We start from the raw sequence: 54,964 nt of genomic DNA, 5'->3' as shown, positions 1-54,964 counted from the left end.
CCCAGCGATGCCTTTGCCGATCGGATCGAGGGCGGCGGCTGGCCGATGTCGCCGGAGGCGAAAGTCCGCGTGCGCGATGTCGAGACCGGAGAACTTGCGGCCAGCGGCGTCTCCGGCGAGATCGAGATCAGCGCACCCTCGCGCTTCCTTGGCTATTTCAACAACCCGGAGGCAACGCGCGAGGCGATCACCGTCGACGGATTCTTCCGCACCGGCGACATCGGCCGGCTGCGCGGCGACGGGTCGTTCGTCTACGAGACTCGCGCCGGCGATGCGATGCGCCTCGGTGGCTTCCTGGTAGCGCCCGGGGAGATCGAGGACGAGCTCAAATCCTGCACCGGTGTCGCCGACGCCCAGGTCGTCGCCATCGATCTCAAGGGGCAGGCGCGCTGCGTCGCCTTCGTGATCCCGACAACGGAGCCGCCCATCCAGGAGACGCTGATCGCGCGTCTGCGCGAGCGGCTCGCCGGCTACAAGGTGCCGGCGCGGATCTATGTCGTGGACGCCTTCCCGGTGACCGACAGTGCCAATGGCGTGAAGATCCAGCGCGCCAGGCTTCGCGCCATGGCGATGGAGCGGATCGCCGCCGAATAGATTCGCTCAGTACGACTTGTTCAGTACGATTTGGCGAGCCCCAGCACCTTTTCCGCGATGAAGCTGAGGGCGAGCTGCGGGCTGACCGGCGCGATGCGCGGGATCAGCACCTCCCGCAAATAGCGCTCGACATGGAATTCCTTGGCGTAGCCGAAGCCGCCATGGGTCATCACCGCCTGCTCGCAGGCCGAGAAGCCCGCTTCGCCCGCCAGATATTTTGCGGCATTGGCCGCGGCGCCGCAGGGCATGCCCTTGTCGTATTGCCAGGCCGCCGACATCACCATCAGCCAGGCCGCTTCCAATTCGACCCAGTTCACCGCGAGCGGATGCTGGATGCCTTGATTCTTGCCGATCGGACGATTGAACACGATTCGCGTCTTGGCGTATTCGGTCGCGCGCGACAGCGCGAGCTTGCCGAGACCGACCGCCTCGGCCGCGATGAGAATGCGCTCCGGATTCATGCCTTCGAGGATGTACTCGAAGCCTTTGCCTTCCTCGCCGATGCGGTCCTCCATCGGAATCTCGAAATCCTCGAAGAACAGCTCGTTGGAATCGACGATCTTGCGGCCCATCTTCTCGATCTCGTGGACCTTGATCCTGTTGCGGTCGAAATCGGTGTAGAACAGGCTGAGGCCGTGGGTTGGCGAGCGCACCTCCTCCAGCGGCGTGGTGCGCGCCAGCAGCAAAATCTTGTGCGCGACCTGCGCCGTCGAGATCCACACCTTCTGGCCATTGACGATGTAGCGGTCGTTCTTGGCGACCGCACGGGTCTTGAGCTGGGTGGTGTTGAGGCCGGTGTTGGGCTCGGTGACGGCGAAGCACGCCTTCTCGCGGCCCTCGACCATCGGCGGCAGCATGCGCCTGCGCTGCTCCTCGGTGCCGAACACGACGACGGGGTTGAGCCCGAACACGTTGATGTGCACCGCCGAGGCACCGGACATGCCGGCGCCCGACTCGGCGATGGTGCGCATCATGATCGCGGCTTCCGTGATGCCGAGCCCGGAGCCGCCATACTCTTCCGGCACGCAAATGCCGAGCCAGCCGGCGTCCGCCAGCGCCTTGTGGAAATCGTGCGGGAAACCGCCGTCGTGGTCCTTCTTCAGCCAATAGGCGTCGGGAAAGCCTTCGCAGATCTTGGCGATGGCGTCGCGAATGGCTTCCTGCTGATCGGTGAGCGCGAAATCCATGGTCTTGATCTCCCTTCGCCAAGCGTTCTTTAGCTCGAAAAACTGCATGCAGATACGTGAATTTGCCCGCGAAGTGTGCCTACCATGCATGGGGTCATGCGGCGCGACGTGACGCGCGCGCCGTTATTTCGCAGGAAGGAAACCGCGATGGCCGGACTATATTTCGAGGACTTTTCCGTGGGCCAGGAGTTCAGGCATCCGCTGACCCGGACCGTCACGGAGATGGACAACACCATGTTCAGCCTGCTGACGCTGAACCCGCAGCCGCTGCACATCGACGCGCATTTCGCCGAGAAGACCGAGTTCGGCCAGCGCATTTTCAACAGTCTTTACACCCTCGGCATCATGATCGGCATGACGGTCTATGATACGACCTTAGGGACTACCGTCGCCAATCTCGGCATGACCGACGTCACCTTTCCGAAGCCGGTCTTCCATGGCGACACGTTGCGGGCCACGACAAAGGTGCTCTCGGTGCGGGAATCCAGATCGCGGCCCAAGGCCGGTATCGTCGAGTTCGAGCACCATGCCCTGAACCAGAACGACGAGATTGTCGGCAAATGCCGCCGCATGGCGATGATGCACAAGAGGCCGGTCTGATGCGTTCGATGCTGTTCGTGCCGGGCGATTCCCCGCGCAAATTCGAGAAGGCGAGCGAAGGCAAGGCCGACGCGCTGATCATCGATCTCGAGGATTCCGTCGTCACCGAGAAGAAGGCGGAAGCGCGTGAGCTGACGCTTTCGATGTTGAAGAGCCGCCCCGGCCCGCATCAGCTCTATGTCCGCGTCAACGCGCTCGACACCGGCATGACGCTGGCCGATCTCGCCGCGGTGATGCCGGGCAGGCCTGACGGCATCGTGCTGCCGAAATCGCAAGGCGGCGACGACGTGCGTCAGGTCGCGACCTGGCTCGAAGCTTTGGAAGCGGCGTCCGGCATCGCGATCGGCGCGACCCGCATCGTCTGCGTCGCGACGGAGACCGCCGGCTCGATCTTCGGCCTCGGCAGCTACAAGGGCTGCTCCCCTCGCCTCGCCGGGCTGATGTGGGGCGCGGAAGATCTCTCCGCCTCGCTCGGCGCTACCGAGAAGGCGAGCGGCGGCGTGTTCCACAGCCCCTATCGCCTGGCGCGGGATCTCTGCCTGATGGCGGCGGCCGCGGCCGAGGTCGCGCCGATCGACACTGTTTACACCGACATCGACAATCTTGCCGGCCTCGAAGCCGAAACCCGCGCCGCGCGGCGCGACGGTTTTTCGGCCAAGGCGCTGATCCACCCCAAGCATGTCGACATCGTCAACGCGGCCTTCGCGCCGACGGAGGCCGAGCGCGTCTGGGCGGAGAAGGTGATCGCCGCGTTCGCGAGCAATCCCAATTCCGGCACGCTGCGGCTCGACGGTCAGATGATCGACAAGCCGCACCTTCGCGCGGCGATGAAGATTCTCGGCCAGTCCTAGAGCGGGACGCAAGCCGGGCCGGCTGCCGGCCTCAGTCGAACCCCTGAACGGGCGGTGCCGAGGAATGCGCCGGCGCGGCAGGCGCGGCTTGAACCGGGGGAGCCTGGACCGGCGGCGGGGCCGGATTGCCGGCAGCTCTCATCTGGCCGTTGGCGGCCATCGCCTCGCGCGTGCGCGACGGGCTGCCGGTCGCGGCGGCGCGACGCGGCGGCGGCTGCCGGTGCCTGGCCGACTGCGAGCCTCTCAGGCCCCAGGACCGGGCGATCGAAGGTCCGGCCGTGTAGCCGATCAAGGCGCCGGCGACCGCACCCACCGGCCCAAGCACGACCGCACCCGAGACCGCGCCGAGCGCCGCATCGCCCGCGCGCTCCTGCGCGAGCGCGCCCGCGGGCACGCAGGCCAACATTGCGACAGCAGTGATCAGTGCCTTGTTCATCGGAGCGCCTCCCTCGCGACAGATCACTCCTGCTCAAATATGGCCACACGAGGTTCCCTTGCCGGCCAACAAAAGGCAATCGCGCCCGGAACCCGGGCGTCCGGACAGCTCGATCGGCCGACCATCGATCTCCAGGAGCCGGCAACGAGGACAGGCGCGCCAACATCTTGACACCGCTTAGCCGCTGAATATTTTTTCGCCGAGAAGAGATCTTCTCATCCTCGCAAAACCAAAGGATCTAACGCGACCGTCTGGAGAGACGACGATGCTCGATGAGAATTTGGCCCGCATTCGTGCGCACCGCAACAACATCCACCGCTACCGGCGCCTGCTGAAGACCAGGCTGTCGCAGCTCGAGCGCCAATTCATCGAGAGGCGACTTGCCGAAGAGCGATCGGCGCTCGATGGCCTGACCGCCAGCACCTTTCCCGTCGGCTTCCGCGCCGCCGAAGCGCCGGCGAACGCGTTGGGGATGGCCCAATGAACAGCCAACGCGACCTGCTCATCCGCGGCAGCGAGAAGGTCATCGGCCATTACGAGCTGCTTCTTGCCAGCGCCAAGAGCGAGCATGAGCGCGAGCTCTATCGCCAGCGCATCGAACGCGAGCGACGGCTGATCCGGGACCTGCAAGGCGAATGGGATCACCGCGCGGCCTGAGCTGGGAGATCACGCCTCCCCGGCACCGTCGCAGGGAGGGCTATCGCATTTGAGAGCTCTCCCCTGCGGCCATCCTTCGAGACGCCCGCTTGAGGCGGGCTCCTCAGGATGAGGACGGAGTGTGTGGCTGCAGTTTCAAGAGGCACTGACGCTGATGAGCCTCATCCTGAGGAGGCGCGTAAGCGCCGTCTCGAAGGACGAGGCGTGCGCAACGACCGCCATCACAAGTCATATGCCATAGCCCTGCCGTCGCAGGGACGAACCGCTTCCGCGGTTCGTCCCTGTGCATTCGTTTCAGCGGACGAGGCGATTGGGGCCCGCGAGCGCGCTGCTCGGCGCGGCTGCGGGCGCCACTCTCACCGTGGCGGTGAACGGCGCACCGTTGCGCAGCAGCGTGAGCTTCACGTCCTCGCCGATCCGCGCCAGGCCGATCGTGTTGCGGAGCTGGGCGGCCGTGCGGATCGGGCGGTCATCGGCGCTGGTCACGACATCGCCCTTGCGCAAGCCCGCCTTCTCTGCGGGCGAATCCGCCGCGATCTCGGCGATGACGGCGCCCTGATTCAATCCCTTGTTGACCGACGGATGCAGGTCCTTCAGCGAAATGCCGATGCGGCCGCGCTCGACGCGGCCGCTCACGATGATCTGCTCCATCACCTTGCGTGCCATGTTGACCGGAATGGCAAAGCCGATGCCGACATTGCCGCCGGCGGGCGAGATGATCGCCGAGTTGATGCCGACGAGCTCGCCGCGCAGGCTGACCAGCGCGCCGCCGGAATTGCCGGGATTGATCGCCGCGTCGGTCTGGATGAAATCCTCATAGCCCTGCTTGCCGAGGCCGGTGCGGCCCAGCGCGCTGACGAGCCCCGAGGTCACGGTCTGGCCGAGGCCGAAGGGATTGCCGATCGCGAGGACGAAATCGCCGACATCGAGCCCGTCGCTGTCGCCGAAGGCAAGCGCCTTGAGCCCGACCGGGTTCTGAACCTGGAGCACCGCGACATCCGTGGGCGGATCACGGCCGATCACCTTGGCGGAGAACTGCCGGCCGTCCTTGGTCGTGATCTGAACGGCGGATGTGCCCTCGACCACGTGATTGTTGGTCAGCACATAGCCGCGCTGGGCGTCGACGATGACCCCGGAGCCGGTCGCATTGACCTCCTTCTCGATCTGCCGGGGAACGTCGAAGAACTCGCGAAACAGCGGATCGCGATAGAGCGGATTGTCCTCGCGCACGCGGCCGTGCACGGAGATGTTGACCACGGCGGGCGTCACCTGGCGCACCAGCGGCGCCAGGGTCGGCACCGGGCCGCCGGTCTTCACATCCGGGATCTGGCCGGCGGCAGGCTGCGACGCCGTGAGCGTCAGCATCAGCAAGGCCAGGAACAGCAGACGCACAGCATTCATCATCGTCACCCTGCCGCTTGTGTTGTGGGGAGTTTCGAAACCTTCGTGGCTTCAGCCTTCGTCGCCTGACGCGACGATCCAGCCTTGCAGGGCCAGAAGCGGGACAGTCCAGGCTGCCGCGGCCTGACCGAGCAGCACGAGAGCGAGGACGGTGGGCGTGACTATCATGCCGCCTGCCCTTCTGCGGCGGCCCATGGCCGCCGCAGCCGCATCGGCACGCCGCCGCCCCGCGGCGGGTCGTCATTGTCATTGTCGCCGTCGAGCTTGCGCAAGGCGGCCAGAATGTCGGCGAGCCGGACCGTGTGGCTCATGCCGGGAATCTCGCGCAAGGCGGGACAGGATTCGACCGCATACATGTCCGATGCCCAGGACGACAGGATGACGCGCTTCTCGGGCGACGAGAGATCCTCGGCATTCAGGACGTCGGCAGGCGAGTCGTAGTGGGCGGCGGGATGAAACAGCGGATTGAGAGTGCCGGAACTGGTATTCACGTTGGTCATCGATGGGTCTCCCACATGCTCCTTTCCAGGGGGACGGCTTGTTGACGATGAGACGGCGGCGCCACATCGCCGCCGTCTCACCTGACGTTAGTGCGTATTGATCGCGATGCGCTTGACGCCTTCGCGTGCCTTCTCCGATTTCGGCAGCGACACGGTCAGGACGCCATTCCTAAACGACGCCTCTGCCTTGTCCTCCTCGACACCCTCCAGCGGAATCTGCCGTTCGAAGGCGCCGTAATAGCACTCGGTGAAGAACCTGCCTTCGCCGTTGCGCTCCGCCTTCTTCTCGCCGCGGACGGTCAGCACGCCATTGGCGATCTCGACCTGAACGTCCTTCTCCGTCAGGCCGGGAAGCTCGGCCGAGACGGTCAGCGTCTTGTCGGTCTCGCTGAGCTCGACCTTCGGCCAGCCGAAACGGCCCTCCATCAGCGGCGACAGGCTGGTCGCCCCGAAGCCGCGGAAGACATCGTCGAACAGACGGTTCATCTCGCGGTGAAGCGTCAGGAACGGATCGAAATTGTCGCGCGCCGGCGCAAGCTCCTGGTTCTTCGACCAGGGAATGAGATCACGAAAAGCCATGGTACCCTCCTTCATGCATCGGAAAGCGCGGCCCGCGCACGCGCGCGCCGCGTTCCGCTACCTGTTCGATCGAGCGCTCAGGCTGCTTTCTTCTGCTCGATCTGCGTTGCCGCAGGAGCGCCGCCCGCGATCGGAATGCGGCGCGGCTTCATGGCTTCCGGAACCTCGCGGACGAGGTCGATGATCAGGAGCCCGTCCTGGAACGAGGCCTGCTTCACCTGGACATAGTCGGCGAGGTTGAACACGCGCCGGAACGGACGCGCGGCGATGCCCTGGTAGAGGTATTCGCGCGCAGCCGTCTCGGGCTTCTTGCCCTCGATGGTGAGCGCGTTCTGTTCGGCCGTCACGGTGATGTCGTTGGCGCCGAAGCCTGCCACGGCAAGGCTGATCCGGTAATGGTCTTCGCCGGAACGCTCGATGTTGTAGGGGGGATAATTGTCCTCGGTCGCCTGGCGCAGCGTGCTGTCGACGAGGTCGGCCAGGTGGTCGAAGCCGATGGTGGAGCGCCACAGCGGCGCAAAGTCAAAGCTGGTCCTCATAACCAAGTCCTCCAAAGAGCAAGATGGATACGAAGGAGCGCAAGGCGGGATTTCAGACGGGTCCGAAAGACCAACCCGGCGCCCGTGCCGGACCCGGTTGGCATCCGACACACCGCTCTCGCGGCGAAAAACGACTTAGAAAACCGCAAACCGGTTTCAAGAGGGGCCAACGGATTTTTTTTCGACCCCATCGATGGTCCGCCGAGCCCGGACGCACTCGGCGGCAACGGCAAGGTAAAAAAGGGGTAAAATGGGCGGGTCGAGGGTAAGGCCAGGTTGCCTCCGCGCGTCTGGCCCCGGGGCAACGCGCATGACGAACCAGGCGGCAGCACACCGCAGACCAGGGACCCGACCGCGTCCGGCCGGTCGCACGGCCGGCGCGATTGCCCTGCTGGCCGCCGCAACCACCTTTGCGGCGCAGGCCGACGACATTGCCATCTCGCCTGCCGGGCTAAAGACGCTCGGAACGATCGATGCGCGCTTTCAATCCTACAACATCGAGATGGTGGAGGTGACCGGCGGACGGTTCTGGAAGCCTTATCCGCGAACCGCACGTGGCTTCGACGAACGGGATCGTTACAGCGCGCGGCCGCCGATCGATCTTGCCAATGCGCGACTGCGCCTGCTCGCCGCCGCGTTGTCGCCGGCCTATCTGCGCGTGAGCGGCACCTGGGCCAATGCGACGTTCTTCGCCGAGACGCCGGGAGAGCCACCGCCGGGATTCAACACGGTGCTCAGCCGAGCGCAGTGGCGCGGCGTCGTGGAGTTCGCGCATGCCGTCGATGCGGAGATCGTCACCTCCTTTGCGATCAGTCCCGGCAGCCGCGATGACCACGGCATATGGAAGCCGGATCAGGCGCAGCATCTGGTCGACACCACGCGCGCTCTGGGTGGGCGCATCGCCGCCGCCGAATTCATGAACGAGCCGACGCTCGCAGCGACGGGCGGTGCACCGGCGGGCTATGACGCGGCCGCGTATGGCCGCGACTTCAAGGTCTTTCGCGAGTGGATGCGGCGCGCCGCACCGGAGACGCTGATCCTCGGTCCCGGCTCGGTCGGCGATGCACCATCGCCGTCCGGAGCGGGGCTCACCACGCGGGACCTGCTTGCCGCATCCGGTCCCGGCGTCGATCGATTCTCCTATCACCATTACAACACGATCTCACCGCGCTGCGGCGGGCACGACGATCCGGCGCAGGCCCTCTCGGAGCAATGGCTGGCGCGCACGGATACGACACTCCGGACCTACCAGGCGCTGCGCAACGCATTCGAGCCGGGCAAGCCGATCTGGCTGACCGAGACGGCTGATGCCGCCTGCGGCGGCGGCTTATGGGACCGGACTTTTCTGGACACGTTCCGCTATCTCGACCAGCTCGGACGCCTGGCGAAGGCCGGCGTCCAAGTGGTGATGCACAACACGCTGGCTGCCAGCGATTACGGCCTGCTGGACGAAACAACGTTCCGGCCGCGGCCGAGCTATTGGGCCGCGCTGCTCTGGCGCCGGCTGATGGGAACGATCGTGCTCGACGCAGGCAAACCTGCTGCGCGCGATCTCCATCTTTACGCGCATTGCCACCCAGCCACGACAGGCGCGGTGTCGCTGCTCGCAATCAACACCTCGCGCGGCACATCGCGCACGCTATCGCTGCCGGATTCCGCCAAGCGGTACACGCTGCACGCAGCGCAGTTGCAGGGTACGATTGTGCAGTTGAACGGCAAGAGGCTCACGCTGACCCCTGAGGGCCAGCTGCCCCGGCTCGAGGCACGCGCAGCACCGCCGGGAGCAGTCAGGCTTGCGCCGACGACCATCACCTTCCTGGTGTTTCCGAACGCTGCAAGTCCGGCTTGCTTGTCCCGACGCTCAGGATCTTAGCGGGCCCCGCGCCGTCTCCGGCGCCAGCAGCGTCGCGACGATCGTGATGACCGACAGCGCGACGATGTAGACCGACACCGCCCAGTAGGAGCCGGCCCAAGCCAGCAGCGCAGCCGCGATCAGCGGCGAGAAGCCGCCGCTGAGCGCCGCCGCGACGTTGGCGCCGAGCGAGGCACCGCTGTAGCGCACCTGGGTGCGAAACAGCTCCGGCATGAACGCGGCCTTCGGCCCGAACAGCAGCGCATGGGTGAGCGTCATCGTGACGACGAGCGCAAGCGTGATCAGCGCCGGCTCCCTGGTATCGAGGAACCAGAACAGCGGAAACGCCAACGCCACCGAGAACACGCCGCCGGCCAGATACAGCGCCTTGCGTCCGAAGATGTCGGACAGCCAGCCGGCAAGCGGCAGCGTCGCGAACTCGACGATCGCGGCATAGACCACCGCATCCAGGATCACCTGCCGGGGCAGGCCGAGCTTGGTCGTCGCGTAAACCACCGTGAACACGGTGAGGAGATAAGCGAGCCCGACCTCCGATACCGTGATGCCGATCGCGAGCAGAAAGCTGCGCCAGTCGCGGCGCAGCACTTCGAGGGCCGGCTGCGCCAGCACCTCCTTGCGCTCGACGATCTCCTTGAAGTGAGGCGTCTCGGCGAGCTTGAGCCGCACGATGAAGCCGACGCCGACCAGCAGAATGCTGATCAGGAACGGCACGCGCCAGCCCCAGCTGAGGAAGTCCGCCTCGGGCAGCTTCGTCATCAGGGCGAAAATGCCGGTGGAGGCGGCGACGCCGACGGGAAAGCCGACCTGCACCAGGCTGCCGTAGAAGCCGCGGCGATTGCCGGCGTGCTCGATCACCATCACGACCGCGCCGCTCCACTCGCCCCCGAGCCCGATGCCCTGAACGAAACGAAGGATCACGAGCAGGATCGGGGCCCAGACGCCGATCTGATCGTAGGTCGGCAGGCAGCCGATCAGGAAGGTGCCGAGCCCCATCGCGATCATGGTCGCAACCAGCATGGTCTTGCGGCCGAGCCGGTCGCCGTAATGCCCGATGATGGCGCCGCCGATCGGCCGCGCGACGAAACCGACCGCATAGGTCGAGAATGCCGCCAGCGTGCCGACAAAGGGATCGAAGCTCGGGAAGAACAGCTTGTTGAAGACCAGCGCCGCCGCCGTGCCGTAGATCAGGAAATCGTACCACTCGATCGCGGTGCCGAGCGCACTCGCCCACACCACATGCGCCGTCGTCGATCTTTCCGCGGAAGCGGAGACCCCCGTTGCTGTCGTCATGCCCTGCCCTAAAAGGATTCCGGACGGCATCATGGCCAAACCTTGTGACGGCTGCAATCTGTGGAGGTGTTGCCTCCCACAGGATTACGGCGCGGGATTTGTGCGCAGGTCGCGCACCACCCGTCATTGCGAGGAGCCCTTGCGACGAAGCAATCCAGACCGCCTCCGCGGAAAGACTCTGGATTGCTTCGCTTCGCTCGCAATGACGGGTGTTGAGGCAGGAGCGCTCCTTAAGGGGCATCACCCGGCCATCGTGGAACCGGCCCGACAGCCGTTATTCGCCATTGACAAACTAATTCGCCATTATCTAATTTCCCTCCACAACGACCCTGCCGCACCAAGCGGCCAAAAAGAGAGGAAACGATAATGAGAGGGCTTCTGGCCTGCGCCGTGCTCGCGGCCATGACTTCGGCTGCCATGACCACAGGTGCCAGCGCGCAAGTGTCCGACGACGCGGTGCGGATCGGCGTGCTGACGGACCTGTCGAGCTGGGGCCGCGACAACTCTGGGCCGGGCTCGGTCGAGGCCGCAAAGATGGCCGTGGAGGAATTCGGGCCGACCGTGCTCGGCAAGCCGATCGAGATCATCAGCGCCGACCACCAGATGAAGACGGACGTCGGCGTTCAGATCGTCCGCGGCTGGTTCGACAACGGCAAGGTCGACGCCGTCGTCGACATCCCCAATTCCGGCATCGCGATCGCCGTGCACAACATGGTGCGCGAGCGCGGCAAAGTCGCCCTGCTCTCCGGCCCCGGCGCTAGCTCGCTGACCGACGAGCTGTGCAGCCCGAACACCGTACATTTCACCTACGACACCTATGCGCTCTCGAAGGTGACGGCTTCCGCGTGATCAAGGAAGGCGGCAAGTCCTGGTACTTCATCACCGCGGATTATGCCTTCGGCCATCAACTCGAGAAGGACGCCACGCGCTTCGTCAACGAGATGGGCGGCAAGGTGCTCGGCGGCGTCAGGCATCCGACCAACACCGCCGACTTCTCCTCCTTCGCGCTCCAGGCGCAGAGTTCGAAATCCGACGTGGTCGCCTTCGCCAACGCCGGCCAGGACACCGACAACGCCATCAAGCAGTCCGGCGAGTTCGGCCTGGTCCAGGGCGGCCAGAAGCTGGTCGGCCTCTTGATGTTCGACACCGACGTGCACGCGATCGGCCTCAAAGCCGCGCAGGGCACCTATATGACCACGGCGTCCTACTGGGCCATGGATGAGGCGACGCGCGCCTGGTCGAAAAAGTTCTACGAGCGCACCAAGGTGATGCCGACCATGATTCAGACCGGCGTCTACGGCGCGGTGCTGCACTATCTCAAGGCGATCAAGGCGGCCGGCACCGACGATTCCGCCAAGGTGATGGCCAAGATGCGCGAGCTGCCGATCGAGGATATCTTCGTCCATGGCGGCAAGTTGCGCGAGGACGGTCGCGTCATCCGCGACATGTATCTCGCCAAGGTGAAGACCCCCGCGCAGTCCAAGGAGCCGTGGGATTATCTGGACATCATCAAGACCGTGAAGGGCGATGACGCCTTCCGTCCGGTCTCCGAGTCCAAATGTCCGCTCCTGAAGAAGTGAGGTGAGCAATGACCGGCAACGAGCATGGCACCATGGAGACTTACGAGTGCGACGTGCTCGTCGCCGGATCGGGTTGCTCCGGCATGTCGGCCGCGATCACCGCGCGTCATCGCGGGCTCGACGTGCTGATCGTCGAGAAGGAGCCGCGCTTCGGCGGCACCACGGCCCGCTCCGGTGGCTGGCTCTGGATTCCCGGCACGTCGCTGGCAAAGGCATATGGCATCGAGGAAACGCCGGAGCAGGCCCGCACGTATTTGCGGCATGAGGCGGGCAACAATTACGACGCAGCACGCGTCGATGCCTTTCTGAGCGCCGGTCCTGAAGCTGTCGATTTCTTCACCACCAAGACGGCGCTGCGCTTCGACATGCCGCTGGTGTTTCCCGACTACCATGCCGAAGCGCCCGGCGGCGCCCAGGGCGGCCGCTCCATGGTGACGCGCCCGTTCGACGGCCGCGAGCTCGGCAATCTCATCAAATCGCTCGGCATGCCGCTGCCCGAGCTCACCGTGTTCGGCATGATGCTCGGAAGCGGCAAGGAGATCATCCACTTCATGCGGGTGACGAAGTCGCTGACCTCGGCGGTCTATGTCGCGAAGCGCCTGACGCGGCATTTCATGGACGTGCTGCGCTATGGCCGCGGCATGACGCTCACCAACGGCAATGCGCTCGCAGGCCGCCTCGCAAAGTCAGCGCTCGACCTGAAGATTCCGATGTGGCTGTCCTCGCCGGTGCGCGAGCTGACGGTCGAGAACGGCGCCGTGACCGGCGCCATCGTCTCGCGCGAGGGACGCGAGGTGCGCGTTCGTGCACGACAGGGCGTTGTGCTCGCCTGCGGCGGCTTTCCGCATGACGTCGGGCGGCGCAGGAAGATGTTCCCGCATGCGCCGACCGGCGTTGAGCATTATTCGCCCGGGCCTACGGGCAATACCGGCGACGGCTTGCGCCTTGCAGAAGGCGCCGGCGGCCGCATCGAGGACCGCCTGCCGAACGCGGCGGCCTGGGTGCCGGTATCGCTGACCACGCGCAAGGACGGCTCCAAGGGAGTGATGCCGCACTTCATCGATCGCGCCAAGCCCGGCGTGATCGCGGTGATGCGCGACGGCAGGCGTTTCGCCAATGAGGGCAATTCCTATCACGACTTCGTCCAGGCCATGATCAAGGCCGCCAAGCCCGGCGAGGAGATCGCCGCATTTCTCGTCTGCGATCACAAGACGCTGCGCAAATACGGCCTCGGCTGCGTGCCGCCGTTCCCGATGCCGCTGGGTCATCATTTGAAGACCGGCTATCTCATGCGCGGCGATACGCTGGAAGCGCTGGCGGCGAAAGCCGGGATCGACGCCAAGGCGTTCGCCGAAACGGTCAGGCAGTTCAATGTGACGGCGCCGCTGGGACAGGACGCCGCCTTCGGCAAGGGCTCGAAGGCCTATAACCGCTACCAGGGCGATGCGCTGCACGGCCCCAACCCCTGCGTCGCACCGATCGAGAACGGACCGTTCTACGCCATCAAGATGGTGATCGGCGATCTCGGCACCTATGCCGGCATCGTCACCGACGCGAACGCACGGGCGCTCGATGCCGAAGGACGGGTGATTCCCGGTCTCTATGCCGCCGGCAACGACATGGCGAGCATCATGGGCGGCAATTATCCGGGCGCCGGCATCACGCTTGGGCCGGCGCTGACCTTCGGCTACATTGCCGGCAGACATCTTGCCGACAGCGCCGCCAAGCGCGACGCGGCGTAGAGCATGATCCGGAAAAGTGTGCAGCGGTTTTCCGAAGAGACCATGCTCAAACAACGACTCAGGCGCATCGGAGGCGCATGAAGAGAGAGAGCCGTGGTATCCAGTCGATCGAGGTCGGCGGCGAATTGCTTCGCGCGCTCGCCCGCGGCGGCGAGCCGATGATGCTGCGCGATCTCGCGCGCGAGGCCGGCATGACGCCGGCCAAGGCGCATCCCTATCTCGCCAGCTTCTCCCGCATCGGCCTGATCGAGCAGGACGAGAGCACCGGCCGTTACGAGATCGGCGCGCTGGCGCTGGAGCTCGGCCTGATCAGCCTGCGCCGCCTCTCGGGCGTGCGCATCGCGCGTCCCAAGATCGCGGGCCTAGCGAGCCAGATCGGCCACGCCGTCTCGCTCGCGGTCTGGGGCACGCACGGCCCGACCGTGGTGCAGCTCGAAGAGCCGGCCCAGCCGGTGCACATCGTGATGCGCGTCGGCTCGGTGATGGCGCTGCTGGAGACCGCGACCGGCCGCGCGTTCGCAGCCTTCCTGCCGGAAAAGACGATCAGCGCCGCGCTCGATAGCGGCCTCGATCGCCATGGTGTCGGCTACAACCCGAAGCGCGCTGTGAAAGGCACGAAGGTCGCCGAGATGCTGACCGAGGTGCGCAAGCACGGCCTCGCCCGTGCGCTCGGCGATCCCCTGCCTGGCGTCAACGCGTTCTCCGCGCCGGTGTTCGATCATTCCGGCCACGTCGCGCTGGTCATCACCGCGATGGGCCCGGAAGGCACTTTTGATGCCCGCTGGGACAGCCCGATCGCGCACGCGCTGCGCGACTGCGCGGGGGGCATCTCGAAGCGGCTGGGTTACGGGTTGACGGTCGCGGCGGAGTAAGAGGCAGACTGCCTGCCTCACGACGACTGTCATTCCCCGCGAAAGCGGGGAATCCAGTACGCCGCGGCCCATCGATTCAATCACGACCGCCTCGGAATACTGGATCGCCCGGTCAAGCCGGGCGATGACAGCGAGAGTGGGGCGACAACGGCCCTACTTCTCCTTCACCGGCACCGTGTAATTCAGGACCAGTCGGCCGCCGTCCGGATAGATCGTCTGCCCGGTGATATAGGACGCATCGTCGCTGGCAAGGAAGGCCACGACGGAGGCCACCTCGCTCGGCTCGCCGCCGCGGCCCGCCGGCGTGCGCGACAGCACGGTCTTGCGCGCATCCTCGGACGTGTAGATCGCGGAAGCCACCATGTCGGTCAGGATCGTGCCCGGCCCGACCGCGACGACACGAATGTTGTGCGGGGCCAGCGCGACGGCGGCGACCGATGTCAGCTGCTTCATGCCGCCCTTTGACATGGCGTAGGTCGCCAGCGCCGGGATCGCCAGTAGCGCGTTCACCGAGGACATGTTGATGATGACCCCGCCGCCGCCTTGCGCGATCATTTGCCTCGCCGCCGCCTGCACGCCGAAGAACGCGCCCTTCAAATTGATGCCGATGATCTCGTCGAATTCCTGCTCGGTGATATCGAGGATATCCCGGTTGCGGGCGACCCCGGCATTGTTGACCATGATGTCGAGCCGGCCGAACTCCTTCACCGCGGTCGCGACCAGCTGATCGACATCGGCACGCCTGGCGACGTTGCCCACGACGGTACGCAACGCATCCGGCCGCCCGAGCTCGGCGGCCGTCGCAGCCAAGCCTTCGGCATCGACGTCGGAGATGACGACCTTGACGCCGTCGTCCAAAAATCTCTTCGCGCAGGCCTTGCCGATGCCGCGCGCCGCGCCGGTGATGGCGGCGACCTTGCCGGATAGTTTCATGGGTTCACTCCTGGACTAAAGCGCGATGAGATGAGGACGAATCGTCATCGCGCTTTGGCTTATTGTTTGAGCATGATCTTATCGGAAAACCGCTGCGCACTTTTCCGGATCATGCTTAGTGACGATCTCACGGACGCATTCACGCAAAGACGCGCGGGCGCAGCCCGGCATGAAACCAGGTGATCATGGAATAGATGTCGTAGACGGGCAATCCGACTTCGGCCTGAAGCGCGGCGGCATAAGGCGGCATGTTGGTGCATTCGAGCACGATGGCGCCGACATCGGGATGCTTTGCGACGAGCTCCTTGCCGGCCTCGACCACGTCGCGCTCGGCTTGCGCGATGTCCATGTCGTCCTTCTCGGCCTTGATCAGGACACGGAAGAACTCCTTGCCGTTCTCGGTGCCGACCAGCGGCGTGTCGAGCGGCACGCCGGCACCTTCGAGATGGGCCGGCGTCAAGGTCGAGCCGGACACCGTGACGAGGCCGACGCGCTTGCCCGGCGGCAGGGTCGCCTGCACCCACGGCACCTGCATCAGCGATGACGTCGCGACGGGAACGCCGACGGCCGCCGCGATCTCCTTCTGGAACAGCGAGAGGAAGCCGCAATTGGTGGTGATGGCCTCCGCTCCCAGCCGCACCAGATCCTTGGCCGCATCGATGAAGTCGGGCAAGAGGCCGGCCGCGCCCTTCAGCACTACCTTTTCCGGCGAGGCGCCGCTCACCACGCGATAGAGCACCGGGAATGGCCAGGTCGTGCCGTTGCCCATGTCGCCGGGAATGCGGGGAAAGCGCGCCTCCAGCATCAGGATGCCGAGCGGCGCGCCGTAGATGGCCTTGCCGCCACGGGCGATGCGGGAGGACGAGCTGGCTGAGGTGGTCATGGGTAGGCTCTCAGAGGAAACGATCGGGCGCGAACGGCGCGAGCGGAATTTCCGGCGCCTTGCCGCTCACGAGCTGGGCGACGAGACGGCCGGTGCGGGCCGAGCCAACCAGGCCGACATGGCCGTGGCCGAAAGCATAGACGATATCGCGCGAGGCGCGCGAATAGCCGATGCAGGGCCGTCCGTCCGGCATGCTCGGGCGATGGCCGAACCACGTCTTGACGCGCGAGGCCGGAATGTCCTTCGGCAGTTTCGGAAACATGCTGACGAGGTGGTTGCGCAGGATCTCGGCGCGCTTCCAGTTCGGAGCGGCCTCGAGGCCGGCGATCTCGACCGTGCCGGCGGCACGCAGGCCCTTGTTGGTCCAGTTCACCACCAGCTTGGCGTCGGAGGCCATGATCGAGCTGCGCGGGCCGACTTCCGGATTCTCGATCACGACATGATAGCCGCGCTCGGTCTCGAGCGGGAGGGGATCGCCGACCGACGCCGTGAGCTGCTTCGAGCGGGCACCGGCCGCGACCACCGCGGCATCACAGGCGATCTCGCCGGTCTCGGTGACGACAGCGACGAGCTTGCCGCCCTTAAGCTTCAGCCCGGTCGCCTTGGCGCGTACGTGCTTCGCGCCGCTCGCGATCGCATGATCGGCAAGGGCTGCAACATAAGCGCCGGGATCGCGGCAGCGCCCGGCTTCCTCCACCACGACGCCAAAGGTGTAGCGCGGATCCAGATCCGGCTCACGCTGGCGCATCTCGTCGGCATTGAGCTCCATCCATTCGACGCCGACCTTCCTGCGCAGGCGCCAGCCGAGATCATCGTCGAAATTGCCGCGCGAAGTGAACACGTGCATCACGCCCTTGCGCTCGATCAATTCAGGGACGCCGGCTTCTTCCGCGAGCTTTTTGTGCAGCAGCGGCGCGTCCTTCAGGAGATCGCGCAGCGCGAACGCCGTGGTCTCGACCCGCGCCGCGGTCCAGCCCGAGAGCAGATATTTGATCAGCCAGGGCAGCGCCTTCGGCAGGTAAGACCAGCGGATCGCAAGCGGGCCGAGCGGGTCCAGGAGATAGCCAGGCACCTTCTTCCAGACGCCCGGCTCCGCCGGCGGGATCACCGAATGCGACGACAGCCAGCCGGCATTGCCGTAGCTCGCCGCCTGTTCGCCGCCGGGCTCGCCCGGATCGATCAGCGTCACGCGATGGCCCTCGCGCAGCGCCTCGATGGCGCTGATCACGCCGACCGCGCCGGCTCCGATGATGGCGACGTGGCGGCCTTCAGGCATCGCCCTAAGCCTTCACTGCGGGCGTAAAATCCTTGCCGACCGAGATCGCCCTGGGATCGATGATGCAATGGAGGATCGACGGCTTGCCCGAAGCGAGCGCGCGCTCGAAGGCGGGTGCGAACTCCTCGGTCCGCTCGACACGCTCGCCATGGCCGCCGAACGCCTTGGCATACATCGCGAAATCCGGGTTCTTGAGCTGCGTGCCGACGACGCGGCCGGGATAGTCGCGCTCCTGGTGCATGCGGATGGTGCCGTATTGCGAATTGTCGATGATGATGACGACGAGCGGCGCGTCATACTGCACGGCGGTGGCGAATTCCTGGCCGTTCATCAGGAAGCAGCCGTCGCCCGCAAACGCGACCACGACCCGATCCGGATATTGCCGCTTGGCCAGCACGCCCGCCGGCACGCCGTAACCCATCGAGCCCGAGGTCGGCGCGAGCTGGGCGGCAAAGCTGTGGAAGCGGTGATGGCGATGGATCCAGCCGGCGTAGTTGCCGGCGCCGTTGCAGACGATCGCGTCCTTCGGCAGGCGGTCGCGCAGCCAGGTCATCACCTCGCCGTATTGGAACGTGCCCGGCAGCTCGCGCGCCTTCCCGGTCCAGGCCAGATAATCCGCATGCGCCTTGGCGGCCTCGCCCTTCCACGCCACCGCAACTGACGGCTTCAGCGTCTCGACCGCGGCGGCGAAGGCGGACGGCGTCGCCTGGATCGCCAGTTCAGGCTGATAGATGCGGCCGAGCTCTTCGGAGCCCGGATGCACATGGATCAGCTTCTGCTTCGGATTGGGAATGTCGAGCAGCGTATAGGACGATGACGGCATCTCCGACATGCGGCCGCCGATGAGCAGGAGGACGTCGGCATTGTCGATGCGCGCCTTCAGGCCAGGGCTCGGCCCGATGCCGAGGTCGCCGGCATAATGCGAATGGTCGGCGTCGATCAGCGAAGCCCGGCGGAACGAGGTCGCGACCGGCAGGTCGAACCGCTCGGCGAACCGCGCGATGCTCTTGGTCGCCTCGTCGGTCCAGCGCGAGCCGCCGAGAATGACGAGTGGCGCCCTGGCGCCGGCCAGCATGGCGCCGAGCTTTTCGATATCGGCCGGCGCCGGCCAGCTCACGGCGGGCTCGATGCGCATGGCGTCCGCTACCGCCGCCGTCTCGGTCAGCATGTTCTCCGGCAGCGCGATCACCACGGGACCGGGGCGGCCCTGCATGGCGATGCGGAAGGCGCGCGCGACCAGCTCCGGAATGCGGTCGGGGCGATCGATCTCGACCGCCCATTTCGCCATCGAGCCGAACACCGCCTTGTAGTCGAGCTCCTGGAACGCCTCGCGCTCGCGCATGCCGGTGTCGACCTGGCCGACGAACAGGATCATCGGGGTCGAATCCTGCATCGCGATGTGGACGCCGTGGCTGGCATTGGTGGCACCGGGGCCGCGGGTGACGAAGCAGACGCCCGGCCGCCCCGTGAGCTTGCCATAGGCCTCCGCCATCATCGCCGCACCGCCTTCGGCGCGGCAGATCACGACGTCGATCGGGCTGTCATGCAACGCATCGAGCGCCGCCAGATAGCTCTCGCCCGGCACGCAGGTGACGCGCTCGACGCCCTGGGCGACGAGCTGATCAATCAGGATCTGGCCCCCGGTGCGGGTGTTGCGAATGGTCATGTCGGCTCCCTCAAGACTTCGGCGATACGCACGTGTTCGGGAACTGGCCTAAGACAGGCCGAGAGCGTGTGCAAGGTCGAAAGGCTTCTCGCAGCCTGCGCAGGCGTCATGCCCGTCCCTGCCGTTTGCACTACAGGCCCTGCCGCGGCCATGATGGCGAGGTTCGGCATCTTCGTCTACGATCCCTCTGAATCACTGTTCGGGAGCACCGGAATGCAAACCATTGGCCTGATCGGCGGCATGAGCTGGGAGAGCACCGCGCTTTACTACAAGCTCATCAACGAGCGGGTCCGCGACCGCATTGGCAAGCTGCATTCGGCCCCGCTTCTGATGTATTCCTACGATTTCGAGGAGATCAAGCAGATGCAATATGCCGGCCGCTGGCAGGAGGCGGCGGCGAGCCTGGCGGAGGTCGCGCGGCTGCTCGAAAGTGCCGGCGCGCGGGCGATCGTGCTGTGCACGAACACGATGCACAAACTGGCGCCCGAGATCATATCCAGCGTGAGCGTTCCGTTCATCCACATCGGCGATGCGACGGCCGAGCGGATTCGGGGCAAGGGATATCGGCGGGTCGGGTTGCTCGGCACCAAGTTCACGATGGAGGAAGACTTCTACATCGACCGATTGCGCGCGCACGACCTCGACGTCATGGTCCCTCCCGCGGACGAGCGCGCCGAGGTGAACCGCATCATCTACGACGAGCTGTGCCTCGGCAACGTCGCCGCGCCCTCGCGCCGCCGCTACCAGGAGGTGATGGCGGCGCTCGTCGCCGGCGGCGCCGAGTGCATCATCCTCGGCTGCACCGAGATCACCATGCTGGTCGGCCCTAATGACACGTCGGTCGAGACATTCGACACCACGGCCATTCACGCCGAGACGGCCGCCGATTTCGCGATCGGGTGAATTGATCTCGTCAATTTCAGCCCCGCTATCCTCACCCGCTCCGCTTCTGTCGCGCGCTCGCCAGCAGCACCAGCATGAATGAGCCCGCCGTCATCAAGGTCGAAATCGCGGCGATGGTCGGATCGATCTCGTCGCGCAGCGCGGTGAACATGCGCTTGGTCAACGGCTGATACTGGCCACCGGAAATGAACAGCGCGACGATGGTCTCGTCCATCGCCGAGATGAAGGCGAAGATTCCGCCCGCAACCACGCTGGACTTGATCTGCGGCAGCGTCACCGCGAAGAAGCTGCGCAGGCGGTTCATGCCGAGGCTGCGCGCCACCATCTCCTGCGCCGGATCGAAACTCTGCAGGCCCGCGAGCACCGAGATGACGACATAGGGCAGGCCCAGCATCACGTTCGCCAGCACGAGGCCGGGCATGGTCGCGACCAGACCGACTTTGGCATAGACGAAGAAGATGCCGACGGCGGTGATGATGATCGGCACCACCAGCGGCAACAGAAGCGCCAAGTGGATCAGCCTCATGATGCGTAGCTTCGACTGGCTGATGGCATAGGCGGCGGCCACCCCGAACGGGGTCGCGATCACGACGGTGAGGAGGGCGACCGTCAGCGTCACCCGCGTCGCCTGCATCCAGGCGGGATTTGAGAAATACTGCTGGTACCAGCGCAGCGAAAAGGACGGTGGCGGAAAGGTGAGAAAGCGCGCGCTGGAGAACGAGATCGGCGCGATAATCAGAACGGGGAGGATCAGATAGACCAGCACCAGCGCGCTGACCACGTAGAGGGCGATCCGTGCGGGCGAGGCGCGCATCATTTCTGCCCCAACACGCGGTCGAGCGAGATGAAGCGGCTGACGATGACGAAGATCACGAGCACACTGATGAGCAGCACGACGGCGACCGCGCTCGCCGCCCCGAACTGGTTGTAGAGCTCGACATTGCGGCTCACCAGCATCGACACCATCACGGTGCGGCCGCCGCCGAGCAGCTCCGGCGTGATGTAGAAGCCGAGGCAGAGCACGAACACCATGGTGCAGCCGGCGAGCACGCCCGGCAGCGACAGCGGCAGGAACACGCGCATGAAGGTGAGCGACGGGCTCGCGCCCAGGCTGGCGCCGGCCTGCATGAGATCGTTGGGAATCTTCTGCATGGTGGCGTAGAGCGGCAACACCATGAAGGGCAGCAGGATGTGCACGGTCGCAACCACCGTGCCAAAGGTGTTGTGGACCAGCGCGAGCGGCTCAGAGCTCACATCGAGATAGCGCAGGAACTGGTTGATCACGCCGGTGCGCTGCAGCAGCGCCAGCCAGGCATAGGCGCGGACCAGCACGCTGGTCCAGAACGGCAGCACGACCAGCGAGAGGATGAGGATGCTCCACCCTTTCGGCACCGAATTGGCAAGGTAGGCCACGGGATAGCCGAGCAGCAGCGCGATTGCCGTGACCGCGAGGCTGATCTCGAAGGTCAGCGCAAAGCTGCGCCAGTAGACGTCTTCGGTGAAGACGCGGCGATAATTCTCCAGCGTGAAGCCGTCATGGTAGATCGACTGCCAGGCCAGCCAGCCGACCGGCAGCACGATCAGAGCCAGGATCACCAGCAGCGCCGGCGACACCAGTGCCAGCATCAGGCCGTGCTCACGGCGCTGATGTTTTTGGGAGGGATCTGGCACTGAAGTCGTCAACGCTGCCTCGCTCACTTCTGCATGAAGGACGCCCAGCGCTTCTCGGCGGCTTCGCCCGCCGGCGAGGACCACCAGGCGTAGGACATCAGCGCCTGCTTGGCCGCATTGGCCGGCTCGCTCGGCAATTGCGCGGCGCGCTCGGGCTTGATCACGCTGGTCTCGAACGCCTTCGGGTTGCCCGGACCATAGTCGATGTGCAGTGGCAGATTGGCCTGGTGCACGGGATCAACGGCCTCGTTGAGGAATTTTATCGCGGTGGCGAGATTCGGCGCGCCCTTGAGGATGCAAAGTGACGTGCTCTGCAGGATGCCCTGGTTGTAGGTAAAGGCGACCTTCGCGCCTTCCTTGGCGACGGCACTGACGCGGCCATTCCAGGCCATCTCCATGTCGACCTCGCCGTCATTGAGCAACTGCGCCGACTGTGCGCCCGAGGTCCACCACACCGTGATGTGCGGCTTGATCTCCTCCAGCTTCTTGAAGGCGCGGTCGACGTCGAGCGGATAAAGCTTGTCCGGTGCGACGCCGTCGGCCATCAGCGCCGCCTCTAACGTTGCAAACGGATGGTTGCGCAGCGCGCGGCGGCCGGGGAATTTCTTCACGTCCCAGAAATCGGCCCAGCTGTTCGGCGCGTCCTTCGGGAATTTCTTCTGGCTGTAGGCAAGCACGCTCGAATAGAACTCGTAGGACACTGAATAGGGGCTGCGATAGGCCTCCGGCATCGCCGCGCCGTTTGGTATCTTCGAGAAGTCGAGCTTCTCCATCAGCCCCTGTTCGCCGCCGCGCAGGCAGTTACCGGTCGGGGTGTCGACGACGTCCCAGATCGGCTTGCCGCTGCCGACCTGCGTCTTGATCGCGGGCCAGGCATCGGGAATGGAGTCCTGGTTGATGGTGATGCCGAGCTTCTTGGCGGAGGGATCGAGGATCGCCACCGTCTGCGCCTGCTGATAGGCGCCGCCCTGCGAGACGAAGGTGATCTGCTCGGCGGCATCAGCCGCGCTGGTCAGTCCGATTGCGCCCAGCAGCGCGCAGCCCAATCCAAATTTCTGCTTCATCGTCATCCTCACCTCCTCCAAATAGATCTCACTGACCGATCGCATCGAGAAACTGGTACCAGCCGGCGACCACGCGCACGGCGGGCTCCCGCAGCGGATAGAACGGAATCGCGTTCATGCGCCGGGCGTCGAGCAGGCCGACGTCGGGCGCCTCGCCGCGCACGAAGGCGGCGAGATAGCTGCCCATCAGGCTCGACATCGCAACGCCTGCGCCGTTGTAGCCGACCGAGAAGAGCGTGCGGTCATCGAGCCGGCCGATATGTGGGACCGAGTCCAGCGTCATCGCGACGAGGCCCGACCATTTGTATGCGAGCGGGACATCGGCGAGATCGGGGAAGATGCCGACCATCGCCTTGCGCAAGGCATCGAATGCGGCCTGCGAATCCTGCTTGCCGAAGGCGCCGCGGCCGCCAAAGATGACGCGGTTGTCGACCATGCGGAACCAGCGCATCATGCGCTTGGTCTCGGTGTAAGTGCGCCCCGTCGGCATCAGTTTTCCCGCGAGATTGCCGGGAAGCCGCTCGGTTGCGACCATGGCGCTGCGGAACGGGATCAGCGTGCGCTGCAGATGCGCGGTGGCACCGGTCAGATCCGAATAGCTGTTGGTGGCAATGATCGCCTGCCTGGCGCGCACCGCGCCTTGCGGTGTCTCGGCAACGATGCCGTCCTTCTCGCGCCGGAGCTTGACGACCGGCGACTCCTGGAAAATCGGAACGCCGCGGCTTGCAACGCCATTTGCGAGGCCGCGCAGATAGTTCAGCGGATGGATCCCGCCCGAACCGGGATTGAGCACACCGCCGACAAAGATGTCGGAGCCGGTCTCCTCGCGCACGCCATTCCTGTCGAGGATGCGCACTTCGGCCGAGCCCATCTCGCGCGTCATCCAGTTGGCCTCGTCGATCGCGGCCTTGAGCGTCGTCTCGTTATGCGCGGCCTTGACCTGGCCGGTGCGCGTCAAGTTCGCACCGGTGATGCCGAATTCGGAGACGAGCTCCTCGACCATGTCGGTCGATTCATGCGCGATCTCGTACATGCGCCGCGCCATGGCGCGACCATGCGCGGCGTCGATCTCGCGGAATGAGAGGCGGAATTTTGCGGTGATCACGCCGCCATTGCGCCCGCTCGCGCCCCAGCCGGGACGGTTGGCCTCGAGCACGACGGGGCTGAGCCCGCTCCTGGCAATGTGGTGCGCGGCGGAGAGGCCAGTGTAGCCTGCGCCGATGATCACCACATCCGCCTGTTGCTCGCCCGACAGCACGGGAAACGCGCGCGCCGGCTCCGCCGTGGCTTCCCACAGCGAATTGACGGAAGGCAGCGCGCGCCAGTCCCGTGTCATGCCACAGCTCTCCGTTACGTCGCCGGCCCGATGGCCGCGTCGGCAAGCGCCTTCAACGTCGGATAATGGAAGTCCGGCTTGGTCAGCGTCTCCACCGCCGGCGTGCCGCCGAATCCGGCGATGCCCTGGCGGCGCTCGATCCAGCACACCTTGTAGCCGAGCTTCCGCGCGATCCCGATGTCGTGATATTGGCTCTGCGCGACGTGCAGAATGTCGGACTGCTTGTACCCGAAGGCGGACTGGCGGCCCTTGTTGTAGGCGAAGAATTCCGGGTTCGGTTTTGCAACGCCGGTGTCGTCGGCGCAGACGGTGTCATCGAAGGGATTACCGAGCGCATGCGCGTAGCATGAGAGTGCCACGCGGTCGGCATTGGTCATCGCGACCAGGCGGAATTTTGTGCGCAGGCGCTTCAGCGCCTCGACCGAGTCCGAGAACGGCCCCCAGCGCAGCACGGCGAGCTGGAACACGTCACAGGAGGCATCGTCCGCCGGCAGCCCGAGTTCCTTGGCGAGATAGCGGTAGACGTAGAACATCACCTCGCTGGAGCGCTCATAATGCTTGTCGCGGCCTCGCTTGTAGGATTCGAAGATCTGCTCGTCGCTGAGCTCGGCCGCCTTCTTGCCTCCGATCTTGCGCACGGCTTCGAGCACGCCGGTCTCGAAATCGATCAGGGTGCCGACGACGTCGAAGGTGAGAACCTTGAAATTGCTGAACGAGGCTTGGGTCGACATATCGCTTCTTCTCTCGGTTGAACAAGGCTGGATTCAGTCCACCCTGGGCACGACAATGGTGTCCTCGGGGTGGAGCGTAACGGTGAGGCTGCCGCCGAGCGGCGGGATGCGGTGATAGGCCTGGTGATAGCTCGGCTGGCGCAGGCTGAGCGCGATGCCGTCGGCGAGCGCGAGGAAAATGCGCAGGCTCTCGCCCTGATAGACGATGTCGGTGACGGTCCCGGTCAGCCGGTTACAGGCGGCATCCTGCGCGCCGTCATCAATCAGCAGCTTCTCGCTGTGCACGGCCAGCATCAGGGCATCGCCATCGGGAATGGCGCGCGCGCTGCGCAGCAAGACGTTGCCGAGCGCAACGCTGGAAGCATCGACGCGGCGAACCGGCAGCATCGTGGCTTCGCCGATGAAGCTGGCGACGAAGGAATCGGCGGGGTGATCGTGCAGCCGCGCCGGCTCGTCGATCTGAACCAGCCGGCCGTCCTTCATGACAGCGACGCGGTCGCTCATGGTCAGCGCCTCGCGCTGGTCATGGGTGACGTAGATGATGGTCGCGCCGATGCGCTTGTGCAACGCGCGCAGCTCGATCTGCATGGATTCGCGCAGCTGCTTGTCGAGCGCGGAAAGCGGCTCGTCCATCAGGATCAGGCGCGGCTCGAAGATCATGGCGCGCGCCAACGCCACGCGCTGGCGCTGACCGCCGGAGAGCTGCGCGATGCCGCGCTCTTCATAGCCGGCAAGCCCGACCATGCTGAGCGCTGCGCGCACCTTGTCCGGCCAGATGGATTTCGGCAGGCGTCGCGCGCGCAAGGGAAAGGCGACGTTCTCGCCGACGCTCATGTGCGGAAACAGCGCGTAATTCTGGAACACCACGCCGATGTCGCGCTTGTGCGGCGGCATGTAGGTGACGTCACGGCCTCCGAATAGAATCGTGCCTGAGGTCGGCAGGATGAAGCCGCCCAAAATGCCGAGCAGCGTGGTCTTGCCGGAGCCGGACGGGCCAAGCAGTGAGACGAATTCACCGGCGCTGACATTGAGCGAAACGTCGTCGAGGGCGCGAACGGCGCCATAGGCCTTGCTGGCGGACCTGATCTCGACGCTCTCCGCGCGCTTGTCCAACGATCGACCTCGCGATGTCCCTCAGCCGGCGTGCCTCACTGCGCGCCATAAGCCTGCTTTATAGACAGGGATTTGGAGCACTCACGGCAAAGCGTGCGCTGCACCAAATCCTCTCTCGAAGGACCTATCTTTAGGCTGTCATGCTGATGACACCAGACTTGGCCAAATCCGGCAATTGCCAAATTCTCACCGCGCTCATAACATGACGTTATGCCAGAGCTCCGTCGCATGCTGCCGTCCAGCAACGCCCTGTTCGTCTTCGACGCGGCGGCGCGCAATGGCAGCTTCACGGCTGCGGCCGCCGAGCTGAACGTCACGCAGCCGGCGGTGAGCCGCATGCTCGGCCAGTTCGAGGAGCATCTCGGCGTTCGCCTGTTCGATCGCAAGGCGGGCCGCGCGGTGCTCACCGAAGAAGGCGAGCTGCTCTATCGCCGCGTGCTCGAAGGCTTTCGCAGCATCGAGAGCGGGCTCGTCGAGATCGAGCGGCGTCGCAAGGGCACCGAGACGGTGACGCTGTCGGTCTCCTCCGCCTTCACCACGCACTGGCTAATGCCGCGCATCGACAAGCTGCAGAAGCAGTTTCCGCAAGTCGATCTGCGCTTCCAGTTGATTTCCGGCGCGCTGCGCGGGCCGGTGGAGAATGTCGATCTCGGCATGCGCTTCCGCGATCGCGACGAGCCGCCCTCCGGCGGCACGCTGGTGATGAAGGAAGTGATGCTGCCGATGTGCAGCCCTACCTATCTCGGCGAGACCGATCCCGCCGAGGGCAACACCATCATTCGCCTCGCCGAGACACCGGGCGACTGGGCTGCGGATTACACTTCGCTCCTCACCGGCCGCCGCGGCGCGGCCAAGGCGCTGAGCTTCACGGATTATGCCGTGGTGGTGCAGGCCGCGCTGCTCGGCCAGGGCATCGCGCTCGGCTGGCTGACGGTCGCCTCGCACTGGCTGCTCACCGGCGCGCTGGTGCCGGCCTCCGACCGGCTCACCACCACGCGCCGCATCTGCGAATTCCTGCCGCCGCGCAACCGCCCGATGCGCCCGATCGCCGCCGAGATCCGCGACTGGATCATCGCGCAGATGAAAAGCGAGATCGCCGCGATCGACCGGCTCTATCCGAAGCTCGGCGCCATGGCGGCGTGCTATTGAGCCTGGAGCGAGCTTCACAAGAAGCCGTCATGCCCGGGCTTGTCCCGGGCATCCACGTTCGCCGTGCCACGTGGTAAGGCGTGGATGGCCGGGGCAAGCCCGGCCATGACGCTGTGGAGGCGTCGCCCCCTTCCCTCCACGTCATTGCGAGCGCAGCGAAGCAATCCAGAGTCTTTCCGCGGAGGGATTCTGGATTGCTTCGTCGCAAGAGCTCCTCGCAATGACAGTGTGGAGAGAGGTTTGCCCGCTACCGATGCTCGATCGCCCTGATCGCGCCGCGGAGCTCGGCGAGGCCGCGCAGGCGGCCGATCGCGGTGTAGCCGGGATTGGTGCGCTTGGTGGCGGCGAGATCGTCGAGCATGCGGTGGCCGTGATCGGGACGGAACACGATTCTCTTGTCCGGTGCGCGCCGCGCGTTCTCCTTTAGCAGCGCCTTGAGCACCGCGATCATGTCGACGTCACCGTCGAGATGGTCGGCCTCGTAGAACGACAGGACGTCCGCCTCGCGCTTGGTCGCGCGCAGATGGGCGAATGCGATGCGCGGGCCGAAGCGCTCGGCCATATCAGGGAGATTGTTCTCCGCGCGCACGCCGAGCGAGCCGGTGCAGAAGCAGATGCCGTTGGCCTTGGACGGCACGGCATCGAACAGCGCCTGATAATCGTCGGCGCTGGAAGCAATGCGCGGCAGGCCGAACAGCGGCCGCGGCGGATCGTCCGGATGCAGCGTCAAGGAGACATCGAGCTGCTCGGCCACCGGCGTTACGCGCGCGAGGAATTCCGCGAGATGCTGCCGCAATATCTTTGGCGTGATGTCGCGATAGGTGTCCAGCCGATCGCGGAATTGCGGGATCGTCATCGGCTCGGTGGTCGAGCCCGGCAGCGCGCTGGCAATGACCATGACGAGATAGTCGATATCCGCCTGGCTCATCTGCTCGAACAGCTTTTTAGCGCGCGCCTGCTGCTCGGGGGTATACTCCTGAGCAGCCGCCGGGCGCTTCAGGATGTGCAGCTCGAATGCCGCAAAGCGGTCCTGGTCGAAGCGCATGGCACGGGCGCCGTTCGGCAGCTCCCATTCCAGATCGGTGCGGCACCAGTCCACCACGGGCATGAAGTTATAGCAGATGATCTTGATGCCGGACGCGGCGACCGCCTCCAGGCTCGCGATCCACGCCTCGATCGACTTGGTCGCTTTTCCGCCGAGGCGCTTGACGTCGTCAGGGATCGGAATCGATTCCACCACCGACCAGGTCAGCTGCGAGCGGCCGGGCTGGCCGTTCTCGATGAAGTTCTTGCGCTCCTCGACCGCCTTGCGCGTCCAGGCCTCTCCGATCGGCACCTGATGCAGCGCCGAGACGATCTGGCTCGCCCCGGCCTGCCTGACATCATCGAGCGAGACCGGATCATCCGGCCCGTACCAGCGCCATCCCTCCAGCATCATCGAATTCTCCCGGATCAATTCGCGGTCAACACGACCTTGACGCTCTGCGAACGGTCCAGCGCCAGCCGCAGCGCGTCGGGCGCGGTCGAGAGCGGCCGCTCGGCGGTGACCAGCGACAGCACATCGACGCTGCCGTTGCCGATCAGTTCCACCGCATTCATGAACTCGAAGCCGAAGCGGAACGAGCCGCGCAGGTCGATCTCCTTGGCCATCACCGCATTCGACGGCGTCGGGATCTGGCCGCCCGGCAGGTTGCCGATCTGCACCACGACGCCGCCGCGCCTGACGATGCCGATCGCGCTGGCAAGGCCCGCGGCCGTGCCCGAGACCTCGAACGCGACGTCATAGGGTCGCGACGCAGCCTGCGCCTTCAACCCTTCCTCGCCGGCCGAGACATTCTCGACATGGGAGGCGCCGAGCTTGGTCGCAAAGGTCAGCGGCGCCGGCGCGATGTCGGCGACGGTGATGTCAGCCATGCCGGCGCGGTGCGCCGCGAGCATGGTCAGAAGCCCGATCGGGCCGGCACCGAAGATGATGCCGCGCTTGCCCTCGATCTTGCCGGCGCGCGCCACCGCGTGCAGGCACACCGCGAGCGGCTCGGCCAGCGCGGCCGCCTGGTAGGACACGTGATCGGGAATCTTCACGCACTGCGCAGGGATCGCATCGAAGTAGTTGGCGAAGCCGCCCTGCATGTGCGGCGTCTTCGAAGCCGAGCCCATGAAATAGATGTTCTCGCACAGGTTCGGCCGCCCCTCGCGGCAGGCGACGCAATGGCCGCACCAGCGCGACGGGTTGACCGCGACGCGATCGCCGACCTTCAGGTTCGCAGCCGCGCCGGATATCTCGACGACCTCGCCGGAGATCTCATGGCCCAGCACCAGCGGCGACTTCACCACGAAGTCTCCGGTGCGGGCATGACGGAAATAGTGCATGTCCGAGCCGCAGATGCCGCCGGCGCCGAAGCGGATGCGCACCATGCCGTCAGCGAGCTTGTCGAGCGGATGCTCGATCATGCGCAGGTCTTCGGGGCCGAACAGGGTCGCGGCGAGAGCAGTCGAGGTCATTTGGAGAGTCCCATGTATTTTGGCAGCCAGAGGGTCAGGTCGGGAATGAAGGTGATCGCGATCAGCGCCAGCATCAGAGGCACCAGCCAGGGCAGGATCGCCACCGTCGTACGCTCGACGGAGAGCTTGGCGACGCGGGCGAGCACGAACAGCACCATGCCGAGCGGCGGATGCAGCAGGCCGATCATCAGGTTCAGCGTCATGATCAGGCCGAAATGAATGGGGTCGATGCCGAGCTTGAGCACGATCGGGAGCAGGATCGGCACCAAAATGGTGATTGCCGCCGTGGTGTCGATGAAGCAGCCGACAAACAGGATCAGCACGTTGGCGAGCGCCAGGAACACCCATTTGTTCTGGGTGATGCTGAGCATCCAGTCCGAGAGCATCTGCGCCGCCTGCGACACCGTCAGCAGCCAGGCGAAGATCGACGCCGCCGTGACGATGAACAGCACCGAGGCCGTGGTCTCGATGGTATCGAAGGTCGCCTTGGCGACGGTCTGGAACGTCATGGTGCGGTAGCGGACGAGGCCGAGGAACAGCGACCAGATCACCGCGGCGACGGCGGCTTCCGTCGGCGTGAACCAGCCCAGCGTCATGCCGCCGATCAGGATCACCGGCGCCATCAACGCCATCACCGCCGAGAAGTCGAAATACCAGTCGATCAGGAGCAGCGTGCCGAGGCCGATGACGACGGCCATGTTGACCGAGAGGCCGGCGAGGACCATCAGCCAGATCGCCATCGGGAACGACAGCACGATCAGGATCTCGAGCCCGGCCGAGCCGAGCTGCGGCCAAGAGAACGGCGTGTCGCTGCCCCATTTGTTCTTGTGCGCGAAATAGGTGACCGTCACCATCATGAACAGCGTCAGCACGACGCCGGGAATGACGCCGCCCAGGAACAGCGCGCCGATCGAGACGTTCGCCATCATGCCGTAGATCACGAACGGCAGCGACGGCGGAATGATCGGTCCGAGCGTTGCGGAGGCCGCGGTGACGCCGACCGAGAACTCGGTGGAGTAACCGTGGTCCTTCATCGCCTTGATCTCGATGGTGCCGAGGCCGGCGGCATCCGCAATCGCGGTGCCCGACATGCCGGAGAAGATCACCGAGCCGATGATGTTGACGTGGCCGAGGCCGCCGCGCATCCACCCCACCAGCGCGACGGCGAATTTGTAAATGCGCCCGGTGACGCCGGCGATGTTCATGAGATTGCCGGCCAGGATGAAGAAGGGCACGGCGAGCAGCGGGAAGCTCTCGACGCCGGCGATCATGCGCTGCGCCAGCGTAACGTCGGGCGTCACGCCGCTGACCAGAATGTAGAGCAGCGACGACACCGCCATGGCGATCGCCACGGGAACGCCGAGCAGCATGAGAACGAGAAAGCCTCCGAGCAACAGCAGCATGGTTTTATCCTTCCGATCCGTCGTAGGCACCGGGACGTTCGAGGACCGAGTAACCCTGCCGCCAGTTCTGAATTGCCACCTGCACGGAGCGTGCGAACATCAGCACGAACCCGAGCAGCACGGCGTAATAGACATAGTCCTTGGGAAGATTGATGGTGGTCATCTGCTCGTCGCCGATGATCCTGATGTAGACCCAGACCAGCTTGATGGCGTAGCCGAAGAAGGCGATCCGGATCAGGTCGATCGCGGTCGACAGCACGCGCCCTACGGCATGCGGCAGGTAGCGATAGACGAGGTCGACCTGGATATGCCGCGACAGCCGTACGCACATCGACGAGCCGATGAAGACCACCCCGATCAGGCAATAGGTCGCGATCTCCTCGGTCCAGGCGTAGCTGTCGTTGAGCACGTAACGGGTGAAGAACTGCAGGAAGACGGCGAGCGCCATCACCCAGAAAATCGCCAGCGCCACCCAGTCCTCGAAGGCGTAGACGCCGAGATCGACCTTCGGCGTCGCCTCCTCCTCGAAGGTGTGCGCGATCTCGTCGGCGGTGATCTGCCGGTGGATTTCGGCGGTGGACATGTTACCTCTCTCCAAATCGTCGTTCCGGGGCTCGCGAAGCGAGAACCCGGAATGACGTCTTTGTTCTACTGTCTCACGCTTGCTCCGCTCCTCATCCTGAGGAGCTTGCGAAGCAAGCGTCTCGAAGGATGCCCCCGGGGCACACCGGGGCCCTCATGGTTCGAGATGCCCTTCGCGCTCCTCACCATGAGGGTCTTATGTCGGGGCAAGCGGCGGTCACTTCACCGCCTGGATCTTCTCCCAATCCGCCTTGCGGTACCCGAAAGTCTCGAACGCAACGTTCTTCAACACGGTGTCGCGGAACTCGTTCTTGTCGACCTCGGTCACGGTCAGGCCCTTGTCCTTGAAGAAGGCGACCAGCTTGGCCTCGTTCTGCTTGATCTCTCCGGTGGCCTTGGCAGCCGCCTCCTGCGCCACGTCGGTGAAGATCTTCTTGTCCTCGTCGCTGAGCTTCTTCCACAGCGCGCCGGCGATCACCGTGTTGAGATGGTCGACGATGTGGCCGGTCAGCACGATGTGCTTCTGCACCTCGTAGAACTTCTTGGCCTCGATCGTGGTCAGCGGATTTTCCTGCGCCTCCACGGTGCCGTTCTGGAGCGCGAGATAGACCTCGGCGAACGCGATCGGCGCGGTGTTGGCGCCGCAGGCGCGCGGCATCGCCAGATAGGCCGGAACGTCGGGCACGCGGATCTTCAGGCCCTTCATGTCCGCGCAGGTCTTGATCGGCTTGTTGGACGAGGTCTGGCGCACGCCGTAATAGGTCACCGCGACGATGTGGTGGCCGCTCTTGTCCTCATAGCCCTTGGCGAGCTCCTTGAAGATGTCGCTCTTGGTGTAGGCGAGCAGATGATCGGCATCGCGGAAGGTGTAGGGATAATAGGTCACGCCGATCGGCGCGAAGCTCTTGGCCGCGAAGCTCGATCCGGAGATGATGATGTCGACCGAACCGAGCGACAGGCCCTGGTTGATGTCGGTCTCCTTGCCGAGCTGCGAGGCCGGATAGACCTCGATCTGGTAGCGCCCGTTGGTGCGCTTATTGATCTCCTGCGCGGCCCAGACCGACGCCGTGTGGAACGGCTCCGAGGGCTCGTAGACATGAGCCCATTTGAGCTTGGTCTGCGCCATGCTGGCGCTGGTCGCCGCCAACAGCGTGGCGGCGGAAATCGCTGCTGCAATCGTCATCTTCTTTAACATCGACTTTTCCTCCATCGTTCAAGTCTGCTTCTTGTTCGCCCGCCCCGGCATGGATGCGGGCCGCCCAATCTCATCGCCGCCGCGAGCTGCCGCTCTTGGCCTGTTTCTTCGATGGTCGTTTTGATTTCGCCGGCTGAACCCCGGACGGCGCCGCCCGCCTCCGTGCAGCCGGCGCCCCTGCTGATGTCTCGGCACCAAAATTCTGTGCAAAGCGCTCCTGCGAATGCGCGAGGTGATCGCGCATGGCGTCATGGGCTGTCAGCGGCCGGCGCGCAGCGATGGCGTCGCGCACGGCCCGGTGCTCATCGAGCGCGGTTCGCCACGTGGTGGGATTCTCGAAATAATGCGCTAGCTGCGCGAAATAGGGATTGAGGCGCTGGTCGAACAACTCGCCGACAACCCGCACCAGCACGGCATTGCCGAGACATCCTGCCACGGCGATATGGAAGGCGCGGTCATGAACCATCGAGGCTTCGCCAGGATGGTCGACATTCTCCATCGCGACGAGCGCGGCGTCGATGCGGTCGATGTCATCTTTGGTCGCCACGCGCGCGGCCTGTTCGGCGATGGCGCTCTCCAGGAATTCGCGGGCGCGCAAGAGTTCGAACGGGCCTTCGATGACGGCAGTAGCTGTCGGCGCGGCCACGGCGGCGGGTTCGATCACATAGATGCCGGATCCGACGCGGATGCGCAGGCGCCCTTCGACCTCGAGCGCAATCAAGGCTTCGCGCACCGTGGGCCTCGACACCTTGAGCTGTTCCGCGAGGTCGCGCTCGGTCGGCAAGCGGCTGCCGACCGCGTACTCGCCGCTGTCGATCAGGCTTCGCAATTGATCGGCGACCTGGCGATAGAGCCGTCTCGCCTCCACAGCTTCCAGCGGCACGCTGGTCCTCCCGAAAAGGTCTCGCGCGGCGCCTCCGGCGCCCGCGACCCGCCAATTTTGGAAAATTGGTCTTACCAATTGACCGGAGCATTGACCTGATACGGACGCCATGTCAAGCAGCGGCAAAGCAAGGGGAGACGTCCATGCGCCAGAGCTCGATGCGCCTTGGTCGCGCCAATCTCGACCGGCTGGCACCTGCCATCCGCCGTCCGGCCTATGACCGATCGCGCGTCACGCCCGGCATCGTGCATCTCGGGCTCGGGGCGTTTCATCGTGCCCATCAGGCCGTCGTCATCGACGATTGCCTTGCTAGGGGCAGCATGTCCTGGGGCATCATCGGCGCGAGCCTGCGCAGCCCGGAGACGCGCGACGCCCTCGCCCCGCAAGACCATCTCTACACCGTCGCTGTGCGCGCCGCCGAAGGTACCGAGCACCGCGTGATCGGCGCCCTGCTCGACAGCGTCGTCGCGCGCGAGAAGCCGGCAGCCCTGGTGGAGCGGATGGCCGATCCCGCCATCCGCATCGTCTCGCTCACGGTGACCGAGAAGGGCTATTGCCACACGCCGCAGACCGGCGATCTCGACGAGCGGCATCCTGATGTCGTGCACGACCTCAACAATTTCGACGCGCCGCGCTCGGCGCCGGGCTTCATCGTCGCCGCGCTGGCACGCCGGCGGGCGCAGGGTCTTTCGCCCTTCACCGTGCTGTGCTGCGACAACCTCGCCGCCAACGGCCACACCGTGCAGCGGATCGTCACGCAGTTCGCCGCGCTGCGTTCTAGGGAACTTGGCAAGTGGATCGCCGACACGGTTGCTTTCCCCTCGACCATGGTCGACCGCATCGTGCCGGAGACGACGGATGCCGACCGCGATGCGGTCGCATCGGCGCTGGGCATGCGCGACGCCTGGCCTGTCATGACCGAGCCGTTCACGCAATGGGTGGTCGAGGACCGCTTCACCGCGGGCCGGCCGGACCTTGCCGCAGCGGGTGTCGAGCTCGTCGGCGACGTCAAGCCGTTCGAGCTGATGAAGCTGCGGCTGCTCAACGCCAGCCATTCCGCGCTGGCCTATCTCGGCTATCTCTCCGGCTACGAGACCATCGCCGACACGATGCAGGATCCGCATTTTGCGCGCCTCGCCGCGCAGGTGATGGAAGAGGCCGCGGTGACGCTGACCATGCCATCAGGCACGGATCTCGCCGCCTATCGCGCCTCGCTGCTCAAGCGCTTCGCCAATCCGGCGCTGCACCATCGCACCTGGCAGATTGCCATGGACGGCTCGCAAAAGCTGCCGCAGCGGCTGCTCGGCGCGATGCAGGATCGCCTTGCCAGAGGCCTGCCCATCGCAACGCATGCGCTGGCGGTGGCCGGCTGGATCCGCTACGTCAGCGGCGTCGACGAGCAGGGACGGCCGATCGACGTGCGCGATCCATTCGCCGCCGAGTTCGCCGCGCTGGCGCGCGAGGCAGGACCCGTTGCCGAGCGCCTCGCGCCGGCACTGCTCGGGGTGGCGAAGGTGTTCGGGCCGCTCGGCGCCGAGCCGCGCCTGCGCGAGGCTGTCACCGCGGCGCTCGGCCGCCTCTATGCCGACGGCGCGCGGCGGGCCGTGGCAACGCACGTTTCAGCGTGACCACGACGCGGGCAGCATCCTGAATGCTGCACTGCGGCCAAAGTCGACGGAAAGTCGCGCTTGATTTTTGCCTGTCCTTGCCCCACCCGAGAGCGATGGGAAACGACACCAAGGTCATCGCCGCCAACGCGGCCTTTTACGCGGCATTCTCGACCGGCGACTTCGCCGGCATGGAACGGATGTGGGCGGATGACGACGGCATCTCCTGCATCCATCCCGGCTGGCCGGCCATCATCGGCCGCGCCACCGTGATCGGAAGCTGGCGCGACATCCTGCAAAACCCGCAGCGGCCGCAGATCGTCTGCGCCGAGCCGCAGGCCATCGTCGACGGCGACAGCGCCCGCGTGCTCTGCATCGAGATCGTCGACGGCACCGCGCTGGCTGCGGCGAACCATTTTCGCCGCGTCGGCGACGACTGGCGCCTGGTGCATCATCAGTCCAGTCCGATCGCACAGATTGTCGAGCAGGCCGAGGACGATAGAGCAAGTCACCGCGTCCACTGAGCACGGCGATCACGGCGCCGTGATCTACTGTGCATGGGGTTGTTTTTCAGCTTTTGTTTGGCGGGCCGAAAGTTCCGACAGATCGTCGAGCACGACATGCGCGCCGGTGAAGTCGTCGTCCCCGAAGAACGTGCTGCGGGTGATCAGAACCGGGACGCCGGCGCGCGAGGCCGCGATCAGACCGTTGGCGGAATCCTCAATCGCAACGCAATCGGATGCCTCGAGCTTCAGCCGCGCCAGAATCTCGAGATAGACGTCGGGCGCCGGCTTCTTGTGCCTGACGTCGTCGCCGGCGACGATCGCATCGAAATCCGCGGCCCAGCGTTTGCCCAGCGCCTGCGACAGCAGCGCATCGATATTGCCGTGCGATGTGGTGGTCGCAATCGCAAGCCGCTGGCCGCGCGCCTTCGTGGCCCTGAGCAAGTCCGTCACGCCTGGCCGCAAGGGACAGCGGCCGGCCTCGACCAATTCGGCATAATGCGCGGTCTTGATGCGGTGAAGTTCTGCGATGTCCCCGTCCGACAAGGGCGGAGCGGTCACTAGCCTCTCGTGGTAGGCGCGCATGCGCTCCTTGCCGCCCGTCACCCGCAACAGGTCCTTGTAGACGGCGCGGTCCCACTGCCAGTCGAGACCGAGGCGGGCGAAGGCCAGATTGAAGGCCTGCCGATGCAGCTCCTCGGTTTCGGCCAGGGTGCCGTCGACGTCGAAGATCAGCGCGGCCGCGCGCCGGATCAGATCGGCGGCGTCCGCTGGCGACTGAACCAACGCTTCGGCCTGCATGATCGATGCCTCCTGTCCCAAGCGAACATCGCCCGAAGCGACAGACGAGTAAAATCGCAATATCTTTTGCCGGACCCAAAAATCTCTTATGAGCGAACGGTGCGCGACGGCGCGAACGGGAACTTTCGACCTGCACGGGAGACGCATGCGGCTCTTCATCCTCGGCCTCGGCTACAGCGCCCGGCATTTCGTCCGCAAGCACGGCCGCAGCTTCTCGCATGTCGCCGGCACCGTGCGCGATCCCGCGCAGCGGAATGACCTCGCCGGGATCGAGGTGCATCCGTTTTCCGGCAGCCTTCCGTCGCCCGAGACGGTTGAACGGGTTCGCGACGCCGACGTCCTCCTGGTGTCGATTCCGCCCGGCAGCGGCGGCGATCCCGCGCTCGCAGCCTTCGCGGACGTGCTGACAGGGCGGAAACGCAAGGCCATCTATCTCTCCACCATCGGGGTGTACGGCGATCACGCAGGCAGCTGGGTCGACGAGAGCACGCCGCCGCAGGCCATCCTCGACCGCACGCGCATGCGGATCGCGGCGGAGCAGGCCTGGACGGATGCGACGGACGGCGATGCCGCGATCCTGCGGCTTGCGGGCATCTACGGTCCCGGCCGCAACGCGCTGGCGACACTGCGCGCGGGAACGGCGAGGCGCATCATCAAGCCGGGACAGGTGTTCAACCGCATCCACGTCGATGACATCGCGAGCGCGATCATCGCCGCTCTTCGTCACCAGGGCGGCGGCGTTTGGAACGTCTGCGACGATGAGCCGGCGCCGCCGCAGGACGTGATCGGCTATGCCGCGCAGCTGATGGGCGTGGCGCCGCCGCCGGAAGAAGCGTTCGTCACCGCCGAGATGTCGGCGATGGCGCGCAGCTTCTATGCCAGCAGCGCCCGCGTCTCCAACGAGAAACTGAAGCGCGAGCTCGGCGTCACGCTGGCCTGCCCCACCTATCGGCACGGCCTCGACGCTCTCTGGCGCGCAGGCGAAGGACGTTAGGGTTCCTGCGCTCCGATGCGTCCCAGACATGCCGCCCCCACGCTTGACTTCGTCCCTGTGCGGTCATGATCTAGGCATCGAGCGAGCCACCGCACAACGAGCTCGCCTCTTGGGAGAATGCAATGAATAAGACGATCGCCATGATCGCGGCAACGATTGCTGTCGTCACGCTCGGCGCCGCGCGCGCTGCGCCGCTGCCCGAAGCCAATCCCGACGATGTCGGATTTTCGAAGCAAGGCCTTGCACGCCTCGATAATTTCTTCGCGCGCGAGATCGCGGCCAAGCGCGTTCCCGGCGCAGTGGTCGCCATCGCGCGCGACGGCAAGCTCGTCCACTACAAGGCCTATGGCCTGCTCGATCCGGCCAAGGGTACGCCGATGCCGCTCGATGCGATCTTCGCGCTGGCCTCGATGACCAAGCCGATGGCAGCGGTCGCCGGCCTGACGCTGATGGAGCAGGGACGGCTGCCGCTCCAGGCCAAGCTGTCCGAATACTACCCGGGCTTCGCCGACATGAAGGTCGGCGTGCCTCAGGCGGATGGATCACTCAAGCTCGAACCGCAGGCCTCGCCGATCTTCATCCACGATCTCTACCGGCATACGTCGGGGCTGATATATGGCGGCCGCCCCGACTCATCGAGCCCGGTGGCGCGGCAATATCCCGATGGCATTGCGCCGGCGATCGAAGGCGACACCCAGGCTTTCATCGATCGCATCACCAAGCTGCCGCTGGCGCAGCAGCCCTCGACCGCGTTCGAATACGGCTTTTCGATCGATGTGCTCGGCGCTGTCGTCGAGAAGGTGAGCGAGCAGAAGCTTGGCGACTATCTCGCTGCCAATGTCTGGCAGCCGCTCGGCATGAAGGATGCGACTTTCCATCCGACCGAGGCGCAGCGCCCGCGCCTCGCCCGCCCCTTCCCGAACGATCCGCTGACGGGCAAGCCGCAGGCCATCAAGCTCCTGGACACTCCAACCAAGTTCGACTGCGGCGGCGCCTGCTCCTTCGCGACGGTCGGCGACTACATCCGCTTCGGACAGATGTTGCTCAACGGCGGCGAGCTCGATGGGCAGCGCATTCTCGGTCCGAAGACCGTCCGTCACATGACGGCGAACCATCTCGGCCCCGAGATCAAGAACAACGTCGCCAATGTCGAGCCGCATCGCGGCGGCTTCGGCTTCGGCCTTTCGGTGGCGGTCCGGACCAGCGAAGGATTGTCGTCGGTCCCCGGCAATCCGGGCGAGTTCACCTGGAACGGAGCCTACGGGACGCAGTTCTTCTGCGATCCCAAGGAGCGTCTCGTCGTCGTGGTGGGAACGGCGGCACCGGGTGAGCTCAGGAAGTATTATCGCGAGCAGGTCCAGGACATCGTCTACGGCGCGATGACGAAGTGAGACCGTCACATGAAAGAGAAAGGGCGGCCACTTGGGCCGCCCTCTTGATTGACCGTCAGCTCAACACGCCGTGTTTCTTGAACCAGGCCTCTGCCTGCTTCCAGGCATCTTCCGCGGCGTCCTTGCGGTAGCTGCCGCGATAGTCGGCATGGAAGCCGTGCGGCGCTTCGGGGTAGATCTTGAAGTCGGCCGTCTTCTTGCTCTGCTCGAGCGCGGCCTTCATCTGCTCGACCTGCGCGACGGGAATGCCGGTATCGGCGCCACCATAGAGGCCGAGCACCGGCGCCTTCATCTCGGGCGCGAGCTGCAGCGGGCTCTTCGGCCACAACGGGTTGGCTGGATCGACCAAGGTCCCGTAGAAGGCAACGCCCGCCTTGAGCGCACCGCTGTGGGCGGCATATTCCCAGACCGTGCGGCCACCCCGGCAGAAGCCGATGATGCCGAGCCTCGTCGTGTCGCCGCCTTGCGATCCTGCCCAGGCCACCGTCGCGTCCAGATCAGACAACAGCTCCGCGTCCGGCTTCGCATTCACCACCGGCAGCAGCTCCCTGATATCCGTGACCTTGGTCAGGTCGATGCCCTTGCGGAAATAATAGTCGGGCGCCACTGCGAACGCGCCGAGCTTGGCGAGGCGTCGCGTCACGTCCCGGATGTATTCGTGCAGTCCGAAGATCTCCATCGCCACGATGATCACCGGCGCCTTGGTGTTGCCGGCCGGGCGGGCGAAATAGGCGGGCATGTCCTCGGCGCCGACCTTGATCTTGGCATCGCCGGCCTGGAGGCCGCTTGTGTCCGTCGTGACGATGTCGGCCCGGACCGGACCGGCCGCGAGCGTGTAGCCAGCGGCGACGGCCGCGGTGGCGCTCATGAATCCGCGGCGCGAGAGCGGGGCGACTTTCGTCAGTCCAACGACGTCGGATGTCATGGTGGTTTCAAAGCTCATCGATCTTCCCATTCCTGATTCCCATGCTGATGCCCCTCGGGCGCCGCATTCGCCAGTAATTGCCAGATAAACGCAAGTCACCAGCCTGCGAGCACGCGGCTCACCACTTCATCCCTTCGTTAGCGAGCGCCGGTGTCCGCCGCCCGCCGGAGCGTGGGCCGTGTGCCGGACTTAACCGTCTGGCTGCACTGCACCGCAACATCCATTAACCGAAAGGAATGGTTCTTTGCCTGCCGGCCAGGCCGCTTGGCCTTGCGCAGAATGCGCCTGAGCGCAGACCCGACAGGCTCTGCCGCAACAAATAGCAATCGCAGCGACGATGGTGACACATCATGCTGCTTGCGCATCGCTCATCATCACCAAATCACGTGCGAACCGCCGTCATTTGATTGAAATTTTCGGAGGATCTTGGCCGCGCGATTTACCCGGTCTTTCTTTGTGACACCCTAGTTCCACGGCCGGAAGTTCCATCTTCGGAAACGCAGAGGCTTCTTCCCGCGACGCGCGATGCTCGCCCGCAACGGACGGCGGAGCGCGAGCGGGTCTCATTCTCGTCCGCCCCGATTGCGCTACCCGAGGCCCAATTGAATAAACGTTTATGCGACCTGGAACTGAAATGAATTTGGCTCGTGAATCGATTGAACTGTTGGAGCAGGCCGCACGCATCCTGTGGTTCGAAGGCACCAAGCACGGTTTGCGCGACCGCGAATGGATGGCGCTGCGCTTCCTCTCCCGCGCCAACCGATTTTCCCGAACCCCCTCGGCGCTGGCGAGCTACGTCGGCACCACGCGCGGCACCGCCTCGTTCATCATCGGCGAGCTCGAGCGGCTCGGTTATCTCGAGCGGAAGCGCTCGGCCACGGACAAGCGTTCGGTGACGTTGAGCGTGACCCAGCAGGGCAAGAAGTTCCTGGTGCGCGATCCCGTCAACGTCCTCATCGAAGCGATTGGCGTTCTGGACGACGAGGTCAAGATCCGCTTCCGCGACACGTTCCGGCACGTGCTGGACCACTCCGATGCCGCCGAGCAGCGGCACCACACCGACGTCTGCAAGCGGTGCATCTTCCTGCGGGAGGATCGCGCCAATACCGACAGCAAGACGACGGCCGAGTTCAGCTGCCGCCTGTTTCGCGCACCGATCGCCGAAGCGGAGGTCGATCTGCTGTGCACCAGCTTCGAGCATCACCGCCAATAAAAGGCGGCTCGTTCAGGGCGTTGCCTTGCGCGACGAATAGATGACGCCGCCGCTTGATTCCACCACCAGGCGCCCGTTCTCGTTCCTGATCTCTTCGATGCGGCCAAGACCGGGCACCTGTTGTCCCAGCACGGCTTCGATGACACCGTTCGGGCCCTGCAGGATCGCAATTCCCTCATAGGCCTGGCGGACCGACCAGCCCTTGATCGCCTTGCGCGGCGCCAATGCACGCTCGGGTGCAGGCACCGATCCCGTGAATTCGGGCGCGGCGACCGCGGCCATCATCGGCCCTTGCGCTGACACCGGCTGCGTCTGCACCGTCGCCGGCGCGGGAGCTTGGGCTTGGGCTTGCACCTGAGCGAGCTTGTCGAGCTTCACCGTAGACGACGAGCTCACCCGCTCGATCCGGTCGAGATTCTCGGCAAACCGGCCGAAGCGATCGTTCGTGACCTTGCTGGATTGATCGACCGCGGTCCGCAAGCCATCGAGGTTTTCAGACACGCCCGACACTTGCTTGCGCAGTTGCGCGACGGTCTCGCGCAGAATCCTGATCTCTGCATTGGCCGCAACGTTGTTTGGCGCGGGCTGGGTGGTGAGATAGGCGATCACGCCGGTGCAGGCGCAGACCACCAGCATGGCAGCGACCGCCAGAGTTGCGAGCGGCGCGACCCAGGTCGGACGGGGTGGCGGCGGCTTCGCCACGATCACGGCCGGCTTGATCACGACCGGCGCCGGCTTCGGGATCGCCATCTTGTCGAGGCGGGCCTTGGCACGAATCCGCTTCAAGCCGTCGAGTGCCTCCTTTGCGAGAGCCTCGTCGTTCGCCGCGGCCGATACGCGCTTTGCGCTCGCGGCAGGCTTGGTCGTCCGCGCCGCGTTGTCCATTGTATCGCTCGCCTCCAGCGCCGGCTTCGCCGCCGCGGAAGCATCCGCGGTCGCGTTGGGGCGAGCTTGTCCATCGGACAACATATGAAAATGCTCCGTTCGGTTTCGGTCTGTCGAACGACGACGTTACTTGCCGAAGCTTGCCTGAAACGTGTGCGTCGAAACCCCTTCATCGCGCGCGATGCGACGTCGCATGAGTCGATCGCGCCATACACGTGGCGATAGTGCGACTCGAAAGACACACACTCGCCAAGATTTCATCAAGCTGGAGTCGCGGCGCAGACGTGAGTCGAACTGCCGCATCTCGGAAAGCGAGTTCCAGAGTCAATCCGGGGTTGAAAACCCATCAATGTGCGCACTCGGGAGCACCGCCCGAAATAGCTGTAATTGTACGGGGATGCGGAACTATACAACCAGCACGGTGCAGAACTAGTTTGGTAACAAAATCAACTGATGCGTTTGGATACATCAAGAAACAACCCGAAACGAATCAACAGCATCAAGCGCATTTAGCAATCGCTTTCTTCCGCACGCTTGATCGGAAAACGGCAATCGCTACGGTTCTACTCAAGTGATTCTCGCCAGTTGGCGAGGAGATCGACACGGTTCAGCAGTGTTCGGACGCGATGAGCAACTTGGCGCAACTGTTCTAGGTCGTTTCTCAATCTGCTCCGCGAGGTGATCAGTAAGACACCCGCCGAGCCTCACGCAGTAAGCGTTTCAGTATCGAGTTGAAGTAACAGGCCTGCGAGACGCAGGCACTGAACGCGTAGGGCTGCCCGCGAATATCGAAACCACAACAACGGTTCGCGGGATGGAATGTCGTCAAACAGCATCGTTGCCGAGCCGGAGCATCACAACAACCAACCGGCCGCAACAAGTGCGAAACAGGGGCGAAAGACTGATGTATATTATCGTTGATGATCGTGAGAGCGTCGCGAACAGCTATGTCGGAGGGCTCGTTCGCGAAGGCGTATCGTCGATCGGGTTCTCCTCCGGAGAATTCTGGGACTGGCTGCAATCTGCGAGCGAGTCCGATCTGGCGGCGGTGGACGCTTTTCTCCTCGGCGATTGCGATGCCCGCGGAAGCCTGCCGCGGGCGATGCGCAAGCGCTCCTCGGCTCCCATCATTGCCATGAGCGGCCAGAAGATGCTCAAGAACACGCTGGAGCTGTTCGAATCGGGCGTGGACGACGTCGTGCACGTGCCGATCCACCTGCGCGAGATCCTGGCACGAACGGCCGCGATCGCGCGCCGCCGGGTGGGCGAGCTGCCGAGGCCCTGCGAGAGCAGGATCCAGGTCTTCTTCAACGGCCGTGATCCCGAAATCGCGGGCCACGCCCTCACCCTGCCCCGCCGCGAACTGCGCATTCTCGAATATATGGTGGCCAATCACGGCAAGTGGATCACCAAGACGCAGATCTTCAATGCGGTCTACGGCATCTTCGAGTCCACTTTCGACGAGAGCGTGATCGAGAGCCACGTCAGCAAGCTGCGCAAGAAGCTCCGCGACCGCCTCGGCTTCGACGCGATCGTGGCAAGGCGTTACGTCGGCTACCGCCTCAACATCCCGGCGGGCGAAACTCTCGACGAGCCGGTGCAGGAGCTCGAGGACGTCGGCATCCTCTTGAACCGGGCGCAGGCCGCCCCCGCGGCATACCCGGCCGGCAACTGACAGGGCAGGACAGCGCCACGAACCGGCAACGGCCTCTGCGAAGCAGCTTCGCGGAGGCCGTTACACTTTTGGCAGCGAACTGAGCGCACGCCTCGTCCTTCGAGACGGCGCTGACGCGCCTCCTCAGGATGAGGCTAATCGGCCGCGGTGCGCGCTGAGACTGGCGCCGCGCATTCCGTCCTCATCCTGAGGAGCCGCGTAGCGGCCTCTCGAAGGATGGCCGCAGAAAAGAGCTACGGCTTCTGCTGAAATTCCTCCTTGGAGACGTAGTTGAAGTCCTCGACCAGGACGTCCTGGACGATGTCACCCTGCATCCGTTCGTTGACGCGCTGCTTGATGGCCGTCGTCAGGATGGCGAGGTCGTAACGGGCGAGCTTCCTGAAGTCGAGACGATCGTCGGCGTAGATCCTGCGGAAGGCCTCGTCGACGACGAACGGCTCCGGCGGGACGTTCAGCTGGTGCATGGTCCGCGCCTCCATGGTGTAGACGAAGCGCGCGACGATGTAGCCCTGGACATTGCCGTTCTCGACCATCGGCACGCTCAGCGCCCGCGTCTTCTGATATTGCAGCCCTTCGAGATATTCGTCCTTCGCCGGCAGCAGGCTGCCCTTCTCCTTCCAATAGGCAACGGCATAGCTCGTGCCTGCCGTGAGGATGCATACCCAAAGCCCGGCCAGCACCAGCCTGATCATTTTCCGTCCTGCGCCGTGCGACCGGTATAGGTGCCGTCGGACTCGGCGTCCTTGACCGCCTTGACGATGATGCCCGCGACTTCGCGGACCGCGTCGTAGTGCATTTCCAGAATGGAGCGATTCCGCTCGAGCTTCTCGCGCAGCCGCTGAATCTCCTCGGTGATCTCGACTTCGCCGCCGAGGTGCATCCGCGCCCGCATCAGGCGGACGAACTCGAGCATGCTCCGGCTCTTCCGCGCGCTGAAATCGTCGAAATCGATCTTTTGACCGGTCGCGAGTGCGGTCGTCTCCTCCTCGACGATAGTCGCAAGCCGGCGGATTGCGGCCAGCAGGCCACGCATTTCGTCCGATCTCACCGTGTCCGCGGCGTCGACCCTTGCCTCGTCACCCCCGATCGGCAGCAGCACGGGCAGCAGCGCATCGCTCGCTGCGGCTTCCGTCGTCACCATCTCGGTGTCCGCGACCGCCTGGTCCATCGCCACGGCCACCGCGCCTTCTTGTGCCTGCATTGGAAATTCACCTCTCAACTTCTGTCACCCATTCGCGGATCATGATTTGGCCTTCGCAGCGTCCGGTCCAGCCTGATGCGCGGCGGCGAGCTGCCGGGCGATGCCGACACCGTTGCCCTTTGCCAGCTGACTGCCGAGCTGCTCTGCAAGCATCGACTTCCAGACGCCGCCAGCCGTGCCCTTGCCGAAGACCTCCTCCGACTCCTTCGGCAACATCGTCTCGACGAAGGTCTGGAGGATGAAGGCTTCGAACTTCCGGTAAACCTCGCCGGATGCCGGCGCCTTGATCACCTGCACCGGCGCGCCATTCACGGCACCCGACTGCGCTTCCGCGACTTTCGCCGCGGCTTGATCGGCGGTCGCCGCTTTGGCCTTGCCGACTTCCGCCTCCATCGTGGCGGCGAAATCGGCGTCCGACGATTTCAGCGCGTCGAGCTTCGCGGTCGCGGCGCGCTGCGTCGCGGGGTCCGCGGCTTCGAGGACGTCGAGGACGAGGTCGGGCGTCGCTGTCACGATCATGTCTTGTTCCGGTTGGCTGGCTGTGGCGTCCAGGCGTGCACGGTAAGGCTCGTTCCCGTCATGTCCTCGAGCGAGCGCTTCTCGGCATCGCGGAGCTTGTCTGCGAGTGCGGCCTTGGCGACCTCCTCCAGCTGTTTCACGCGGCGGGTCTCCCGGCGAACCTGGTCGAGCTGCTGCGCGGCCTGCGCCTGCACCGCACGGGCGCCGACGCTCGCCCTGTTGAGACGCCGCGCGATCGATTCGTTCGACGATCCCGCCGGCGGCTTTCCATCGTTCAAGGCTCCGACCAGCCATTCCTGCTCGTCCTGCAGGCTGCGCTCCTGCTGCCGCAATTGCGCGAGCTGCCATTCGGAGAGCCGGAGCTGCAGCTTCACCAGCGAGACCATCCGGCCGAGCTTGTCCGCGCGCGATGTCATGACCCGGTCACTCCGCCAGCCACGACGACACGCCCAGCATGAACTGCGTCAGCAGCTCGTCGCTGGTGAGGTAGAGCAGCAGGAAGCCGCCGAACAGCACGAAGGGCACCGAGATGAAATAGACCGGAATGGCCGGCGTCAGCTTGTTGATCAGGCCGACCGCCAGGTTGACGATGACCGAATAGACGATGAAAGGGCTCGAGATCCGCAGCGTCAGCACGAACGCTTCCGAAAGGCGGCCGACGAGCAGCTCGAGCGCGACGCTGCCGCCCAGCCTGCTGCCGGGCTTCCAGACGTCGTAGGAGTTCATCAGCCCCCGCAGCACCTGCCAGTGCTGGTCGGTCATGAAGAACAGCGTGGTGACGGCCGCCATGATCAGCGGCACCAGGGCCGGCGCCGGATCGGTGTCGGCGATCGGTGTGCCCGGGATGTTGCTCAGCCCGATCGCGCTCGCCATCATGGTCGCCATGGTCTGGAGGGCGAGGAAGAACACGCGCCCGCCGAGCCCGATGACGCTGCCGACCACGAGCTCGGAGCAGATCAGGAGCGCGAGCGTCAGGGGAGCCGCGTTGTCCGTGAGCGGCTTCAGGACGGCAATCAGGATCGGCGTCAGTGCAAACGTCGTGACCAGTGCGACGAACAGGCGCACCTGGGGCGGAACGTTGACGCTGGAATAGCCGGGCACCAGCATCAGGCAGGCGCCGATGCGGCAAAACACGATGAACGTCACCAGCACGCTGTCGGCGAGCCCTGAGATCACGATATGGCTCCGAGCGCCCTGATCTCGGCGCTGCGCGCGACTTCGACATGCGACAGGATCGGCAAAGTCGGGAACACCCGCTCCAGGATCATCCGGACATAGGGGCGCGCTTCCGGCGTCACTGCCAGCACCACGCTGGTGCCGCTGTCGGTGAATTTCCGGATCGCGGCGCTGGCTTCGGTCGCGAACTGCTCGATCAGGCGCGGGTCTGCGTCGAACTCGACGACGTCCCCCTTGGCATCGCGCTTCAGGCTCTGGTGGAAAGCGAGGTCCCAGCGGTTACCGAGACGAACCACGTTGAGCACGCCATTGTCGGAGAGATCGCCGCAGATCTGCTGGGCGAGCCGGGTCCGAACGTGCTCCGCCATCTGCTCGGAGCGCCGCACATGGGGCGCGATCTCGGCGATCGCCTCGAGGATCAGGTGAAGATTGCGAATGGAGACTCGCTCGGCAAGCAGGATCTTCAGGATCGCCAGCAGGCCCGAATAGGAGATCTGCGACGGGCAGAGATCCTCGACCAGGCGCTTGTATTCGGGATCGAGCCGGTCGAGCAGGGCACGCATGTCCTTGTAGGACAGCAGCTGGGCAAGGTTCGCCCTGATCACTTCGCTCAAATGCGTGAGCAGCACCGACAGATTGTCGACCGGCTTGCAGCCCTGCCGCTTGACTTCGTCGGTGAAGGCTTCCGTCACCCACAGCGCCTTCATGCCGAACGCAGGCTCGATCACCTCGTCGCCCGGCACGTCGGGCTTGCCGTCCTTGTCGACCAGCACCAGCACCTCGCCGAGCCTGAGCTCGCCATGGGCAACGCGCGTGTCGTGAATCCTTATCTGGTAGCTCTTAGGATCGATCGACAGATTGTCCGTGAGCTTGATCTCGGGAATGACGAAGCCGTACTGCTTGGCGAATTTCTTGCGGATCTTGGCCACGCGGTGGGCAAGCTCGGTGCGCGAGCCCAACAGATGGATTGAAAGGTGGCCGCCGAGCGCCAGCTCGATCTCGGCGGTCTTGAGCTGCTCCTTGACGGACTCCTTGGCCTCAGCCTGCGCGCGCTCGTCGGCCTTGCGGGCCTCCTCCTTCTGCTTCAGCGCAGCTTGCCGCTTCGGCAACGAATAGCCGACGAAGGCCATGACACCCCCAAGCAGCACAAACGGCGCCATCGGCAGTCCCGGCATCAAAGCGAGCACGAACATCATCAGCGCGGCGGCCGACACCGCGCGCGGATAGCCGCCGAGCTGCCGCAGCACCGCCTGCTCCGCCGAGCCCGTGGTGCCGCCCTTGGAGACCAGGAGGCCCGCCGACAGCGACACGATCAGCGCCGGCATCTGCGACACCAGACCATCGCCGACGGAGAGCTTGGTGTAGACGTCGGCCGCGCGGGACAGAGTCAATCCGTGATGGGTGACGCCGATGACGATGCCGCCGAAGATGTTGATCGCGGTGATGATGAGACCGGCAATGGCGTCGCCACGGACGAATTTCGAGGCGCCGTCCATGGCGCCGAAGAACGCGCTCTCCTCTTCGAGCTCGCGGCGCCGTCGCTGCGCTTCCTTGTCGTCGATCAAGCCGGCGGACAGGTCCGCATCGATCGCCATCTGCTTGCCCGGGATGGCGTCCAGGGTGAAACGGGCGCCGACTTCGGCGATACGCGTCGCGCCCTTGGTGATCACGACGAAATTCACCGTCACCAGGATCGCGAAGATGATGAGGCCGATGACGAAGTCGCCGCCCATGACAAATTTCGAGAAGCCGGCAACGACGTGACCGGCCGCATGTTCACCCTCCCCGCCCCGTGACAGGATCAGGCGCGTCGTCGCGATGTTCAGCGCCAGGCGCAGGATCGTCGCGATCAGCAGCACGGTCGGGAAGGCCGAAAAGTCGAGCGGGCGCTGAATCCACAGCGCCACCATCAGGATCAGGGCCGACAACGCGATCGAGAACGCGAGGCCGAGGTCGATCAGGATCGGAGGAATCGGCAGGAACAGGATCGTGAGCATGGTCACGATGCCGGCGGCAAAGAAGGCATCCGTTCCGAGGCGACGCGGATTGGGCGGGCTAGCAGCTAACGTATCGGCCATGGGTCACCGGCAGAGGGGTCCGGTCGCAATCTGCCGCGCAAAGCTTACGCGGGGATGGTGCCGGGGCCGTCCGGATCAGAAGCCGCGCTCGATCCTGGAATAGACCATCTCAGTGAAGGTCGACAGATGCGCGCCGATGAAGGAGCCGGAGACGGCAACGACCAGGAGAATGACAATGATCTTCGGAACGAAGGTCAGCGTCACCTCCTGGATCTGGGTCAACGCCTGGATCAGCGCGATGACGGTGCCGACCAGCATGGCAGCGCCGACCGCGGGCCCGGAGGCGACGATGATGGTCCAGATCGCCGCCTGGACGATATCGAGGGCGTCCCGCTCGTTCATGACTGGCTGATCGTGAGGCCCGGTCCGACCGCGACCTTGGTGCCGTCCTGAAGCGTCGCGATGGAGCCGTCGCTGTTGATGGAGACCGAGACGACCTTGCCGCTAAAGGTCGCGCCGGTCGAGTCGGTGAAGCTGACCGTCTTCCCGATCAGCCCGTTGGCCTGCGACAAGGACTGCGAGGACAGCAGCGCGTCCAGCTTCGCATTCGTCTGCATCGCCTGCTCGACCGTCGAGAGCTGGGCGAACTGGCTCATATACTGCGCGGTGTCCATGGGATTGGTCGGATCCTGGTTCTTCATCTGGGCGATGAGGAGCTGGAGAAACGTGTTGTAGTCCACGCTGTTGCTCGACGTCGTCGAGTTGGTGTCGGTCGAACTGGATCTGCTGGTGCTGTCGGTCGCGCTGGTGACGTTCATCTTGTCTCTCCGCTGTCAGGCAGCTTCGACTGGGGAAACGGCGGCGGCGCCGGCCAGGATGGCCTGCTCCACCGGAAACAACGCGCGAATCCGCTTGAGCGCCTCGAAATAGCGGGTCGCCCCAACCAGTTCGTGGATCGCGCCGAGCCCATCGAGCATCTCGCGGTTCTCGCAAACGGCACACAGGGCCGCGTGATGCTGGGCGTAGAGCGCCGCAGCGTCGCGAACGTCGGTCGGGTTCATCAGCATGAGCTGGACGATGAAATAGAGCTGCCGCAGCGCCGTGGTGGCGTCGGACGCCTGCATGACCTGCCCTTCGAGCAGGAACATCACGTCGTTGACGAGCTCGACGGAGACCTTGCGGTCGACGCGGAGCACCGCGCCGTTGATGTAGACCCGTTCGCCCGCGCGCAAGGAGATCTTCATTAAAGCGCGTCTCGGATCAGGCGGTTGATTTCGATGAGCTGCACCACGTCGCTGGACCGCTGCTCGCGGAGACGATCGGCTTCCTTGACCACCCACAGGCCGATCGAGATGATGTCGGCACGCAGCTTGTCCGGCAGGCCGTTGTCCGGGTGCGCGAGATCCTCGATGAAGATCGTCCACAGCCGCCGCACATAGAGCAGGCTCTCGACCTGATCCTCGGGGCTGAAACGTCCCTTCTGGATCCGCTCGAGCCGGTCGATGCCAAGGCTGAGTGCCTGCCGCTCACGGCTGCGCGCCTCATAGCCACTATCGTCAACGACCGCTTCATAGGCTTCAAACGTCATCAGGACCACTCTTCGCAGAAAACCGAACAACTGGACAAAGGTTACGAGCCTGACAGCGCAGCCTTGGCTCAGAGATAATTGATGAGGCTGATCTTCTGGAGCTGCGAGGTGAGCGCCAGCGCGGTCTGGATCTGTGTCTGCAGCGTATTGACGCGGACCGAGGCTTCGGTCGGGTCGACCGCTTCCATTCCGACGATCTGATTGTTCAGAATGTCCTGCTGCGTCTTGAGCTTGGCGGTTGCGGTGGTGACCCGTTGCTGAACCGTGCCGACGCTGCCGCCGAGCGCAGCGAGATCGTTGATGGCGTTGCCGACCAGCCCGATGGCCTTGTCCACGACGACCTGGAACGTCTCCTGGCTCAGCTTCACGTTCCCGAGATCGGCCATCATGGTGTAGGCCTCGGCGAGCCTGCGGAAGCCGATCTCGTTGGCGCTCACTGACGTGTCCGCGATCTCGGTGGTGGAGATTCGGCTTTGCATGGTCTGGTCCGTCGCCGAGGACCAGTTGGTGTTCCAGGCCGGGCTCGCGAACCCGGCATCGAAGGTGGTGTCCAGGAAGGTCTGCATCTGGGCCGGCGTAATGGTGGCCACGGCGGGCGAGGATTGCGGGAAGCCGAAGGCCGCGAGAAAATCGGCATCGACCTGGTTCTTGCTGGCCGAGCCCGCGGCGTACGGCGTGATGGGCGCGTTCTGCGTGTTGATGCCCGAGAACAGCGACGAGCCGTTATAGGAGACATTCAACGCGCCGATCAGGTCCTGGAGATTGGAGGATGCAGGCGGCAGGATGACGCGCCCGCCGCCGTCGGTGCTGCGGGCCGCGATCAGATCCTTGAGGAAGTCGGTCGCGGTCTTGTTGAGCTGGGTGATCCTGTTCTGCGTCACGTCCAGGCGTCCCGAGACGAGACCGTTGGTGTCGACGAGCTGGTCGGCAAAGCTCCAGTCCGCCCGCAGCGTGAGGTCGCTTCCCGTCGTCGCACCGAGTTCCAGACCAACGTCGTAGAAGCGGCCGGTGGTCGCTTCGGTCGAGGCCTTGCTCAGCGCCGCCTGGTTGTTCGTTATCGAATACCTCAACGACGAGGACAGCATCAGGGTGGAAACGTAATTCGCGCTCATCATGGCTCAGTTCCCCACGGCGGCCAGCAGGCTCTGCAGCATTTCATCGACGGTCGAGATGATCTTCGACGAGGCCGAATAGGTTCGCTCGACCTGGAGCATCAAGGCCATTTCGTCGTCCATGTTGACGCCGTTGACGTTTGACAACGCCGTGATGCTGCGGTTGAGCAATGTGCTCTGGTACTCGGAGTTGGCGTCGGCGGTCTTGCGCTGGTTTTCGATCCAGCTCGCCGATGATGATGCGAAGTCGATCAGGCTGCCGCTCGGCTTGCCTTGCGTCGTTGCATCGAACGGCTGCGCGGCATCCATGCCGCCGATGAGCTGCTGCAGTCGGGCCGAATAGCCGCCGTTGCCGGCGGTGTTGTATTGGTAGGCGGGGTTGCCGCTGATCGCGCCGTCGCGTAGCAAATTCGGGTTGCCGCCCAGGCTCGGATCGACCGAGGCCGCGACCGAGATCGTGCCGGCGAGGCCCACCGAGACGGTCGCGCTCGCCGGCATCGCCGGCGCGCCCGGATAGGTGAAGAGACCGGGAACGTCGGGCAGCGCCGCGGCGGTCTGATCGCTTTCCCTGAACGTATTGATCAGGCCGCGCGCGATTTCGTCGAGCTGGCCCTGATAGGTGACGGTGTCCTGGTCGCGCAGCTGGGCGAGGCCTGCGAGCTTGCCCGACTTCAGCGGCATCACCGAATTGGCGCCGGTCACCGGGACCCCGTCGATGTAGACGGCGTTGCCCGTGGTGCCGGCGGTGTAGGCATTCGTCGGCGCAAAGCTCACCGTCCGCGCCGTCTTGTCGAACAGCACCACGCCGCTGTCGGCGTAGAGCGCCGCGTCGCCGTTGGGGCGGATCGACATGTTGACGCCGACCTCCTGCGACAGCTGCGAGACGATGCTGTCGCGCTGATCGAGATAGTCGGTGATGTCGTCGCCGGAGATCGTGCCTTTCACGATCGCGGTGTTCACGGTCTCGAACCGGGAGAGCAACTGGTTGATATTCTGAACCGACGTCTTCATGTCGGCATCGGCGCTTTCGCGGACCGACTGCACGGTCCGGGTCGCCTGGTTGAGCGCGGTCGCCATGTCCTTGGCGGACGCGACGGCCGCCTGCGCCAGGGTGGCGTTGTCAGGGGCGTTGGCATATTTCTGCAACGCCTGCTTCAGCGCGTTGAGCTGCGCCGTCGGCGACTGGTCGAGCTCCGGATCGTCCACCGTCGCGGTGGCGATCTTCTGCAGGCCGTCATAGATCGCGGTCTGCTTGGCGGACGACGAGGTCGCGATCAGGACGTTGTTGTAGAGGCCCGAGCTGGCGGCGCGCTGGATCGCCGCGACATAGACGCCGGCGCCGGGCAGATTGTCCAGCACGGTGAGCTTGCGCGAATAGCCGGTGGCGCTGGCACCGGCGATGTTGCGCGAGATGACCGACGACTGAACGCTCGACGCCATGAGCGAGGAGCGAGCCGAGTTGAGAGCGGCGGTAAGCGACATGGCGTGCTCTTGCCCGAAACGAGCGCCGAGGAATTCAGCGCTTCAAGTTGACGACGACATCCAGCAGATCCGAGCCGGTCTGGAACGATTTCGAGTTCGCCGTGAAGCCGCGCTGGGCCTCGATCATGCCGGTGAGTTCGTCCGCAAGGTCGACGTTGGAGTCCTCCAGGGCACTGGACTGGATCGTGCCGAGCCCACCCGTGCCGGCATTTCCGACCTGCGCGTTGCCGGAATTCATGTTGGTCGAATAGACGTTGCCGGGCTCGGGCGTCAGATTGTCGGGGCTCGCGACGTCGGCGAGCATGATGGTGTAGAGCGTCAGCTGCTGCCCGTTCTTGAGGATCGCCGTCACATGGCCGGCATCGTCGATATCGACCTTGTCGATCGCCGAGGGAACGCTGCCATTGACAGTGGCCTTGAAGCTGAAGTCGGTGCCGACCTGGGTCAAGTTCGACAGGTCAAAGGTCATCGCCGCACCTCCGGGAACGGTGAAGGCGAGACCGGTCGGGCTCGCCGCGGCGAGCGCGCCCCTGCCGGCCGCCGTGGTGTCGAAGGTGAAAGTGGTGGCGGCGCCGAGCGAGGTGCCCGTCGCGGAGTCGTAGACCCCGATCTGCCAGGTATCCGAGCCGGCAGCCGTCGCCGTGTGGGACATATAGACGTCGAGCGTAACGGCCTGGCCGATATTGTTGTAGGCCACGATCGAACTCTTCGATGAATATGACGCCGGGCCGGGCGGGCCAGCAATGACAGCCGCTTTCGGATCCAAATTGCCGGTCGTGAGCGTCCCCGCCGTTGACGGCACCGGCACCTGCGAGACCTGGGCGATGTTGACGATCTGCATCCCGGACAGGCTGTTCTGCGAGAAGTTGGTCACGTTCCCGGGCTGGCCGAGAAGATAAAAGCCGGCCCCGTTGACCAGATTGCCCTGGCTGTCGGGCACGAACGAGCCGGCCCGCGTCAGATATTGCTGCGTGTTGTTGGCGTTCGACACCACGAAGAAGCCATTGCCCTGGACGCGGAGGTCCGTGGTCGACGTGGTATACTGCGTATTGCCCCCGTCGCTGATGGCATAGCGGACCTTGGTTTCGACAGCGCCGGAATCGTAATTGCCGGAGCCGCTCTTCAGGATCAGCGAGGAGAACTCCGTCGAAGCCCGCTTGTAGCCCGTCGTGTTGACGTTGGCGATGTTGTCCGAGACCGTCGACAGCTTGTTGGACTGCGCGTTCATCCCGGAAACGCCGGTGCGCATAACACCATACAGGCTCATGAATTGGGCTCCTTTGGTAGGTTGCAGCTACAATGGGGGTTCTTGCTTGCGCGGGGCTGATGATTGGGCGCGATGCACAACTTGTCGTGGTCCGGTCAGCTCTGCTTCAGCTCGTCTTGGGCTGGCAGAACGAGCGCGCCTTGTCCGTCCACGCGCCGAAACCGCTCGAGACGAGATGCGCAAGGATGTGACAGACATAGCGCTTCTGCGCCGGCTGATTGTTGGGACCCGCGTTGTAGCGCGCGACCGCCATGGTCCAGCTGCCTTCGCGCTGCTTCAACTCCTTGAGGAAGCGCGCGGCGTACTCGACGTTCCCCGCGGGATCGAACATCGCCCGGACCGAAGCGAACTTTTCGGCGTGATAATAATGGTTGATCTGCATGCAGCCGAGATCGATCAGCTTGATGCCTTTGCTGCGCATGGCCTCGAAATTCGCGATTGCATCGTTGATGTCCTTCGCGAACACGGTCTGGCCGTCGGCCCCGAGCGCGTAAGGATGGAGCGCGCCGCGCCGGCCGGTCTCGGTGAGGCCGACCGCATAGAGAATGCCGAGCGGAATCCCATGCTGCCGGGCCGCGCGCGCCATCTCGCGCTCGCAGGGGCGCGCAGTCTCGGC

Annotated in this window: 56 protein-coding genes and 1 pseudogene (2 of these 57 running past the window's edge); 17 read left to right on the top strand and 40 right to left on the bottom strand. The window is 64.9% G+C overall.

The genetic code is table 11. The features are described from left to right. Positions 1 to 594 carry the end of an AMP-binding protein gene (locus I6F37_RS12495; RefSeq protein WP_225151721.1) on the top strand. 981 nt of this gene lie to the left of the window's left edge, so the window shows 594 of its 1,575 coding nt (coding positions 982-1,575); the start codon falls outside the window, past its left edge; it ends in the stop codon at positions 592 to 594. Between the two features lie 20 nt (positions 595 to 614). Here I6F37_RS12495 and I6F37_RS12490 read toward each other — a convergent pair whose 3' ends face one another. Continuing rightward, complete coding sequence (locus I6F37_RS12490; RefSeq protein WP_036007218.1) at positions 615 to 1,781, bottom strand: acyl-CoA dehydrogenase family protein; 1,167 nt, start codon at positions 1,779 to 1,781, stop codon at positions 615 to 617. A gap of 96 nt (positions 1,782 to 1,877) precedes the next feature. Here I6F37_RS12490 and I6F37_RS12485 point away from each other — a divergent pair, with 96 nt between their 5' ends. Next, entirely contained in the window at positions 1,878 to 2,381 is a 504-nt protein-coding gene (locus I6F37_RS12485; protein ID WP_338076613.1) for a MaoC family dehydratase, read from the top strand. Beyond that, a complete protein-coding gene (locus I6F37_RS12480) occupies positions 2,381 to 3,232 on the top strand; it encodes a CoA ester lyase (RefSeq protein WP_225151337.1) in 852 nt (283 codons plus the stop codon). The genes I6F37_RS12485 and I6F37_RS12480 overlap by 1 nt, the downstream gene beginning before the upstream one ends. Positions 3,233 to 3,263: 31 nt before the next feature. On the opposite strand, the gene I6F37_RS12475 is transcribed toward I6F37_RS12480, so the two are convergent. Continuing rightward, on the bottom strand, positions 3,264 to 3,668 hold the full coding sequence (locus tag I6F37_RS12475; RefSeq protein ID WP_225151335.1) for a hypothetical protein: 405 nt from the start codon (positions 3,666 to 3,668) through the stop codon (positions 3,264 to 3,266). 265 nt (positions 3,669 to 3,933) lie between these two features. Here I6F37_RS12475 and I6F37_RS12470 point away from each other — a divergent pair, with 265 nt between their 5' ends. Together I6F37_RS12470 and I6F37_RS12465 are read left to right on the top strand one after the other, a co-directional pair. Next, positions 3,934 to 4,152, top strand: a complete 219-nt coding sequence (locus I6F37_RS12470; RefSeq protein WP_036007194.1) for a hypothetical protein — start codon at positions 3,934 to 3,936, stop codon at positions 4,150 to 4,152. Next, positions 4,149 to 4,325 (top strand): hypothetical protein, encoded by a 177-nt coding sequence (locus I6F37_RS12465; RefSeq protein ID WP_172786903.1) that lies wholly within the window; start codon positions 4,149 to 4,151, stop codon positions 4,323 to 4,325. The genes I6F37_RS12470 and I6F37_RS12465 overlap by 4 nt, the downstream gene beginning before the upstream one ends. 294 nt (positions 4,326 to 4,619) lie before the next feature. Here the strand turns inward: I6F37_RS12465 and I6F37_RS12460 are convergent, their stop codons facing one another. The 4 genes from I6F37_RS12460 to I6F37_RS12445 form a co-directional block, all read right to left on the bottom strand. After that, positions 4,620 to 5,726, bottom strand: coding sequence for a trypsin-like peptidase domain-containing protein (locus tag I6F37_RS12460; protein ID WP_081494534.1), 1,107 nt, complete (start codon positions 5,724 to 5,726; stop codon positions 4,620 to 4,622). Positions 5,727 to 5,890: 164 nt separating this feature from the next. Continuing rightward, complete coding sequence (locus I6F37_RS12455) at positions 5,891 to 6,226, bottom strand: hypothetical protein (RefSeq protein WP_225151333.1); 336 nt, start codon at positions 6,224 to 6,226, stop codon at positions 5,891 to 5,893. 87 nt (positions 6,227 to 6,313) lie between these two features. After that, positions 6,314 to 6,805 (bottom strand): Hsp20/alpha crystallin family protein, encoded by a 492-nt coding sequence (locus I6F37_RS12450; protein ID WP_036007189.1) that lies wholly within the window; start codon positions 6,803 to 6,805, stop codon positions 6,314 to 6,316. Positions 6,806 to 6,882: 77 nt separating this feature from the next. Next, positions 6,883 to 7,344, bottom strand: coding sequence for an Hsp20 family protein (locus I6F37_RS12445; RefSeq protein WP_036007176.1), 462 nt, complete (start codon positions 7,342 to 7,344; stop codon positions 6,883 to 6,885). A gap of 310 nt (positions 7,345 to 7,654) precedes the next feature. Here I6F37_RS12445 and I6F37_RS12440 point away from each other — a divergent pair, with 310 nt between their 5' ends. Continuing rightward, positions 7,655 to 9,217: a hypothetical protein gene (locus I6F37_RS12440; protein WP_051056911.1), complete on the top strand. Its 1,563-nt coding sequence runs from the start codon at positions 7,655 to 7,657 to the stop codon at positions 9,215 to 9,217. Here I6F37_RS12440 and I6F37_RS12435 read toward each other — a convergent pair. Then, entirely contained in the window at positions 9,206 to 10,507 is a 1,302-nt protein-coding gene (locus I6F37_RS12435) for an MFS transporter (RefSeq protein WP_036007173.1), read from the bottom strand. The two genes, I6F37_RS12440 and I6F37_RS12435, sit on opposite strands and share 12 nt — an antisense overlap. Positions 10,508 to 10,873: 366 nt before the next feature. Between I6F37_RS12435 and I6F37_RS12430 the strand changes: the two are divergent. The 3 genes and pseudogenes from I6F37_RS12430 to I6F37_RS12420 all read left to right on the top strand — a co-directional run bounded on the left by I6F37_RS12430 (position 10,874) and on the right by I6F37_RS12420 (position 14,701). Continuing rightward, positions 10,874 to 12,087, top strand: a pseudogene (locus I6F37_RS12430) (ABC transporter substrate-binding protein). Between the two features lie 8 nt (positions 12,088 to 12,095). After that, the gene (locus I6F37_RS12425) at positions 12,096 to 13,829 is read left to right on the top strand and encodes an FAD-dependent oxidoreductase (protein ID WP_036007167.1); all 1,734 of its coding nucleotides are present in this window, start codon (positions 12,096 to 12,098) and stop codon (positions 13,827 to 13,829) included. Between the two features lie 77 nt (positions 13,830 to 13,906). Further along, positions 13,907 to 14,701 (top strand): IclR family transcriptional regulator, encoded by a 795-nt coding sequence (locus I6F37_RS12420; protein WP_036007164.1) that lies wholly within the window; start codon positions 13,907 to 13,909, stop codon positions 14,699 to 14,701. Between the two features lie 153 nt (positions 14,702 to 14,854). Here I6F37_RS12420 and I6F37_RS12415 read toward each other — a convergent pair whose 3' ends face one another. From I6F37_RS12415 to I6F37_RS12400, 4 genes are all read right to left on the bottom strand, one after another. Continuing rightward, positions 14,855 to 15,634 carry an SDR family NAD(P)-dependent oxidoreductase gene (locus I6F37_RS12415; protein ID WP_036007160.1) on the bottom strand — a complete coding sequence of 260 codons (780 nt, stop codon included), beginning with the start codon at positions 15,632 to 15,634 and terminating at the stop codon, positions 14,855 to 14,857. A 139-nt stretch (positions 15,635 to 15,773) separates the two neighbouring features. After that, positions 15,774 to 16,517, bottom strand: a complete 744-nt coding sequence (locus tag I6F37_RS12410) for an aspartate/glutamate racemase family protein (protein ID WP_036007157.1) — start codon at positions 16,515 to 16,517, stop codon at positions 15,774 to 15,776. A 10-nt stretch (positions 16,518 to 16,527) separates the two neighbouring features. Then, positions 16,528 to 17,793 carry an FAD-binding oxidoreductase gene (locus tag I6F37_RS12405; protein WP_036007154.1) on the bottom strand — a complete coding sequence of 422 codons (1,266 nt, stop codon included), beginning with the start codon at positions 17,791 to 17,793 and terminating at the stop codon, positions 16,528 to 16,530. Between the two features lie 4 nt (positions 17,794 to 17,797). Further along, positions 17,798 to 19,459: a thiamine pyrophosphate-binding protein gene (locus I6F37_RS12400; protein ID WP_225151331.1), complete on the bottom strand. Its 1,662-nt coding sequence runs from the start codon at positions 19,457 to 19,459 to the stop codon at positions 17,798 to 17,800. 213 nt (positions 19,460 to 19,672) lie between these two features. On the opposite strand from I6F37_RS12400, the gene I6F37_RS12395 reads away from it, so the two are divergent. After that, positions 19,673 to 20,362, top strand: a complete 690-nt coding sequence (locus I6F37_RS12395) for an aspartate/glutamate racemase family protein (RefSeq protein ID WP_036007184.1) — start codon at positions 19,673 to 19,675, stop codon at positions 20,360 to 20,362. A gap of 31 nt (positions 20,363 to 20,393) precedes the next feature. On the opposite strand, the gene I6F37_RS12390 is transcribed toward I6F37_RS12395, so the two are convergent. From I6F37_RS12390 to I6F37_RS12365, 6 genes are all read right to left on the bottom strand, one after another. After that, entirely contained in the window at positions 20,394 to 21,179 is a 786-nt protein-coding gene (locus I6F37_RS12390; RefSeq protein WP_036007149.1) for an ABC transporter permease, read from the bottom strand. Then, positions 21,176 to 21,988: an ABC transporter permease gene (locus I6F37_RS12385; protein WP_051056910.1), complete on the bottom strand. Its 813-nt coding sequence runs from the start codon at positions 21,986 to 21,988 to the stop codon at positions 21,176 to 21,178. Before I6F37_RS12385 ends, I6F37_RS12390 begins: the two co-directional genes overlap by 4 nt. A 68-nt stretch (positions 21,989 to 22,056) precedes the next feature. Next, positions 22,057 to 23,103 (bottom strand): ABC transporter substrate-binding protein, encoded by a 1,047-nt coding sequence (locus I6F37_RS12380; protein ID WP_036027380.1) that lies wholly within the window; start codon positions 23,101 to 23,103, stop codon positions 22,057 to 22,059. Between the two features lie 22 nt (positions 23,104 to 23,125). After that, complete coding sequence (locus I6F37_RS12375; protein WP_036007135.1) at positions 23,126 to 24,433, bottom strand: FAD-binding oxidoreductase; 1,308 nt, start codon at positions 24,431 to 24,433, stop codon at positions 23,126 to 23,128. 14 nt (positions 24,434 to 24,447) lie between these two features. Beyond that, positions 24,448 to 25,164, bottom strand: coding sequence for an HAD family hydrolase (locus I6F37_RS12370; protein WP_036007133.1), 717 nt, complete (start codon positions 25,162 to 25,164; stop codon positions 24,448 to 24,450). Between the two features lie 33 nt (positions 25,165 to 25,197). After that, the gene (locus I6F37_RS12365) at positions 25,198 to 26,277 is read right to left on the bottom strand and encodes an ABC transporter ATP-binding protein (RefSeq protein WP_036007131.1); all 1,080 of its coding nucleotides are present in this window, start codon (positions 26,275 to 26,277) and stop codon (positions 25,198 to 25,200) included. 210 nt (positions 26,278 to 26,487) lie between these two features. Here I6F37_RS12365 and I6F37_RS12360 point away from each other — a divergent pair, with 210 nt between their 5' ends. Next, the gene (locus I6F37_RS12360; RefSeq protein WP_036007129.1) at positions 26,488 to 27,426 is read left to right on the top strand and encodes a LysR family transcriptional regulator; all 939 of its coding nucleotides are present in this window, start codon (positions 26,488 to 26,490) and stop codon (positions 27,424 to 27,426) included. A 247-nt stretch (positions 27,427 to 27,673) separates the two neighbouring features. Here the strand turns inward: I6F37_RS12360 and uxuA are convergent, their stop codons facing one another. From uxuA to I6F37_RS12330, 6 genes are all read right to left on the bottom strand, one after another. Further along, positions 27,674 to 28,864 carry a mannonate dehydratase gene (gene uxuA / locus I6F37_RS12355; RefSeq protein ID WP_081494533.1) on the bottom strand — a complete coding sequence of 397 codons (1,191 nt, stop codon included), beginning with the start codon at positions 28,862 to 28,864 and terminating at the stop codon, positions 27,674 to 27,676. A 14-nt stretch (positions 28,865 to 28,878) separates the two neighbouring features. After that, complete coding sequence (locus I6F37_RS12350) at positions 28,879 to 29,928, bottom strand: L-idonate 5-dehydrogenase (RefSeq protein ID WP_036007126.1); 1,050 nt, start codon at positions 29,926 to 29,928, stop codon at positions 28,879 to 28,881. After that, on the bottom strand, positions 29,925 to 31,331 hold the full coding sequence (locus I6F37_RS12345) for a TRAP transporter large permease (protein WP_225126143.1): 1,407 nt from the start codon (positions 31,329 to 31,331) through the stop codon (positions 29,925 to 29,927). The genes I6F37_RS12350 and I6F37_RS12345 overlap by 4 nt, the downstream gene beginning before the upstream one ends. 4 nt (positions 31,332 to 31,335) lie before the next feature. Further along, entirely contained in the window at positions 31,336 to 31,914 is a 579-nt protein-coding gene (locus I6F37_RS12340; RefSeq protein ID WP_036007120.1) for a TRAP transporter small permease, read from the bottom strand. A gap of 216 nt (positions 31,915 to 32,130) precedes the next feature. Beyond that, positions 32,131 to 33,108 carry a sialic acid TRAP transporter substrate-binding protein SiaP gene (locus I6F37_RS12335; protein ID WP_036007140.1) on the bottom strand — a complete coding sequence of 326 codons (978 nt, stop codon included), beginning with the start codon at positions 33,106 to 33,108 and terminating at the stop codon, positions 32,131 to 32,133. A 70-nt stretch (positions 33,109 to 33,178) separates the two neighbouring features. Then, positions 33,179 to 33,991: a FadR/GntR family transcriptional regulator gene (locus I6F37_RS12330; protein WP_036007117.1), complete on the bottom strand. Its 813-nt coding sequence runs from the start codon at positions 33,989 to 33,991 to the stop codon at positions 33,179 to 33,181. 143 nt (positions 33,992 to 34,134) lie between these two features. Between I6F37_RS12330 and I6F37_RS12325 the strand changes: the two genes are divergently transcribed. Beyond that, positions 34,135 to 35,619 (top strand): mannitol dehydrogenase family protein, encoded by a 1,485-nt coding sequence (locus I6F37_RS12325; protein WP_199751051.1) that lies wholly within the window; start codon positions 34,135 to 34,137, stop codon positions 35,617 to 35,619. A gap of 95 nt (positions 35,620 to 35,714) precedes the next feature. Further along, a complete protein-coding gene (locus tag I6F37_RS12320; RefSeq protein WP_036007097.1) occupies positions 35,715 to 36,122 on the top strand; it encodes a nuclear transport factor 2 family protein in 408 nt (135 codons plus the stop codon). A gap of 24 nt (positions 36,123 to 36,146) precedes the next feature. Here the strand turns inward: I6F37_RS12320 and I6F37_RS12315 are convergent, their stop codons facing one another. Continuing rightward, positions 36,147 to 36,902, bottom strand: coding sequence for an HAD family hydrolase (locus I6F37_RS12315; RefSeq protein ID WP_225146825.1), 756 nt, complete (start codon positions 36,900 to 36,902; stop codon positions 36,147 to 36,149). Between the two features lie 145 nt (positions 36,903 to 37,047). Here I6F37_RS12315 and I6F37_RS12310 point away from each other — a divergent pair, with 145 nt between their 5' ends. Next, the gene (locus tag I6F37_RS12310; protein ID WP_225146824.1) at positions 37,048 to 37,896 is read left to right on the top strand and encodes an SDR family oxidoreductase; all 849 of its coding nucleotides are present in this window, start codon (positions 37,048 to 37,050) and stop codon (positions 37,894 to 37,896) included. Positions 37,897 to 38,018: 122 nt separating this feature from the next. Then, positions 38,019 to 39,287 carry a serine hydrolase gene (locus I6F37_RS12305; protein WP_225146823.1) on the top strand — a complete coding sequence of 423 codons (1,269 nt, stop codon included), beginning with the start codon at positions 38,019 to 38,021 and terminating at the stop codon, positions 39,285 to 39,287. Positions 39,288 to 39,342: 55 nt separating this feature from the next. Here the strand turns inward: I6F37_RS12305 and I6F37_RS12300 are convergent, their stop codons facing one another. Next, complete coding sequence (locus tag I6F37_RS12300) at positions 39,343 to 40,230, bottom strand: dienelactone hydrolase family protein (protein ID WP_225151329.1); 888 nt, start codon at positions 40,228 to 40,230, stop codon at positions 39,343 to 39,345. A 616-nt stretch (positions 40,231 to 40,846) separates the two neighbouring features. Between I6F37_RS12300 and I6F37_RS12295 the strand changes: the two genes are divergently transcribed. After that, positions 40,847 to 41,425, top strand: coding sequence for a MarR family winged helix-turn-helix transcriptional regulator (locus I6F37_RS12295; RefSeq protein ID WP_036007089.1), 579 nt, complete (start codon positions 40,847 to 40,849; stop codon positions 41,423 to 41,425). Positions 41,426 to 41,437: 12 nt separating this feature from the next. Here the strand turns inward: I6F37_RS12295 and I6F37_RS12290 are convergent, their stop codons facing one another. Next, entirely contained in the window at positions 41,438 to 42,394 is a 957-nt protein-coding gene (locus I6F37_RS12290) for a hypothetical protein (RefSeq protein ID WP_225146821.1), read from the bottom strand. Positions 42,395 to 43,214: 820 nt separating this feature from the next. Here I6F37_RS12290 and I6F37_RS12285 point away from each other — a divergent pair. Further along, complete coding sequence (locus I6F37_RS12285; protein ID WP_192893304.1) at positions 43,215 to 43,985, top strand: response regulator transcription factor; 771 nt, start codon at positions 43,215 to 43,217, stop codon at positions 43,983 to 43,985. A gap of 233 nt (positions 43,986 to 44,218) precedes the next feature. Here I6F37_RS12285 and I6F37_RS12280 read toward each other — a convergent pair whose 3' ends face one another. The 14 genes from I6F37_RS12280 to I6F37_RS12215 form a co-directional block, all read right to left on the bottom strand. Further along, a complete protein-coding gene (locus I6F37_RS12280) occupies positions 44,219 to 44,677 on the bottom strand; it encodes a hypothetical protein (protein WP_225146820.1) in 459 nt (152 codons plus the stop codon). Next, the gene (locus I6F37_RS12275; protein ID WP_225146819.1) at positions 44,674 to 45,186 is read right to left on the bottom strand and encodes a flagellar biosynthesis protein FlgN; all 513 of its coding nucleotides are present in this window, start codon (positions 45,184 to 45,186) and stop codon (positions 44,674 to 44,676) included. Before I6F37_RS12275 ends, I6F37_RS12280 begins: the two co-directional genes overlap by 4 nt. 39 nt (positions 45,187 to 45,225) lie before the next feature. Then, positions 45,226 to 45,705 carry a rod-binding protein gene (locus I6F37_RS12270; protein WP_225146818.1) on the bottom strand — a complete coding sequence of 160 codons (480 nt, stop codon included), beginning with the start codon at positions 45,703 to 45,705 and terminating at the stop codon, positions 45,226 to 45,228. Further along, positions 45,702 to 46,121 (bottom strand): hypothetical protein, encoded by a 420-nt coding sequence (locus tag I6F37_RS12265; RefSeq protein WP_036007058.1) that lies wholly within the window; start codon positions 46,119 to 46,121, stop codon positions 45,702 to 45,704. Before I6F37_RS12265 ends, I6F37_RS12270 begins: the two co-directional genes overlap by 4 nt. Before the next feature lie 7 nt (positions 46,122 to 46,128). After that, a complete protein-coding gene (fliR, locus tag I6F37_RS12260; RefSeq protein WP_036007054.1) occupies positions 46,129 to 46,881 on the bottom strand; it encodes a flagellar biosynthesis protein FliR in 753 nt (250 codons plus the stop codon). Continuing rightward, the gene (gene flhA / locus I6F37_RS12255; protein WP_225151327.1) at positions 46,878 to 48,959 is read right to left on the bottom strand and encodes a flagellar biosynthesis protein FlhA; all 2,082 of its coding nucleotides are present in this window, start codon (positions 48,957 to 48,959) and stop codon (positions 46,878 to 46,880) included. Before flhA ends, fliR begins: the two co-directional genes overlap by 4 nt. Positions 48,960 to 49,034: 75 nt before the next feature. Next, positions 49,035 to 49,301, bottom strand: coding sequence for a flagellar biosynthesis protein FliQ (gene fliQ, locus I6F37_RS12250; protein WP_025034323.1), 267 nt, complete (start codon positions 49,299 to 49,301; stop codon positions 49,035 to 49,037). Further along, positions 49,298 to 49,717: a flagellar hook assembly protein FlgD gene (gene flgD / locus I6F37_RS12245; RefSeq protein WP_036007048.1), complete on the bottom strand. Its 420-nt coding sequence runs from the start codon at positions 49,715 to 49,717 to the stop codon at positions 49,298 to 49,300. Before flgD ends, fliQ begins: the two co-directional genes overlap by 4 nt. Before the next feature lie 15 nt (positions 49,718 to 49,732). Continuing rightward, on the bottom strand, positions 49,733 to 50,143 hold the full coding sequence (flbT, locus tag I6F37_RS12240) for a flagellar biosynthesis repressor FlbT (RefSeq protein ID WP_036007045.1): 411 nt from the start codon (positions 50,141 to 50,143) through the stop codon (positions 49,733 to 49,735). Next, positions 50,143 to 50,487: a flagellar biosynthesis regulator FlaF gene (gene flaF, locus I6F37_RS12235; protein WP_036007043.1), complete on the bottom strand. Its 345-nt coding sequence runs from the start codon at positions 50,485 to 50,487 to the stop codon at positions 50,143 to 50,145. The genes flbT and flaF overlap by 1 nt, the downstream gene beginning before the upstream one ends. Positions 50,488 to 50,555: 68 nt before the next feature. Beyond that, on the bottom strand, positions 50,556 to 51,602 hold the full coding sequence (locus I6F37_RS12230) for a flagellar hook-associated family protein (protein ID WP_057030132.1): 1,047 nt from the start codon (positions 51,600 to 51,602) through the stop codon (positions 50,556 to 50,558). Between the two features lie 3 nt (positions 51,603 to 51,605). Further along, positions 51,606 to 53,081 (bottom strand): flagellar hook-associated protein FlgK, encoded by a 1,476-nt coding sequence (flgK, locus tag I6F37_RS12225; protein WP_057030131.1) that lies wholly within the window; start codon positions 53,079 to 53,081, stop codon positions 51,606 to 51,608. 34 nt (positions 53,082 to 53,115) lie between these two features. Next, entirely contained in the window at positions 53,116 to 54,348 is a 1,233-nt protein-coding gene (locus I6F37_RS12220) for a flagellar hook protein FlgE (protein WP_025034317.1), read from the bottom strand. A 106-nt stretch (positions 54,349 to 54,454) separates the two neighbouring features. Next, positions 54,455 to 54,964, bottom strand: the 3' portion of a protein-coding gene (locus I6F37_RS12215) for a transglycosylase SLT domain-containing protein (protein WP_225151325.1). 72 nt of this gene lie beyond the right edge of the window; only the last 510 of its 582 coding nucleotides appear in the window; its start codon lies off the right edge, out of view — the gene reads right to left on this strand; its stop codon occupies positions 54,455 to 54,457.

Origin of the sequence: Bradyrhizobium sp. NBAIM08, assembly GCF_020193935.1 — a bacterium.
Taxonomy (GTDB): Bacteria; Pseudomonadota; Alphaproteobacteria; order Rhizobiales; family Xanthobacteraceae; genus Bradyrhizobium; species Bradyrhizobium yuanmingense.
This window is presented reverse-complemented; position numbering and strand designations above follow the sequence as displayed.

Excerpts from the sequence above, each read along its gene's own strand:
- I6F37_RS12490 (WP_036007218.1), bottom strand. The coding sequence starts at position 1,781 with ATGGATTTCGCGCTCACCGATCAGCAGGAAGCCATTCGCGACGCCATC.
- I6F37_RS12485 (WP_338076613.1), top strand. The coding sequence starts at position 1,878 with ATGCGGCGCGACGTGACGCGCGCGCCGTTATTTCGCAGGAAGGAAACC.
- I6F37_RS12480 (WP_225151337.1), top strand. The coding sequence starts at position 2,381 with ATGCGTTCGATGCTGTTCGTGCCGGGCGATTCCCCGCGCAAATTCGAG.
- I6F37_RS12475 (WP_225151335.1), bottom strand. The coding sequence starts at position 3,668 with ATGAACAAGGCACTGATCACTGCTGTCGCAATGTTGGCCTGCGTGCCC.
- I6F37_RS12470 (WP_036007194.1), top strand. The coding sequence starts at position 3,934 with ATGCTCGATGAGAATTTGGCCCGCATTCGTGCGCACCGCAACAACATC.
- I6F37_RS12465 (WP_172786903.1), top strand. The coding sequence starts at position 4,149 with ATGAACAGCCAACGCGACCTGCTCATCCGCGGCAGCGAGAAGGTCATC.
- I6F37_RS12460 (WP_081494534.1), bottom strand. The coding sequence starts at position 5,726 with ATGAATGCTGTGCGTCTGCTGTTCCTGGCCTTGCTGATGCTGACGCTC.
- I6F37_RS12455 (WP_225151333.1), bottom strand. The coding sequence starts at position 6,226 with ATGACCAACGTGAATACCAGTTCCGGCACTCTCAATCCGCTGTTTCAT.
- I6F37_RS12450 (WP_036007189.1), bottom strand. The coding sequence starts at position 6,805 with ATGGCTTTTCGTGATCTCATTCCCTGGTCGAAGAACCAGGAGCTTGCG.
- I6F37_RS12445 (WP_036007176.1), bottom strand. The coding sequence starts at position 7,344 with ATGAGGACCAGCTTTGACTTTGCGCCGCTGTGGCGCTCCACCATCGGC.
- I6F37_RS12440 (WP_051056911.1), top strand. The coding sequence starts at position 7,655 with ATGACGAACCAGGCGGCAGCACACCGCAGACCAGGGACCCGACCGCGT.
- I6F37_RS12435 (WP_036007173.1), bottom strand. The coding sequence starts at position 10,507 with ATGACGACAGCAACGGGGGTCTCCGCTTCCGCGGAAAGATCGACGACG.
- I6F37_RS12425 (WP_036007167.1), top strand. The coding sequence starts at position 12,096 with ATGACCGGCAACGAGCATGGCACCATGGAGACTTACGAGTGCGACGTG.
- I6F37_RS12420 (WP_036007164.1), top strand. The coding sequence starts at position 13,907 with ATGAAGAGAGAGAGCCGTGGTATCCAGTCGATCGAGGTCGGCGGCGAA.
- I6F37_RS12415 (WP_036007160.1), bottom strand. The coding sequence starts at position 15,634 with ATGAAACTATCCGGCAAGGTCGCCGCCATCACCGGCGCGGCGCGCGGC.
- I6F37_RS12410 (WP_036007157.1), bottom strand. The coding sequence starts at position 16,517 with ATGACCACCTCAGCCAGCTCGTCCTCCCGCATCGCCCGTGGCGGCAAG.
- I6F37_RS12405 (WP_036007154.1), bottom strand. The coding sequence starts at position 17,793 with ATGCCTGAAGGCCGCCACGTCGCCATCATCGGAGCCGGCGCGGTCGGC.
- I6F37_RS12400 (WP_225151331.1), bottom strand. The coding sequence starts at position 19,459 with ATGACCATTCGCAACACCCGCACCGGGGGCCAGATCCTGATTGATCAG.
- I6F37_RS12395 (WP_036007184.1), top strand. The coding sequence starts at position 19,673 with ATGCAAACCATTGGCCTGATCGGCGGCATGAGCTGGGAGAGCACCGCG.
- I6F37_RS12390 (WP_036007149.1), bottom strand. The coding sequence starts at position 21,179 with ATGATGCGCGCCTCGCCCGCACGGATCGCCCTCTACGTGGTCAGCGCG.
- I6F37_RS12385 (WP_051056910.1), bottom strand. The coding sequence starts at position 21,988 with ATGCTGGCACTGGTGTCGCCGGCGCTGCTGGTGATCCTGGCTCTGATC.
- I6F37_RS12380 (WP_036027380.1), bottom strand. The coding sequence starts at position 23,103 with ATGACGATGAAGCAGAAATTTGGATTGGGCTGCGCGCTGCTGGGCGCA.
- I6F37_RS12375 (WP_036007135.1), bottom strand. The coding sequence starts at position 24,433 with ATGACACGGGACTGGCGCGCGCTGCCTTCCGTCAATTCGCTGTGGGAA.
- I6F37_RS12370 (WP_036007133.1), bottom strand. The coding sequence starts at position 25,164 with ATGTCGACCCAAGCCTCGTTCAGCAATTTCAAGGTTCTCACCTTCGAC.
- I6F37_RS12360 (WP_036007129.1), top strand. The coding sequence starts at position 26,488 with ATGCCAGAGCTCCGTCGCATGCTGCCGTCCAGCAACGCCCTGTTCGTC.
- uxuA (WP_081494533.1), bottom strand. The coding sequence starts at position 28,864 with ATGATGCTGGAGGGATGGCGCTGGTACGGGCCGGATGATCCGGTCTCG.
- I6F37_RS12350 (WP_036007126.1), bottom strand. The coding sequence starts at position 29,928 with ATGACCTCGACTGCTCTCGCCGCGACCCTGTTCGGCCCCGAAGACCTG.
- I6F37_RS12345 (WP_225126143.1), bottom strand. The coding sequence starts at position 31,331 with ATGCTGCTGTTGCTCGGAGGCTTTCTCGTTCTCATGCTGCTCGGCGTT.
- I6F37_RS12340 (WP_036007120.1), bottom strand. The coding sequence starts at position 31,914 with ATGTCCACCGCCGAAATCCACCGGCAGATCACCGCCGACGAGATCGCG.
- I6F37_RS12335 (WP_036007140.1), bottom strand. The coding sequence starts at position 33,108 with ATGTTAAAGAAGATGACGATTGCAGCAGCGATTTCCGCCGCCACGCTG.
- I6F37_RS12325 (WP_199751051.1), top strand. The coding sequence starts at position 34,135 with ATGCGCCAGAGCTCGATGCGCCTTGGTCGCGCCAATCTCGACCGGCTG.
- I6F37_RS12320 (WP_036007097.1), top strand. The coding sequence starts at position 35,715 with ATGGGAAACGACACCAAGGTCATCGCCGCCAACGCGGCCTTTTACGCG.
- I6F37_RS12315 (WP_225146825.1), bottom strand. The coding sequence starts at position 36,902 with ATGCAGGCCGAAGCGTTGGTTCAGTCGCCAGCGGACGCCGCCGATCTG.
- I6F37_RS12310 (WP_225146824.1), top strand. The coding sequence starts at position 37,048 with ATGCGGCTCTTCATCCTCGGCCTCGGCTACAGCGCCCGGCATTTCGTC.
- I6F37_RS12305 (WP_225146823.1), top strand. The coding sequence starts at position 38,019 with ATGAATAAGACGATCGCCATGATCGCGGCAACGATTGCTGTCGTCACG.
- I6F37_RS12300 (WP_225151329.1), bottom strand. The coding sequence starts at position 40,230 with ATGAGCTTTGAAACCACCATGACATCCGACGTCGTTGGACTGACGAAA.
- I6F37_RS12295 (WP_036007089.1), top strand. The coding sequence starts at position 40,847 with ATGAATTTGGCTCGTGAATCGATTGAACTGTTGGAGCAGGCCGCACGC.
- I6F37_RS12290 (WP_225146821.1), bottom strand. The coding sequence starts at position 42,394 with ATGTTGTCCGATGGACAAGCTCGCCCCAACGCGACCGCGGATGCTTCC.
- I6F37_RS12285 (WP_192893304.1), top strand. The coding sequence starts at position 43,215 with ATGTATATTATCGTTGATGATCGTGAGAGCGTCGCGAACAGCTATGTC.
- I6F37_RS12280 (WP_225146820.1), bottom strand. The coding sequence starts at position 44,677 with ATGATCAGGCTGGTGCTGGCCGGGCTTTGGGTATGCATCCTCACGGCA.
- I6F37_RS12275 (WP_225146819.1), bottom strand. The coding sequence starts at position 45,186 with ATGCAGGCACAAGAAGGCGCGGTGGCCGTGGCGATGGACCAGGCGGTC.
- I6F37_RS12270 (WP_225146818.1), bottom strand. The coding sequence starts at position 45,705 with ATGATCGTGACAGCGACGCCCGACCTCGTCCTCGACGTCCTCGAAGCC.
- I6F37_RS12265 (WP_036007058.1), bottom strand. The coding sequence starts at position 46,121 with ATGACATCGCGCGCGGACAAGCTCGGCCGGATGGTCTCGCTGGTGAAG.
- flhA (WP_225151327.1), bottom strand. The coding sequence starts at position 48,959 with ATGGCCGATACGTTAGCTGCTAGCCCGCCCAATCCGCGTCGCCTCGGA.
- fliQ (WP_025034323.1), bottom strand. The coding sequence starts at position 49,301 with ATGAACGAGCGGGACGCCCTCGATATCGTCCAGGCGGCGATCTGGACC.
- flgD (WP_036007048.1), bottom strand. The coding sequence starts at position 49,717 with ATGAACGTCACCAGCGCGACCGACAGCACCAGCAGATCCAGTTCGACC.
- flbT (WP_036007045.1), bottom strand. The coding sequence starts at position 50,143 with ATGAAGATCTCCTTGCGCGCGGGCGAACGGGTCTACATCAACGGCGCG.
- flaF (WP_036007043.1), bottom strand. The coding sequence starts at position 50,487 with ATGACGTTTGAAGCCTATGAAGCGGTCGTTGACGATAGTGGCTATGAG.
- I6F37_RS12230 (WP_057030132.1), bottom strand. The coding sequence starts at position 51,602 with ATGATGAGCGCGAATTACGTTTCCACCCTGATGCTGTCCTCGTCGTTG.
- flgK (WP_057030131.1), bottom strand. The coding sequence starts at position 53,081 with ATGTCGCTTACCGCCGCTCTCAACTCGGCTCGCTCCTCGCTCATGGCG.
- I6F37_RS12220 (WP_025034317.1), bottom strand. The coding sequence starts at position 54,348 with ATGAGCCTGTATGGTGTTATGCGCACCGGCGTTTCCGGGATGAACGCG.